Source organism: Pseudomonas sp. BYT-1, from assembly GCF_023611805.1.
GTDB classification, from domain to species: domain Bacteria; phylum Pseudomonadota; class Gammaproteobacteria; order Pseudomonadales; family Pseudomonadaceae; genus Aquipseudomonas; species Aquipseudomonas guariconensis.
Genome location: NZ_CP072559.1, coordinates 4,948,802 through 5,002,688, shown reverse-complemented (window position 1 = coordinate 5,002,688; position 53,887 = coordinate 4,948,802). Strand labels below are relative to the sequence as shown.

The 53,887-nt window shown below is 61.9% G+C and carries 67 protein-coding genes and 1 tRNA gene (2 of these 68 cut by a window edge); 55 read left to right on the top strand and 13 right to left on the bottom strand.

Features of this window, described 5'->3' with window-relative positions; all coding sequences use genetic code 11:
• The 29 genes from rplC to bfr all read left to right on the top strand — a co-directional run.
• A protein-coding gene (gene rplC, locus J5X93_RS23495) for a 50S ribosomal protein L3 (protein ID WP_043210317.1) crosses the window boundary here: on the top strand, positions 1-499 show its 3' portion. Its footprint begins 137 nt before the window's first position; only the last 499 of its 636 coding nucleotides appear in the window; the start codon falls outside the window, past its left edge; its stop codon occupies positions 497-499.
• A gap of 12 nt (positions 500-511) precedes the next feature.
• The gene (rplD, locus tag J5X93_RS23490) at positions 512-1,114 is read left to right on the top strand and encodes a 50S ribosomal protein L4 (protein WP_043210315.1); all 603 of its coding nucleotides are present in this window, start codon (positions 512-514) and stop codon (positions 1,112-1,114) included.
• Positions 1,111-1,410 (top strand): 50S ribosomal protein L23, encoded by a 300-nt coding sequence (gene rplW, locus J5X93_RS23485; RefSeq protein ID WP_003255484.1) that lies wholly within the window; start codon positions 1,111-1,113, stop codon positions 1,408-1,410. The genes rplD and rplW overlap by 4 nt, the downstream gene beginning before the upstream one ends.
• Before the next feature lie 14 nt (positions 1,411-1,424).
• Positions 1,425-2,249, top strand: a complete 825-nt coding sequence (gene rplB / locus J5X93_RS23480) for a 50S ribosomal protein L2 (protein ID WP_043210313.1) — start codon at positions 1,425-1,427, stop codon at positions 2,247-2,249.
• Between the two features lie 16 nt (positions 2,250-2,265).
• Positions 2,266-2,541 carry a 30S ribosomal protein S19 gene (gene rpsS, locus J5X93_RS23475; protein ID WP_010486981.1) on the top strand — a complete coding sequence of 92 codons (276 nt, stop codon included), beginning with the start codon at positions 2,266-2,268 and terminating at the stop codon, positions 2,539-2,541.
• 11 nt (positions 2,542-2,552) lie between these two features.
• A complete protein-coding gene (gene rplV, locus J5X93_RS23470; protein ID WP_003103908.1) occupies positions 2,553-2,885 on the top strand; it encodes a 50S ribosomal protein L22 in 333 nt (110 codons plus the stop codon).
• 13 nt (positions 2,886-2,898) lie between these two features.
• Positions 2,899-3,585: a 30S ribosomal protein S3 gene (gene rpsC, locus J5X93_RS23465; protein WP_003255481.1), complete on the top strand. Its 687-nt coding sequence runs from the start codon at positions 2,899-2,901 to the stop codon at positions 3,583-3,585.
• 12 nt (positions 3,586-3,597) lie between these two features.
• A complete protein-coding gene (gene rplP / locus J5X93_RS23460) occupies positions 3,598-4,011 on the top strand; it encodes a 50S ribosomal protein L16 (RefSeq protein ID WP_009397508.1) in 414 nt (137 codons plus the stop codon).
• Positions 4,011-4,202, top strand: a complete 192-nt coding sequence (gene rpmC / locus J5X93_RS23455; protein ID WP_002555481.1) for a 50S ribosomal protein L29 — start codon at positions 4,011-4,013, stop codon at positions 4,200-4,202. The genes rplP and rpmC overlap by 1 nt, the downstream gene beginning before the upstream one ends.
• 2 nt (positions 4,203-4,204) lie before the next feature.
• Positions 4,205-4,471: a 30S ribosomal protein S17 gene (gene rpsQ / locus J5X93_RS23450; protein ID WP_043210310.1), complete on the top strand. Its 267-nt coding sequence runs from the start codon at positions 4,205-4,207 to the stop codon at positions 4,469-4,471.
• Positions 4,472-4,494: 23 nt separating this feature from the next.
• Positions 4,495-4,863, top strand: a complete 369-nt coding sequence (gene rplN, locus J5X93_RS23445) for a 50S ribosomal protein L14 (RefSeq protein WP_008089810.1) — start codon at positions 4,495-4,497, stop codon at positions 4,861-4,863.
• Between the two features lie 11 nt (positions 4,864-4,874).
• A complete protein-coding gene (rplX, locus tag J5X93_RS23440; RefSeq protein WP_013970637.1) occupies positions 4,875-5,189 on the top strand; it encodes a 50S ribosomal protein L24 in 315 nt (104 codons plus the stop codon).
• A gap of 20 nt (positions 5,190-5,209) precedes the next feature.
• Positions 5,210-5,749 (top strand): 50S ribosomal protein L5, encoded by a 540-nt coding sequence (gene rplE / locus J5X93_RS23435; protein WP_043210306.1) that lies wholly within the window; start codon positions 5,210-5,212, stop codon positions 5,747-5,749.
• 13 nt (positions 5,750-5,762) lie between these two features.
• A complete protein-coding gene (rpsN, locus tag J5X93_RS23430) occupies positions 5,763-6,068 on the top strand; it encodes a 30S ribosomal protein S14 (RefSeq protein ID WP_013970638.1) in 306 nt (101 codons plus the stop codon).
• 211 nt (positions 6,069-6,279) lie between these two features.
• Positions 6,280-6,672, top strand: a complete 393-nt coding sequence (gene rpsH / locus J5X93_RS23425) for a 30S ribosomal protein S8 (RefSeq protein ID WP_043210304.1) — start codon at positions 6,280-6,282, stop codon at positions 6,670-6,672.
• A gap of 12 nt (positions 6,673-6,684) precedes the next feature.
• Positions 6,685-7,218 (top strand): 50S ribosomal protein L6, encoded by a 534-nt coding sequence (rplF, locus tag J5X93_RS23420; protein WP_043210302.1) that lies wholly within the window; start codon positions 6,685-6,687, stop codon positions 7,216-7,218.
• Between the two features lie 10 nt (positions 7,219-7,228).
• Positions 7,229-7,579 carry a 50S ribosomal protein L18 gene (gene rplR / locus J5X93_RS23415; protein WP_011531893.1) on the top strand — a complete coding sequence of 117 codons (351 nt, stop codon included), beginning with the start codon at positions 7,229-7,231 and terminating at the stop codon, positions 7,577-7,579.
• 3 nt (positions 7,580-7,582) lie between these two features.
• On the top strand, positions 7,583-8,083 hold the full coding sequence (gene rpsE, locus J5X93_RS23410) for a 30S ribosomal protein S5 (protein WP_023382626.1): 501 nt from the start codon (positions 7,583-7,585) through the stop codon (positions 8,081-8,083).
• A gap of 2 nt (positions 8,084-8,085) precedes the next feature.
• Positions 8,086-8,262, top strand: coding sequence for a 50S ribosomal protein L30 (gene rpmD, locus J5X93_RS23405; protein WP_009397493.1), 177 nt, complete (start codon positions 8,086-8,088; stop codon positions 8,260-8,262).
• Between the two features lie 3 nt (positions 8,263-8,265).
• The gene (gene rplO / locus J5X93_RS23400; protein WP_003257107.1) at positions 8,266-8,700 is read left to right on the top strand and encodes a 50S ribosomal protein L15; all 435 of its coding nucleotides are present in this window, start codon (positions 8,266-8,268) and stop codon (positions 8,698-8,700) included.
• Positions 8,701-10,032, top strand: a complete 1,332-nt coding sequence (gene secY / locus J5X93_RS23395) for a preprotein translocase subunit SecY (protein WP_043210294.1) — start codon at positions 8,701-8,703, stop codon at positions 10,030-10,032.
• A gap of 28 nt (positions 10,033-10,060) precedes the next feature.
• Positions 10,061-10,177 (top strand): 50S ribosomal protein L36, encoded by a 117-nt coding sequence (gene rpmJ, locus J5X93_RS23390; protein ID WP_011531897.1) that lies wholly within the window; start codon positions 10,061-10,063, stop codon positions 10,175-10,177.
• A gap of 131 nt (positions 10,178-10,308) precedes the next feature.
• A complete protein-coding gene (gene rpsM, locus J5X93_RS23385; RefSeq protein ID WP_003255457.1) occupies positions 10,309-10,665 on the top strand; it encodes a 30S ribosomal protein S13 in 357 nt (118 codons plus the stop codon).
• An 18-nt stretch (positions 10,666-10,683) separates the two neighbouring features.
• A complete protein-coding gene (gene rpsK / locus J5X93_RS23380) occupies positions 10,684-11,073 on the top strand; it encodes a 30S ribosomal protein S11 (protein ID WP_003255454.1) in 390 nt (129 codons plus the stop codon).
• Between the two features lie 15 nt (positions 11,074-11,088).
• Complete coding sequence (gene rpsD / locus J5X93_RS23375; RefSeq protein WP_043210292.1) at positions 11,089-11,709, top strand: 30S ribosomal protein S4; 621 nt, start codon at positions 11,089-11,091, stop codon at positions 11,707-11,709.
• Between the two features lie 22 nt (positions 11,710-11,731).
• A complete protein-coding gene (locus tag J5X93_RS23370; protein WP_003255452.1) occupies positions 11,732-12,733 on the top strand; it encodes a DNA-directed RNA polymerase subunit alpha in 1,002 nt (333 codons plus the stop codon).
• 42 nt (positions 12,734-12,775) lie between these two features.
• Positions 12,776-13,162, top strand: a complete 387-nt coding sequence (gene rplQ, locus J5X93_RS23365) for a 50S ribosomal protein L17 (protein ID WP_043210290.1) — start codon at positions 12,776-12,778, stop codon at positions 13,160-13,162.
• Between the two features lie 170 nt (positions 13,163-13,332).
• A complete protein-coding gene (locus J5X93_RS23360) occupies positions 13,333-14,772 on the top strand; it encodes a catalase (protein ID WP_043210287.1) in 1,440 nt (479 codons plus the stop codon).
• Positions 14,773-14,936: 164 nt separating this feature from the next.
• Positions 14,937-15,401 carry a bacterioferritin gene (bfr, locus tag J5X93_RS23355; protein ID WP_028690240.1) on the top strand — a complete coding sequence of 155 codons (465 nt, stop codon included), beginning with the start codon at positions 14,937-14,939 and terminating at the stop codon, positions 15,399-15,401.
• A 72-nt stretch (positions 15,402-15,473) separates the two neighbouring features.
• Here the strand turns inward: bfr and uvrA are convergent, their stop codons facing one another.
• Positions 15,474-18,308 carry an excinuclease ABC subunit UvrA gene (gene uvrA, locus J5X93_RS23350; protein ID WP_250034071.1) on the bottom strand — a complete coding sequence of 945 codons (2,835 nt, stop codon included), beginning with the start codon at positions 18,306-18,308 and terminating at the stop codon, positions 15,474-15,476.
• A 129-nt stretch (positions 18,309-18,437) separates the two neighbouring features.
• Here uvrA and J5X93_RS23345 point away from each other — a divergent pair, with 129 nt between their 5' ends.
• Complete coding sequence (locus tag J5X93_RS23345) at positions 18,438-19,832, top strand: MFS transporter (RefSeq protein ID WP_043210280.1); 1,395 nt, start codon at positions 18,438-18,440, stop codon at positions 19,830-19,832.
• Positions 19,833-19,841: 9 nt separating this feature from the next.
• Positions 19,842-20,387 (top strand): single-stranded DNA-binding protein, encoded by a 546-nt coding sequence (locus tag J5X93_RS23340; RefSeq protein WP_043210277.1) that lies wholly within the window; start codon positions 19,842-19,844, stop codon positions 20,385-20,387.
• Positions 20,388-20,471: 84 nt separating this feature from the next.
• Here the strand turns inward: J5X93_RS23340 and J5X93_RS23335 are convergent, their stop codons facing one another.
• A complete protein-coding gene (locus tag J5X93_RS23335; protein ID WP_090346910.1) occupies positions 20,472-21,854 on the bottom strand; it encodes an aminotransferase-like domain-containing protein in 1,383 nt (460 codons plus the stop codon).
• 273 nt (positions 21,855-22,127) lie between these two features.
• Between J5X93_RS23335 and J5X93_RS23330 the strand changes: the two genes are divergently transcribed.
• The 8 genes from J5X93_RS23330 (at position 22,128) to J5X93_RS23295 (ending at position 32,189) form a co-directional block, all read left to right on the top strand.
• A complete protein-coding gene (locus J5X93_RS23330) occupies positions 22,128-22,898 on the top strand; it encodes an SDR family NAD(P)-dependent oxidoreductase (protein WP_043210271.1) in 771 nt (256 codons plus the stop codon).
• Between the two features lie 165 nt (positions 22,899-23,063).
• Positions 23,064-26,132, top strand: a complete 3,069-nt coding sequence (fdnG, locus tag J5X93_RS23325) for a formate dehydrogenase-N subunit alpha (RefSeq protein ID WP_145997252.1) — start codon at positions 23,064-23,066, stop codon at positions 26,130-26,132.
• Positions 26,132-27,082 carry a formate dehydrogenase subunit beta gene (gene fdxH, locus J5X93_RS23320; RefSeq protein ID WP_043210267.1) on the top strand — a complete coding sequence of 317 codons (951 nt, stop codon included), beginning with the start codon at positions 26,132-26,134 and terminating at the stop codon, positions 27,080-27,082. The genes fdnG and fdxH overlap by 1 nt, the downstream gene beginning before the upstream one ends.
• Complete coding sequence (locus J5X93_RS23315) at positions 27,079-27,735, top strand: formate dehydrogenase subunit gamma (protein WP_090346912.1); 657 nt, start codon at positions 27,079-27,081, stop codon at positions 27,733-27,735. The genes fdxH and J5X93_RS23315 overlap by 4 nt, the downstream gene beginning before the upstream one ends.
• Before the next feature lie 4 nt (positions 27,736-27,739).
• Complete coding sequence (gene fdhE / locus J5X93_RS23310) at positions 27,740-28,660, top strand: formate dehydrogenase accessory protein FdhE (RefSeq protein ID WP_043210263.1); 921 nt, start codon at positions 27,740-27,742, stop codon at positions 28,658-28,660.
• An 80-nt stretch (positions 28,661-28,740) separates the two neighbouring features.
• Positions 28,741-30,168: an L-seryl-tRNA(Sec) selenium transferase gene (gene selA / locus J5X93_RS23305; RefSeq protein WP_090346914.1), complete on the top strand. Its 1,428-nt coding sequence runs from the start codon at positions 28,741-28,743 to the stop codon at positions 30,166-30,168.
• Positions 30,165-32,087 carry a selenocysteine-specific translation elongation factor gene (selB, locus tag J5X93_RS23300; protein WP_250034070.1) on the top strand — a complete coding sequence of 641 codons (1,923 nt, stop codon included), beginning with the start codon at positions 30,165-30,167 and terminating at the stop codon, positions 32,085-32,087. Before selA ends, selB begins: the two co-directional genes overlap by 4 nt.
• Before the next feature lie 6 nt (positions 32,088-32,093).
• Positions 32,094-32,189: transfer RNA gene (locus tag J5X93_RS23295), tRNA-Sec, on the top strand.
• Between the two features lie 74 nt (positions 32,190-32,263).
• Here J5X93_RS23295 and J5X93_RS23290 read toward each other — a convergent pair.
• Both J5X93_RS23290 and J5X93_RS23285 read right to left on the bottom strand, forming a co-directional pair.
• Positions 32,264-33,253, bottom strand: a complete 990-nt coding sequence (locus tag J5X93_RS23290) for an asparaginase (protein WP_090346916.1) — start codon at positions 33,251-33,253, stop codon at positions 32,264-32,266.
• Between the two features lie 70 nt (positions 33,254-33,323).
• Positions 33,324-34,766: an alanine/glycine:cation symporter family protein gene (locus J5X93_RS23285; protein ID WP_043210256.1), complete on the bottom strand. Its 1,443-nt coding sequence runs from the start codon at positions 34,764-34,766 to the stop codon at positions 33,324-33,326.
• A gap of 175 nt (positions 34,767-34,941) precedes the next feature.
• On the opposite strand from J5X93_RS23285, the gene J5X93_RS23280 reads away from it, so the two are divergent.
• From J5X93_RS23280 to J5X93_RS23270, 3 genes are all read left to right on the top strand, one after another.
• Complete coding sequence (locus J5X93_RS23280) at positions 34,942-35,754, top strand: helix-turn-helix domain-containing protein (protein ID WP_043210254.1); 813 nt, start codon at positions 34,942-34,944, stop codon at positions 35,752-35,754.
• A 157-nt stretch (positions 35,755-35,911) separates the two neighbouring features.
• Positions 35,912-36,796 carry a sugar nucleotide-binding protein gene (locus J5X93_RS23275; RefSeq protein ID WP_043210252.1) on the top strand — a complete coding sequence of 295 codons (885 nt, stop codon included), beginning with the start codon at positions 35,912-35,914 and terminating at the stop codon, positions 36,794-36,796.
• Positions 36,789-37,721, top strand: a complete 933-nt coding sequence (locus tag J5X93_RS23270) for an NAD-dependent epimerase/dehydratase family protein (RefSeq protein WP_070573913.1) — start codon at positions 36,789-36,791, stop codon at positions 37,719-37,721. The genes J5X93_RS23275 and J5X93_RS23270 overlap by 8 nt, the downstream gene beginning before the upstream one ends.
• 26 nt (positions 37,722-37,747) lie before the next feature.
• Here the strand turns inward: J5X93_RS23270 and J5X93_RS23265 are convergent, their stop codons facing one another.
• On the bottom strand, positions 37,748-38,194 hold the full coding sequence (locus J5X93_RS23265; protein ID WP_090346918.1) for a winged helix-turn-helix transcriptional regulator: 447 nt from the start codon (positions 38,192-38,194) through the stop codon (positions 37,748-37,750).
• Between the two features lie 136 nt (positions 38,195-38,330).
• On the opposite strand from J5X93_RS23265, the gene J5X93_RS23260 reads away from it, so the two are divergent.
• Positions 38,331-39,548 (top strand): MFS transporter, encoded by a 1,218-nt coding sequence (locus J5X93_RS23260; protein ID WP_250034918.1) that lies wholly within the window; start codon positions 38,331-38,333, stop codon positions 39,546-39,548.
• On the opposite strand, the gene J5X93_RS23255 is transcribed toward J5X93_RS23260, so the two are convergent.
• The 5 genes from J5X93_RS23255 to J5X93_RS23235 all read right to left on the bottom strand — a co-directional run bounded on the left by J5X93_RS23255 (position 39,536) and on the right by J5X93_RS23235 (position 43,399).
• A complete protein-coding gene (locus tag J5X93_RS23255) occupies positions 39,536-40,219 on the bottom strand; it encodes an OmpW/AlkL family protein (protein ID WP_043210247.1) in 684 nt (227 codons plus the stop codon). The genes J5X93_RS23260 and J5X93_RS23255 overlap by 13 nt on opposite strands.
• Before the next feature lie 109 nt (positions 40,220-40,328).
• A complete protein-coding gene (locus tag J5X93_RS23250; protein ID WP_250034069.1) occupies positions 40,329-40,841 on the bottom strand; it encodes a DUF3299 domain-containing protein in 513 nt (170 codons plus the stop codon).
• Between the two features lie 9 nt (positions 40,842-40,850).
• Positions 40,851-42,116: an ABC transporter permease gene (locus J5X93_RS23245; RefSeq protein WP_043210242.1), complete on the bottom strand. Its 1,266-nt coding sequence runs from the start codon at positions 42,114-42,116 to the stop codon at positions 40,851-40,853.
• Positions 42,116-42,826, bottom strand: a complete 711-nt coding sequence (locus tag J5X93_RS23240; protein WP_043210239.1) for an ABC transporter ATP-binding protein — start codon at positions 42,824-42,826, stop codon at positions 42,116-42,118. Before J5X93_RS23240 ends, J5X93_RS23245 begins: the two co-directional genes overlap by 1 nt.
• Entirely contained in the window at positions 42,827-43,399 is a 573-nt protein-coding gene (locus J5X93_RS23235) for a DUF2796 domain-containing protein (RefSeq protein ID WP_090346919.1), read from the bottom strand.
• A gap of 134 nt (positions 43,400-43,533) precedes the next feature.
• Here J5X93_RS23235 and J5X93_RS23230 point away from each other — a divergent pair, with 134 nt between their 5' ends.
• A complete protein-coding gene (locus J5X93_RS23230; RefSeq protein ID WP_090346920.1) occupies positions 43,534-43,878 on the top strand; it encodes a hypothetical protein in 345 nt (114 codons plus the stop codon).
• A 96-nt stretch (positions 43,879-43,974) separates the two neighbouring features.
• On the opposite strand, the gene trxA is transcribed toward J5X93_RS23230, so the two are convergent.
• From trxA to J5X93_RS23215, 3 genes are read right to left on the bottom strand one after another with little or no spacing between them, the layout of a single operon-like run.
• On the bottom strand, positions 43,975-44,847 hold the full coding sequence (trxA, locus tag J5X93_RS23225; protein ID WP_043210233.1) for a thioredoxin: 873 nt from the start codon (positions 44,845-44,847) through the stop codon (positions 43,975-43,977).
• Positions 44,848-44,878: 31 nt separating this feature from the next.
• Positions 44,879-45,538, bottom strand: a complete 660-nt coding sequence (locus tag J5X93_RS23220; protein WP_250034067.1) for a class I SAM-dependent methyltransferase — start codon at positions 45,536-45,538, stop codon at positions 44,879-44,881.
• Positions 45,539-45,994 (bottom strand): hypothetical protein, encoded by a 456-nt coding sequence (locus J5X93_RS23215; protein ID WP_070573929.1) that lies wholly within the window; start codon positions 45,992-45,994, stop codon positions 45,539-45,541.
• Between the two features lie 105 nt (positions 45,995-46,099).
• Here J5X93_RS23215 and nrdR point away from each other — a divergent pair, with 105 nt between their 5' ends.
• The 11 genes from nrdR to J5X93_RS23160 form a co-directional block, all read left to right on the top strand.
• Entirely contained in the window at positions 46,100-46,564 is a 465-nt protein-coding gene (gene nrdR / locus J5X93_RS23210; protein ID WP_043210325.1) for a transcriptional regulator NrdR, read from the top strand.
• A gap of 2 nt (positions 46,565-46,566) precedes the next feature.
• Positions 46,567-47,697: a bifunctional diaminohydroxyphosphoribosylaminopyrimidine deaminase/5-amino-6-(5-phosphoribosylamino)uracil reductase RibD gene (gene ribD / locus J5X93_RS23205; protein WP_250034065.1), complete on the top strand. Its 1,131-nt coding sequence runs from the start codon at positions 46,567-46,569 to the stop codon at positions 47,695-47,697.
• A 43-nt stretch (positions 47,698-47,740) separates the two neighbouring features.
• Complete coding sequence (locus J5X93_RS23200; protein ID WP_043210224.1) at positions 47,741-48,406, top strand: riboflavin synthase; 666 nt, start codon at positions 47,741-47,743, stop codon at positions 48,404-48,406.
• Positions 48,407-48,424: 18 nt separating this feature from the next.
• The gene (gene ribBA, locus J5X93_RS23195; protein WP_043210223.1) at positions 48,425-49,516 is read left to right on the top strand and encodes a bifunctional 3,4-dihydroxy-2-butanone-4-phosphate synthase/GTP cyclohydrolase II; all 1,092 of its coding nucleotides are present in this window, start codon (positions 48,425-48,427) and stop codon (positions 49,514-49,516) included.
• A gap of 91 nt (positions 49,517-49,607) precedes the next feature.
• Positions 49,608-50,084, top strand: a complete 477-nt coding sequence (gene ribH / locus J5X93_RS23190) for a 6,7-dimethyl-8-ribityllumazine synthase (RefSeq protein WP_043210219.1) — start codon at positions 49,608-49,610, stop codon at positions 50,082-50,084.
• The gene (gene nusB / locus J5X93_RS23185) at positions 50,081-50,581 is read left to right on the top strand and encodes a transcription antitermination factor NusB (RefSeq protein ID WP_043210218.1); all 501 of its coding nucleotides are present in this window, start codon (positions 50,081-50,083) and stop codon (positions 50,579-50,581) included. Before ribH ends, nusB begins: the two co-directional genes overlap by 4 nt.
• Before the next feature lie 18 nt (positions 50,582-50,599).
• Positions 50,600-51,562 (top strand): thiamine-phosphate kinase, encoded by a 963-nt coding sequence (thiL, locus tag J5X93_RS23180; RefSeq protein ID WP_090346922.1) that lies wholly within the window; start codon positions 50,600-50,602, stop codon positions 51,560-51,562.
• Positions 51,559-52,062, top strand: coding sequence for a phosphatidylglycerophosphatase A family protein (locus tag J5X93_RS23175; protein ID WP_043210214.1), 504 nt, complete (start codon positions 51,559-51,561; stop codon positions 52,060-52,062). Before thiL ends, J5X93_RS23175 begins: the two co-directional genes overlap by 4 nt.
• Before the next feature lie 15 nt (positions 52,063-52,077).
• On the top strand, positions 52,078-52,827 hold the full coding sequence (locus J5X93_RS23170) for a substrate-binding periplasmic protein (RefSeq protein WP_043210212.1): 750 nt from the start codon (positions 52,078-52,080) through the stop codon (positions 52,825-52,827).
• A gap of 141 nt (positions 52,828-52,968) precedes the next feature.
• The gene (gene ribA / locus J5X93_RS23165) at positions 52,969-53,583 is read left to right on the top strand and encodes a GTP cyclohydrolase II (protein ID WP_043210209.1); all 615 of its coding nucleotides are present in this window, start codon (positions 52,969-52,971) and stop codon (positions 53,581-53,583) included.
• Positions 53,580-53,887 carry the 5' portion of an MFS transporter gene (locus J5X93_RS23160; RefSeq protein ID WP_090346923.1) on the top strand. Its footprint extends 112 nt past the window's final position, so 308 of the gene's 420 nt are visible here — the first part of the coding sequence; it begins with the start codon at positions 53,580-53,582; its stop codon lies beyond the right edge, outside the window. Before ribA ends, J5X93_RS23160 begins: the two co-directional genes overlap by 4 nt.

Below are 53,887 nucleotides of genomic sequence, written 5' to 3'. Positions count from 1 at the left end.
CCGTGCAGTGCAAGTCACTGTTGGTGAGCGTCGTGCTTCGCGCGTGACTGCCGCTCAGGCAGGTCACTTCGCCAAGGCTAACGTTGCCGCTGGTCGCGGTGTCTGGGAGTTCCGTCTTGAAGAAGGCGATTTCCAGGCTGGCGATCTGATCAAAGCTGAACTCTTCACTGCAGGCCAGCTGGTAGACGTAACCGGTCAGTCCAAAGGTAAAGGCTTCGCCGGTACCATCAAGCGTTGGAACTTCCGTGGTCAAGACAACACCCACGGTAACTCTGTATCGCACCGTGTCCCTGGCTCCATCGGCCAGTGCCAGACTCCTGGTCGTGTATTCAAGGGCAAGAAGATGTCCGGTCACATGGGCGCCGAGCGCGTGACTGTTCAGTCCCTGGAAGTAGTACGCGTAGACGCAGAACGCAACCTGCTGCTGGTCAAGGGTGCCGTTCCAGGCGCTACTGGCGGCGACGTGGTTGTGCGTCCAGCTGTCAAGGCTCGCGGTTAAGGGGAAACTGACATGCAACTTAATGTAAATGACGCTCAGGCGATCGAAGTTTCCGAACTGACTTTCGGTGGCGAATTCAACGAGACGCTGGTACACCAAGCAGTCGTGGCCTACATGGCCGGCGGCCGTCAGGGCACCAAGCAGCAGAAGACCCGTTCCGACGTAGCTGGTGGCGGCAAGCGCCCGTGGCGTCAGAAAGGCACCGGCCGCGCTCGTGCCGGTACCACTCGCGGCCCAATCTGGCGCGGCGGTGGTGTCACCTTCGCAGCTCGTCCGCAGGACCACTCGCAGAAGCTCAACAAGAAGATGTATCGCGCAGCCCTGCGCTCCATCCTCTCCGAGCTGGTACGTAGCGAGCGTCTGGTCGTAGTTCAGGACTTCGCTGTTGAAGCTCCGAAGACCAAAGACCTGCTGAACAAGCTGAACGGCATGGGTCTGAACGACGTACTGATCGTTTCCGACGCTGTTGATCAGAACCTGTACCTGGCTGCTCGTAACCTGCCGCACGTCGACGTACGTGACGTTCAGGGTTCCGATCCGGTCAGTCTGATCGCATACGAGAAAGTGTTGATCACTGTCTCGGCCGTGAAGAAATTCGAGGAGCTGCTGGGATGAACCAGGAACGCGTATTTAAAGTCCTCCTTGGCCCGCACGTTTCCGAGAAGGCTACCGTTCTGGCTGAGAAGAAAGGCCAGTTCGTATTCAAGGTTGCTACTGACGCAACCAAGCTGGAAATCAAGAAAGCTGTCGAAGGCCTGTTCAACGTAAAAGTTGAAAACGTGTCGACTGTTAACGTTCTGGGTAAAACCAAGCGTACCGCACGTGGTCTGGGCAAGCGTAATGACTGGAAGAAGGCGATCGTCTCCCTTCAGCCAGGCCAAGATCTCGATTTCAGCAGCAGTGCTGAGTAAGGAAGGGGTGCATCATGGCAATCGTTAAATGCAAACCGACTTCCCCTGGCCGCCGTTTCGTGGTCAAGGTGGTCAACAAGGAGCTGCACAAAGGCGCTCCTCACGCACCGCTGATCGAGAAGAAATCGAAGTCTGGTGGTCGTAACAACAATGGCCGCATCACCACTCGTCACGTTGGTGGTGGTCATAAGCAGCATTACCGTCTGGTTGACTTCCGTCGCAACGACAAAGATGGCATCCCGGCCACCGTCGAGCGTATCGAATACGACCCGAACCGTACTGCTCACATCGCCCTGCTGTGCTACGCAGACGGCGAGCGTCGCTACATCATCGCCCCTAAAGGCGTTGTTGCTGGCGACCAGCTGATCGCAGGCGCTCTGGCCCCAATCAAGGCCGGTAACTCCCTGCAACTGCGCAACATCCCAGTAGGTAGCACCATTCATGGCATCGAACTGAAGCCGGGCAAAGGTGCTCAGATCGCTCGTTCCGCTGGTGCTTCGGCTCAGCTGATCGCTCGCGAAGGCGCTTACGTGACCCTGCGTCTGCGCTCTGGTGAAATGCGTAAAGTACTGGCTGAGTGCCGTGCGACCCTGGGCGAAGTCTCGAATTCCGAGCACAGCCTGCGTTCGCTGGGTAAAGCTGGTGCCAAACGCTGGCGCGGCGTTCGCCCAACCGTTCGTGGTGTTGCCATGAACCCGGTTGACCACCCACATGGTGGTGGTGAAGGTCGTACCTCCGGTGGTCGTCATCCGGTATCGCCATGGGGCTTCCCGACCAAGGGTGCGAAGACCCGTGGTAATAAGCGTACCGACAATATGATCGTCCGTCGTCGCAAGTAACTAGAGGGATACGACAGTGCCACGTTCTCTGAAAAAAGGTCCTTTTATCGATCTTCACCTTCTGAAGAAGATCGAAGTGGCGGTGGAGAAGAACGATCGCAAGCCAGTTAAAACCTGGTCGCGCCGTTCGATGATCCTGCCACAAATGGTCGGTCTGACCATCGCGGTACATAACGGTCGCCAGCATGTCCCAGTTCTCGTGAACGAAGACATGGTCGGCCACAAACTGGGCGAGTTCGCCGGTACCCGCACCTATCGCGGGCACGTGGCTGACAAGAAAGCCAAGCGTTAAGGGGTAAGGAAATGGAAGTAGCCGCTAAGTTGTCGGGCGCTCGAATCTCCGCCCAGAAAGCCCGCTTGGTCGCCGACCAGATCCGCGGGAAGAAGGTGGGCGAAGCGCTCAACCTGTTGGCCTTCAGCAGCAAAAAAGCCGCTGAAATCATGAAGAAAGTCCTCGAGTCGGCCGTAGCCAACGCCGAACACAACGAAGGCGCAGACGTTGATGACCTGAAGGTCTCCACCGTCTTCGTCAACGAAGGGCGTTCGCTGAAGCGCATCATGCCGCGTGCCAAAGGCCGCGCTGATCGCATCGTCAAGCGGTCTTGCCATATCACTGTCAAGGTTGCGGACAAGTAACGGAGTCGATCAGATGGGTCAGAAAGTACATCCCACTGGCATTCGCCTGGGAATCGTCAAGGAGCACACCTCCGTCTGGTATGCAGACGGCGCTACTTACGCAGATTACCTGTTGAAGGATCTGAAAACGCGTGAGTACCTCCAGGACAAACTAAAAAGCGCGTCCGTAAGCCGTATCGATATTCATCGTCCGGCCCAAACTGCACGCATCACCATCCACACCGCTCGTCCCGGTATCGTTATCGGCAAGAAGGGTGAGGACGTTGAGAAGCTGCGTCAGGACCTGACCAAGCAGATGGGTGTGCCTGTGCACATCAACATCGAAGAGATCCGCAAGCCGGAACTCGACGCAATGCTGGTTGCCCAGAGCGTAGCTCAGCAGCTGGAGCGCCGCGTAATGTTCCGTCGCGCCATGAAGCGCGCCGTTCAGAACGCCATGCGTATTGGTGCCAAGGGCATCAAGATCCAGGTTAGCGGTCGTCTCGGCGGTGCCGAGATCGCTCGTACTGAGTGGTATCGCGAAGGTCGTGTGCCTCTGCACACCCTGCGTGCCGATATCGACTACAACACCTACGAAGCTCACACCACTTACGGTGTGATCGGTGTGAAGGTTTGGATCTTCAAAGGCGAAGTTATTGGTGGTCGCCAGGAAGAGCTGAAGCCTCAAGCACCAGCGCCTCGTAAAAAAGCTGCTAAGTAAGGGGTACGCCAAATGTTGCAACCAAAGCGTACAAAATTCCGTAAGCAGATGACCGGCCACAACCGTGGTCTGGCACTGCGCGGTAGCAAGGTCAGCTTCGGCGAATTCGCCCTGAAGGCTGTTGCTCGCGGTCGTCTCACCGCCCGTCAGATCGAGTCGGCACGTCGTGCCCTGACCCGTCACGTAAAACGTGGCGGCAAGATCTGGATCCGCGTCTTCCCGGACAAGCCGGTTACCAAGAAGCCTCTCGAGGTTCGTATGGGTAAAGGTAAAGGTTCCGTGGAATACTGGGTTGCCCAGATTCAGCCAGGCAAAGTCCTGTACGAGATCGAGGGTGTTTCTGAAGAGCTGGCGCGCGAGGCCTTCGCCCTGGCTGCTGCAAAGCTGCCACTCGCCACCTCCTTTGTTAAGCGGACGGTGATGTGATGAAAGCGAATGAACTTCGTGAAAAATCGGCACAGCAACTGAATGAGCAACTGCTCGGCTTGCTGCGCGACCAGTTCAATCTGCGTATGCAGAAGGCAACTGGCCAGTTGGGGCAGTCGCACCTGCTCTCGCAAGTTAAGCGTGACATCGCTCGCGTGAAAACTGTGCTCAACCAGCAGGCAGGTAAGTGATCATGGCTGAAGCTGAAAAAACCGTCCGTACGCTGACTGGCCGTGTCGTCAGCGACAAAATGGACAAGACCATCACCGTTCTGATCGAGCGTCGCGTCAAGCACCCGATCTACGGTAAATACGTTAAGCGTTCGACTAAGCTGCACGCGCACGACGAGACTAACCAGTGCAAGATCGGCGACAAGGTTTCCATTCGTGAAACCCGTCCGCTGGCCAAGACCAAGTCCTGGGCACTGGTTGAAGTCATCGAACGCGCTGTTGAAGTCTAAGGGCGAAGGGTCGGAGAAATTTTATGATTCAGACTCAATCCATGCTCGATGTGGCCGATAACAGCGGCGCTCGTCGCGTCATGTGCATCAAGGTGCTCGGCGGTTCCCACCGCCGTTACGCCGGTATCGGTGACATCATCAAAGTTACCGTCAAGGAAGCAATTCCTCGCGGTAAGGTCAAAAAAGGCCAGGTGATGACTGCCGTTGTCGTTCGTACCCGTCATGGTGTACGTCGCGCTGACGGTTCCATCATTCGTTTCGACGGCAACGCTGCTGTTCTGCTGAACACCAAGCAAGAGCCGATCGGCACTCGCATCTTCGGGCCAGTGACCCGTGAACTTCGTACCGAGAAGTTCATGAAGATCGTCTCGCTCGCCCCTGAAGTGCTCTAAGGAGATCCGACATGCAAAAGATTCGTCGTGACGACGAGATCATCGTGATCGCCGGCAAGGACAAAGGTAAGCGCGGTAAGGTGCTGAAGGTTCTCGCTGACAACCGTCTGGTTGTTGGTGGTGTCAACCTGGTCAAGCGTCATACCAAGCCTAACCCGATGGCGGGCGTCCAGGGCGGTATCGTCGAGAAAGAAGCGCCTCTGCACGCTTCCAACGTTGCCATTTTCAATGGTGAAACCAACAAGGCTGACCGCGTTGGCTTCAAGGTTGAAGACGGCAAGAAAATTCGTGTCTTCAAGTCGACCCAGAAAGCGGTTGATGCTTGAACACTGCTAGGTAGAAGACAATGGCACGACTGAAAGAGATTTACCGGAACGAAATCGCTCCCAAGCTTAAGGAAGAACTTAAGCTGGCGAACGTGATGGAAGTTCCTCGCGTAACCAAGATCACCCTGAACATGGGTCTGGGCGAAGCGGTCGGTGACAAGAAAGTCATCGAGAACGCCGTTGCCGACCTGGAAAAGATCACCGGCCAAAAAGCCGTTGTGACTTTCGCTCGCAAGTCGATTGCGGGCTTCAAGGTTCGTGAAGGTTGGCCGATTGGCGTCAAGGTAACCCTGCGCCGTGATCGTATGTACGAATTCCTGGACCGCCTGCTGGCGATCTCCCTGCCTCGGGTTCGCGACTTCCGCGGCCTGAATGCCAAGTCCTTCGACGGTCGTGGCAACTACAGCATGGGCGTGAAAGAGCAGATCATCTTCCCGGAAATCGACTACGACAAGATCGATGCTCTGCGCGGTCTGGACATCACCCTGACCACCACTGCTCGTACGGATGACGAAGGTCGCGCTCTGCTGCGTGCTTTCAAATTCCCGTTCCGCAACTGATTGGAGTAGGAAAATGGCCAAGAAGAGCATGAAGAACCGCGAGCTGAAGCGTCAGCTCACGGTAGCCAAGTACGCTAAGAAGCGTGCTGAGCTGAAAGCGACCATCGTCAACCTGAACGCCTCTCCTGAAGAGCGTTTCGCTGCCGTAGTCGCTCTGCAGAAGCAGCCACGCGACGCTAGCGCCTCGCGCCTGCGTAACCGTTGCCGCCTGACCGGTCGTCCTCACGGTGTATACCGTAAGTTCGGCCTGGGCCGTAACATGCTGCGTCAAGCTGCAATGCGTGGCGACGTACCGGGTCTGGTCAAGGCCTCCTGGTAATCGCTGCAGGTGTAGAACCGGCGGAAGGGGAGCGATCTTCCGACCGTCGGTAACTTCGCCAACGAACAAGCCCCTTCATGGGGCTTGTTTCGTTTCTGCCTTGTGTCTAGAATGACCGGCTCACCTGAGCCTGGGTTTTTTTTACCCTGCCCGCTCGGGTGGTTGTGATAGCCGCAAGGCTAATAATTCTTGTATCAGGAGCATCTAGCCCATGAGTATGCAGGACCCGTTAGCGGACATGCTAACTCGCATCCGTAATGCCCAGATGGCTGAAAAGTCCGTCGTAAGCATGCCTTCCTCCACCCTGAAGGTCGCGGTTGCCAAAGTTCTGAAGGACGAAGGTTACATCGCTGGCTACCAGGTAACTGGTGAGGCCAAGCCTTCCCTGTCGATCGAACTGAAGTACTTCGAAGGCCGTCCGGTCATCGAGGAACTGAAGCGCTCCAGCCGTCCAGGCCTGCGCCAGTACAAGTCCGTCGCAGACCTGCCGAAAGTACGTGGCGGCCTGGGCGTGTCTATCGTCTCCACCAACAAAGGTGTGATGACTGATCGCGCTGCGCGCGCTGCCGGTGTCGGCGGCGAAGTTCTGTGCACAGTGTTCTAAGGGGAGATAGGCATGTCTCGCGTCGCTAAGAACCCCGTTAAGCTGCCAGCTGGCGTCGAAGTCAAATTCGCCGGCCAACAGCTTTCGGTTAAGGGTGCCAAAGGCACTCTCGAACTGAACGTTCACTCGTCTGTTGAAGTTACCGAAGAGTCTGGTGAGCTGCGTTTCGCCGCTCGCAACGGTGACCAGCAAGCCCGCGCCATGGCCGGTACCACCCGTGCTCTGGTCAACAACATGGTTCAGGGCGTAAGCCAAGGCTTCGAGCGTAAGCTCCAGCTGATCGGTGTTGGTTACAAAGCACAGGCCAAGGGCTCCGTCCTGAACCTGGCTCTGGGCTTCTCGCACCCAGTGGACTACGAACTGCCAGCCGGCATCACCGCTGAAACTCCCAGCCAGACCGACATCCTGATCAAGGGTATCGACAAGCAGCTGGTTGGTCAGGTGGCCGCTGAAATCCGCGACTTCCGTCCGCCAGAGCCTTACAAAGGCAAGGGTGTGCGTTACGCGGACGAAGTAGTCCGTCGTAAAGAAGCCAAGAAGAAGTAGGGCCTAGCAAATGACCGACAAAAAAGTTACTCGACTGCGTCGCGCTCGCAAAGCACGCCTGAAAATGCACGAGCTCGAAGCCGTGCGTCTCTGCGTGTTCCGCTCCTCGCAGCACATCTACGCCCAGGTCATTTCGGCCGACGGCAGCAAGGTTCTGGCAAGCGCCTCTACCTTGGACAAAGAACTGCGTGATGGCGCCACCGGCAACATCGACGCGGCCACTAAGGTTGGCAAGCTGGTAGCTGAGCGCGCGAAAGCCGCCGGCGTCTCTCAAGTTGCTTTCGACCGTTCTGGCTTCAAGTACCACGGCCGCGTCAAGGCGCTGGCTGATGCTGCTCGTGAAGGCGGGCTGGAGTTCTAAGTTATGGCAAATAACGACCAAAAGCGCGACGAAGGCTACATCGAGAAGCTGGTTCAAGTTAACCGCGTTGCAAAAACCGTCAAAGGCGGCCGTATCTTCACCTTCACCGCGCTGACCGTGGTAGGTGATGGCAAGGGCCGTGTCGGCTTCGGCCGTGGCAAGTCGCGCGAAGTACCTGCTGCGATTCAGAAAGCCATGGAAGCTGCCCGTCGCAACATGATCCAGGTTGACCTGAAGGGCACTACCCTGCAGTACGCCACCAAGGCCGCCCACGGCGCCTCGAAGGTTTACATGCAGCCTGCCTCGGAAGGTACCGGTATCATCGCCGGCGGCGCAATGCGTGCTGTCCTGGAAGTTGCTGGTGTCCAGAACGTTCTGGCCAAGTGCTACGGTTCGACCAACCCAGTGAACGTGGTTTACGCCACCTTCAAGGGTCTGAAAGCCATGCAATCTCCTGAGTCCATTGCTGCCAAGCGCGGCAAGAGCGTTGAGGAGATCATCTGATCATGGCAACCGTAAAAGTAACGCTGATCAAAAGCACCGCCGGCCGCCTGCCTAACCACAAACTGTGCGTTAAGGGTCTGGGTCTGCGTCGCATCGGTCACACTGTAGAAGTCCAAGACACTCCCGAAAACCGCGGGATGATCAACAAGGCTTACTACATGCTGCGCGTCGAGGGTTAATCGATGAAACTCAATGATCTGAGTCCAGCGCCGGGTTCCCGTCGCGAGAAGCATCGTCCGGGTCGTGGTATCGGTAGCGGTTTGGGCAAGACCGGTGGCCGCGGCCACAAAGGTCAAACCTCCCGTTCCGGTGGTTCGATCGCTCCGGGCTTCGAAGGCGGTCAACAGCCGCTGCACCGTCGTCTGCCGAAGTTCGGCTTCGTTTCCCTGAAAGCTATGGATCGCGCTGAAGTGCGTCTGTCCGAGCTGGCCAAGGTGGAAGGCGACGTGATTTCCGTGCAATCCCTGAAGGATGCCAACGTGATCGGCCAGAACGTACAGCGTGTGAAAATCATGCTGTCGGGCGAAGTCACTCGCGCAGTCACCATCAAGGGTATCGCAGCCACCAAGGGTGCGCGTGCGGCTATCGAAGCAGCTGGCGGCAAGTTCGAGGAATAAATGGCTAAGCAAGGTGCTCTCTCTTCGCTCGGTAAGGGCGGGATGTCGGAACTCTGGGCTCGTCTGCGCTTTCTGTTCATGGCGATCATCGTCTATCGAATTGGCGCGCATATCCCGGTGCCTGGCATCAATCCGGACCGTCTGGCGGATCTGTTTCGGCAGAATGAGGGGACCATTCTTAGCTTGTTCAACATGTTTTCCGGTGGTGCGCTGGAGCGCATGAGCATCTTTGCACTGGGGATCATGCCGTACATTTCGGCATCGATCATCATGCAGCTCATGACCGCGGTCAGCCCACAACTGGAGCAGTTGAAGAAGGAAGGTGAAGCTGGCCGTCGCAAGATCAGCCAGTACACCCGCTACGGCACCGTTATCCTGGCACTGGTTCAAGCCATTGGCATGTCCATCGGCTTGGCCAACCAGGGCGTGGCGTTTTCTGCAGGCCTGAGCTTCTATGTTGTCGCCGTTGCCACCTTCGTGGCCGGCGCGATGTTCATGATGTGGCTGGGCGAGCAGATCACCGAGCGCGGTGTGGGCAACGGTATCTCGATGTTGATCTTCGCAGGTATCGTTGCCGGTCTTCCGAGAGCAATCGGGCAGTCTTTCGAGTCTGCGCGTACAGGCGATATCAACATCTTCGCCCTGGTCGCTATCGGTTTGCTGGCAGTAGCGATTATCGGCTTCGTGGTGTTCATTGAGCGTGGTCAGCGTCGTATCGCCGTTCACTACGCCAAGCGTCAGCAGGGCCGTAAGGTCTTTGCTGCGCAGACTAGCCACTTGCCGCTCAAGGTGAACATGGCGGGGGTTATCCCGGCTATTTTCGCCAGCAGCATTTTGCTGTTCCCGGCTTCGCTGGGTGCCTGGTTCGGTCAGTCCGAAGGTATGGGCTGGCTGCAAGACATCTCGCAGTCGATCGCTCCTGGTCAGCCGTTGAACATTCTGCTGTTTAGTGCAGGGATCATTTTCTTCTGCTTCTTCTACACAGCATTGATGTTCAATCCGAAAGACGTAGCGGAAAACCTGAAGAAGTCCGGTGCCTTTATTCCGGGTATCCGTCCTGGTGAGCAGTCGGCGCGCTATATCGATGGCGTTCTGACTCGTTTGACCATGTTCGGTGCTCTTTACATGATGGCCGTCTGCCTTCTGCCCCAGTTCCTGGTGGTGGCAGCAAACGTGCCGTTCTACCTTGGCGGGACCTCGTTGCTGATTGTGGTAGTGGTTGTGATGGACTTCATGTCCCAAGTACAATCGCACCTCGTTTCGCACCAGTACGAATCCCTGATGAAGAAAGCCAACCTGAAAGGCTACGGTGGCAGCGGCCTGCTGCGCTGATAGTCCCCTAAGGTTCGAGGAGTCGGTAATGAAAGTTCGTGCATCGGTGAAAAAGCTGTGCCGCAACTGCAAGATCATTCGTCGCGAAGGTATCGTGCGCGTGATCTGCAGCGCGGAACCGCGTCACAAGCAGCGCCAAGGCTGAGTGTGATCCGCGCTTCAAACCCAGCAGCTAGTGTGCTGCTGGGTTGATTATTCGTTTCTACAGCGATATTATCTCGCGCCCTATTTCTTGGCTTCCGGGGCGTAGGTAGCTGTCAATTGGAGTCCCACTGAATGGCCCGTATTGCAGGCGTCAACATTCCAGATAACAAGCACACTGTTATCTCGCTGACCTACATCTATGGTGTCGGTCGCACAACTGCACAGAAGATCTGTGCAGACGCTGGTGTAAATCCAGCCGCTAAGATCAAGGATCTGAGCGACGAGCAAATCGAAACCCTGCGTGGCGAAGTCGCGAAGTTCACCACCGAAGGTGACCTGCGCCGTGACATCAACATGAAGATCAAGCGCTTGATGGACCTGGGTTGCTACCGCGGCCTGCGTCATCGTAAAGGTCTGCCGGTTCGCGGTCAGCGCACCAAGACCAACGCACGCACCCGTAAGGGCCCGCGTAAGCCGATCCGCAAGTAATCGCCCAGGAATATAGACATGGCAAAACCTGCTGCTCGTCCTCGTAAGAAAGTCAAAAAGACAGTGGTTGATGGCATCGCCCACATCCATGCGTCTTTCAACAACACCATCGTGACCATCACCGACCGTCAGGGCAACGCACTGTCCTGGGCTACTTCCGGTGGTTCGGGTTTCCGTGGTTCGCGCAAATCCACCCCGTTCGCAGCCCAGATCGCTGCTGAGCGTGCTGGTCAAGCTGCGCTGGAATATGGCCTGAAGAACCTCGACGTCAACGTCAAGGGTCCAGGTCCAGGTCGTGAGTCCGCCGTTCGTGCACTGAACAGCTGCGGCTACAAGATCGCCAGCATCACCGACGTGACGCCAATCCCGCACAACGGGTGCCGTCCGCCGAAGAAGCGTCGCGTGTAATCAGGAGACAGATAAATGGCACGTTACATTGGTCCAAAATGCAAACTGTCTCGTCGTGAAGGCACCGACCTGTTCCTGAAGAGCGGCGTTCGCGCTCTGGAATCGAAGTGCAACATCGAAGCAGCCCCAGGTATCCACGGTCAGCGCCGTGGCCGTCAGTCCGACTACGGTACCCAGCTGCGCGAGAAGCAAAAAGTTCGTCGTATCTACGGTGTACTGGAGCGTCAGTTCCGCGGTTACTACCAGACTGCTGCCTCGAAAAAAGGCGCTACCGGTGAAAACCTGCTGCAACTGCTCGAGTGCCGTCTGGACAACGTTGTCTACCGTATGGGCTTCGGTTCCACTCGTTCGGAATCGCGTCAGCTGGTTTCGCACAAGGCAATCAGCGTCAACGGCAAGACCGTAAACATTCCATCCTACCAAGTTCGTCCGGGTGACGTGGTCGCGGTTCGCGAGAAGTCGCAGAACCAGCTGCGCATTGTTCAAGCCCTTGAACTGTGCGCCCAGCGTGGCCGCGTTGAGTGGGTTGACGTGGATGCTGCCAAGAAGTCGGGCGTTTTCAAGAACGTTCCTGCTCGCAGCGACCTGTCCGCCGACATCAACGAAAACCTGATTGTCGAGCTCTACTCCAAGTAAGGGCTAGAAAATAGGTGCATCCATGCAGATTTCGGTAAATGAGTTCCTGACACCCCGCCACATTGATGTGCAGGTTGTCAGTCCGACCCGCGCCAAGATCACGCTCGAGCCTCTCGAGCGTGGTTTCGGCCATACCCTGGGCAACGCGCTGCGCCGCATCCTGTTGTCCTCCATGCCTGGCTGTGCAGTAGTCGAGGCCGAGATTGATGGCGTACTCCACGAGTACTCCGCGATCGAAGGTGTACAGGAAGATGTCATTGAAATCCTGTTGAACCTCAAAGGCCTGGCTATCAAGCTGCACGGTCGTGACGAAGTTACGCTGACCTTGTCGAAAAAGGGTTCGGGGGTGGTTACCGCTGCCGATATTCAGCTGGATCACGATGTCGAGATCGTCAATCCCGATCACGTAATCGCGAACCTGGCGTCCAACGGCGCCCTGAACATGAAGCTCACCGTAGCTCGTGGTCGCGGTTACGAGCCGGCCGACTCCCGTCAGACCGACGAAGACGAAAGCCGCAGCATCGGCCGTCTGCAGTTGGACGCTTCGTTCAGCCCGGTGCGTCGTATCGCCTATGTGGTCGAGAACGCCCGTGTTGAGCAGCGTACCAACCTGGACAAGCTGGTCATCGATCTGGAAACCAACGGCACCCTGGACCCTGAAGAGGCTATCCGCCGCGCCGCGACCATCCTGCAACAGCAGCTGGCCGCGTTCGTCGACCTCAAAGGTGACAGCGAGCCTGTTGTAGTCGAGCAGGAAGACGAGATCGATCCGATCCTGCTGCGTCCGGTTGACGATCTGGAACTGACCGTACGTTCGGCCAACTGCCTCAAGGCGGAGAACATCTACTACATCGGCGACCTGATTCAGCGTACCGAAGTAGAGCTGTTGAAGACTCCTAACCTGGGCAAGAAGTCCCTGACTGAAATCAAGGACGTCCTGGCCTCTCGTGGTCTGTCTCTCGGCATGCGCCTCGACAACTGGCCGCCTGCAAGTCTTAAGAAAGACGACAAGGCGACCGCCTGATCGTCGTAATCACCGAACGTAGTGTTTGGTAAGGAATGAATCATGCGTCATCGTAAAAGTGGACGTCACCTGAGCCGTACCAGCTCTCACCGCAAGGCTATGTTCCAGAACATGGCAGTGTCGTTGATCGAGCACGAGCTGATCAAAACCACCCTGCCGAAAGCCAAGGAACTGCGCCGCGTTGCCGAGCCGCTGATCACCCTGGCCAAGGAAGACAGCGTCGCCAACCGCCGTCTGGCTTTCGACCGTACCCGTTCGAAAGCTGCCGTTGGCAAGCTGTTCAACGATCTGGGCAAGCGCTACGCCACCCGTCAGGGCGGCTACCTGCGTATCCTGAAGTGCGGTTTCCGCGCTGGCGACAACGCGCCTATGGCGTACGTCGAGCTGGTTGATCGTCCGGTCGGTGGTGCTGTAGAAGCCGCCGAGTAAGACGTCAGTCTGCTACAAGAAACCGGGCCTAGTGCCCGGTTTTTTGTGCTTGCGAGGATTATCAATTTCTATTGATGTGAATCAATCAATGAATTAGTTCTTGTAACCAGGGTTGCCCATACTTGTCAGCACGCCGATCAGCGGCAGCTAAAAACTGATAAGGAGAGCCCATGAGCAAGATTCTCACCACCGCCAGCGGTGCCCCAGTAGCAGACAACCAGAATTCCCGTTCGGCCGGGCCGCGCGGCCCGCTGTTGCTCGATGATTTCCATCTGATCGAGAAACTCGCCCACTTCAACCGGGAGAACATCCCGGAACGCCGTGTACACGCCAAGGGCTCTGGCGCATACGGTACCTTCACTGTCACCCGCGATATCACCCAATACACCAGCGCCAAGCTATTCGAGCGTATCGGCAAGGAAACAGAGACCTTCCTGCGTTTCTCCACCGTAGGCGGAGAGCGCGGCTCTGCAGACACCGAGCGTGATCCGCGTGGCTTTGCAGTGAAGTTCTATACCGAGGAAGGCAATTGGGACATCGTTGGCAACAACACACCTGTATTCTTCATTCGCGATCCGCTGAAATTCCCGGACTTCATCCATACCCAAAAGCGGCACCCGCAGTCCAATTTGAAGAATGCCCAAATGATGTGGGACTTCTGGTCTCATTCGCCGGAGGCGCTGCACCAGGTCACCATTCTGTTCTCTGATCGAGGCATTCCGGATGGCTACCGCCACATGCACGGCTTTGGCAGTCATACCTACAGCCTGATCAACGCCAAGGGCGAGCGCACTTGGGTCAAGTGGCACTTCAAGACCCAGCAAGGCATCAAGAACCTGTCGCCCGTCGAGGCCGCCCGTTTGGCAGGTACAGACCCGGACTACGCTCAGCGTGACCTGTTCGAGGCCATCGAGCGTGGTGATTACCCGCGCTGGACTGTATGCATTCAAGTGATGAGCGAGGCAGAGGCAGCAGCTCGGGAGGAAAACCCCTTTGATGTGACCAAGACTTGGTCGCAGAAGGAATACCCGTTGATCGAAGTTGGTGTGTTGGAGCTCAACCGTAACCCGCTCAACTATTTCGCTGAAGTCGAGCAGGCCGCCTTTGGCCCGAGCAACATGGTCCCAGGTGTGGGCCTCTCGCCGGATCGGATGCTGCAAGGGCGCGTGTTCGCCTATGCCGATGCGCACCGCTATCGCGTTGGCACCAACCATCAGCAGCTGCCAGTCAATGCGCCGCGTTGCCCTGTGCACAGCTACCAGCGCGATGGCGCGATGGCCTTCGGTAACTATGGCAGTGCGCCGAACTACGAGCCCAACAGCTACAGTGATGCGCCCAAACAGTCGTCGCGTCACGCCGAGCCGGCACTGGCCCTGCAGGGCGCCGCTGATCGCTATGATCACCGTGAAGACACGGACTACTACAGTCACGCCGGTGCACTGTTCCGCTTGATGAGTGACGAGCAAAAGGCACTGCTCATCAGCAATATCGCCGGGGCGATGGCGGGGGTCAGCGATGATGTAGTGCAACGTCAGTTGCAGTACTTCTTCAAGGCGGATCCTGCCTATGGCGAGGGCGTTGCAAAGGCTCTGGGCGTCAATCTCGCCTAAGTCGAAGTGATAAGAAGAACCGCCCTCATTTGGGCGGTTTTTCAATGAATATCACTACTGTTTAACCGATTTTTTGCTTCTAATTGCGCCTTTGTCCGTGACCGTAGACAAATCCTGGTTCAAACTATGAGCCATAAGCCGTTTTCACAGGGAGAAGCAGGGCGATGCAAGGTCACCCGGACGTAATCAACTACCTCGTCACGTTGCTGAAGGGCGAACTGGCAGCACGCGATCAATACTTCATCCACTCTCGCATGTATGAAGATTGGGGCCTGACCAAGCTCTACGAGCGAATCAACCACGAGATGGAAGAGGAGACGCAGCACGCCGATGCTCTGATGCGTCGGATCCTCATGCTCGAAGGTACGCCCGACATGCGCGCCGACGATCTGGAGGTCGGCAGCACCGTGCCGGAGATGATCGAGGCCGATTTGAAGCTCGAGTACAAGGTGCGTGCCGCACTGTGCAAAGGCATCGAATTGTGCGAGCTGCACAAGGACTACATCAGTCGCGACATTCTGCGTGCGCAACTGGCCGATACTGAAGAAGATCACACCTATTGGCTGGAGAAACAGCAAGGCCTGATCAAAGCGATCGGCCTGGAGAACTACCTGCAGTCGCAGATGTAATGCCCCACGCCTTCCGCGAGGAGGTGGCGCCAAGCAAAGCCCCTGGCATCAACATGCCAGGGGCTTTTTTCATCACACTCGGTCACGCTCCAGCAGCGGCTTGAGGTAATGGCCGGTATAGGACTGTTTCATCTCGGCCAGTTCTTCAGGCGTACCGCAGGCGATGATTTGCCCGCCCTTCGAGCCTCCCTCCGGACCAAGGTCCACAAGCCAGTCGGCGGTCTTGATCACATCCAGGTTGTGCTCGATCACCACCACGGTATTGCCGTGATCGCGCAAGCGGTGCAGCACATCGAGCAGTTGCTGGATGTCAGCGAAGTGCAGGCCCGTGGTCGGCTCGTCGAGGATGTAGAGCGTCTTGCCGGTGTCGCGCTTGGACAGCTCTCGGGACAGCTTGACCCGCTGCGCTTCGCCGCCGGATAGCGTTGTAGCCGATTGCCCGAGCTTGATGTAGGAAAGCCCGACATCCATCAGCGTTTGCAGCTTGCGCGCCAGGGCGGGGACCGCGTCGAAGAATTCACGGGCGTCCTCGATGGTCATTTCCAGGACCTCGTGGATGTTCTTGCCCTTGTACTTGATCTCCAGCGTCTCGCGGTTGTAGCGCTTGCTCTTGCACACATCGCACGGCACATAGATGTCCGGCAGGAAATGCATTTCCACCTTGATCAGACCATCGCCCTGGCAGGCTTCGCAGCGACCACCCTTGACGTTGAACGAGAAGCGCCCTGGGCCATAGCCGCGGGCGCGCGACTCCGGCACGCCGGCGAACAGCTCGCGGATCGGGGTGAAGATACCGGTGTAGGTCGCCGGGTTGGAGCGCGGCGTGCGGCCGATGGGGCTCTGGTCGATATCGACCACCTTGTCCAGGTGTTGCAGGCCGTCGAGGCTGGTATGAGCAGCCGCTTCCAGGCTGCTGGCGCCATTGAGGGCCGTGGCCGCCAGTGGGAACAGAGTATTGTTGATCAGTGTCGATTTGCCCGAGCCGGAAACCCCGGTGACGCAGGTCAGCAGGCCGATCGGCACTTCGAGATCAACGTTTTGCAGGTTGTTCCCGCGGGCGCCTTTGAGCTTGAGGGCAAGCTTCTTGTCGCGGGGGGTGCGCTTGGCCGGCACGACGATTTTCTTGCGCCCGGACAGGTATTTGCCTGTGAGCGAGTCGGGGTGAGCCATGACTTCCTCAGGCGAGCCTTCCGCGACGATCTTCCCTCCGTGCACGCCCGCGCCAGGGCCGATGTCCACCACATAGTCGGCTAGACGGATCGCGTCCTCGTCGTGCTCCACCACAATCACGGTATTGCCAAGGTCCCGCAGGTGATTGAGGGTCGCCAGCAAGCGGTCGTTGTCGCGCTGGTGCAGGCCAATGGAGGGTTCGTCGAGAATGTACATCACCCCCACCAGGCCAGCGCCGATCTGGCTGGCCAGGCGGATGCGCTGGGCTTCGCCGCCGGAGAGGGTCTCGGCGCTGCGGTCCAAGGTGAGGTAGTCGAGGCCGACGTTGACCAGGAACTGCAGTCGCTCGCAAATCTCCTTGAGGATCTTCGCCGCGATTTCGCCGCGTCGGCCTGTCAGGGTCAGGTCGCTGAAGTAGTCGCTGGCTTCGCCGATCGGTAGGTTGGTGACGGCCGGCAAGGTCTTCTCGCCCACCCACACGTGACGCGCTTCACGACGCAGGCGAGTGCCGCGGCAGTCCGGGCAGGGTTGGGTGCCCAGGTACTTGGCCAGCTCTTCGCGCACAGTGGCTGATTCGGTCTCGCGGTAACGCCGCTCCAGGTTGGGCACGATGCCTTCGAACGGGTGCGAGCGCTTGACGATGTCGCCACGGTCGTTGAGGTACTTGAAGTCGACGCTTTGCTTGCCACTGCCGTGCAGAATGACTTTCTGGTGCTCGGCCGACAGCTCACCGAATGGCAGTTCCAGACTGAAACCGTAGTGTGCCGCCAGGGAGCCGAGCATCTGGAAGTAATAGACGTTGCGCCGATCCCAGCCACGAATGGCGCCCTCGGCCAGGGTCAGTTCAGCGTTGACCAGGCGCTTGGTGTCGAAGAACTGCTTGACCCCCAGGCCGTCGCAGGTCGGGCAAGCGCCGGCCGGGTTGTTGAAGGAGAACAGCTTCGGCTCGAGCTCGCTGATGGCATGCCCGCACACCGGGCAGGCGAAGCGCGCGGAGAAGATCATCTCTTCTCCTGTCTCGTCGTCCATCGGCGCTACCAAGGCGATGCCGTCGGCCAGCTTCAAGGCCGTTTCGAACGACTCCGCCAGGCGCTGCTGCAAGTCTTCGCGGACCTTGAAGCGGTCCACCACCACATCGATGCTGTGCTTTTTCTGTTTATCCAGCTTGGGCAGCTCGTCCAGCTCGTAGAGCTTGCCGTTGACTCGGGCGCGCACGAACCCCTGGGCGCGCAGTTCGTCGAACACCGCCAGATGCTCGCCCTTGCGTTCGCGCACTACCGGCGCCAGCAGCATCAGTTTGGTGCCTTCCGGGCGCTCGAGCACCAGGTCGACCATCTGGCTGATCGTTTGCGCCTCCAGCGGAATGTCGTGGTCCGGGCAGCGTGGCGTGCCGACGCGGGCATAGAGCAGGCGCAGGTAATCGTAGATCTCGGTGATGGTGCCGACAGTGGAGCGTGGGTTGTGGGAGGTCGATTTCTGTTCGATGGAGATGGCCGGCGACAGGCCTTCGATGGTATCGACGTCAGGTTTTTCCATCATCGACAGGAACTGCCGGGCATAGGCCGACAGGGATTCCACATAGCGCCGCTGGCCCTCGGCGTAGAGGGTATCGAACGCCAGGGACGACTTGCCGGAGCCGGACAAGCCGGTGATCACGATCAGCTTGTCCCGGGGCAGGGTCAGGTCGATGTTCTTCAGGTTGTGGGTACGTGCCCCACGAATCAGGATCTTGTCCACTGCGGCCTCGCTCGGCGGGCATAAACAAGGGAGTATAAGGCGCGCTGCCAGTACGCGGCAAAGCGTCGCGTAGATGCTGTTACGCTGTCGGACTGATAGAATCGCCGCCGGTTCACACGAGGTTATTCCATGCACGACACGCACAACGAGCGCATGAGTGGCAGCGAAACCCGCGCTGCTGGCGGCCTGGCCCTGGTCTTTGCCTTTCGTATGCTGGGCATGTTCATGGTCCTGCCGGTGCTGGCGACCTACGGCATGGACCTGGCCGGTGCCACGCCGGCGCTGATTGGCCTGGCCATCGGGGCCTATGGCCTGACTCAGGCTGTCTTGCAGATCCCGTTCGGGATGATTTCCGACCGCATCGGCCGCCGTCCGGTCATTTACCTCGGATTGGTGGTGTTCGCTCTCGGCAGTTTGCTGGCGGCCCAGGCGGACTCCATCTGGGGCGTGATCGCCGGTCGCATCCTGCAAGGTGCCGGGGCGATTTCGGCCGCCGTCATGGCGCTGTTGTCCGACCTGACCCGTGAACAGCACCGCACCAAAGCAATGGCCATGATCGGTATGAGCATCGGCCTGTCGTTCGCGGTTGCCATGGTCGTCGGCCCGTTGCTGACTCGTGCCTTCGGCCTGTCAGGATTGTTCCTTGCCACGGCAGGACTTGCCCTGGTGGGTATCGTGCTCATCGCCTTCGTCGTGCCTAGCGCACACAGTGCCCTGCAGCACCGAGAGTCGGGCGTGGCCCGCAAGGCGCTCGGCCCGACGCTGCGTCATCCGGACCTTCTGCGCCTGGATGTGAGCATCTTCATCCTCCACGCCATCCTCATGGCCAGCTTCGTCGCGCTGCCCTTGGCCTTCGTCGAGCGTGGCGGCCTGCCGAAAGAGCAGCATTGGTGGGTGTACCTGACCGCGTTGCTCGTTTCATTTTTTGCAATGATCCCCTTCATCATCTATGGCGAGAAGAAGCGCAAGATGAAACGGGTGTTGCTCGGCGCGGTCAGTGTGCTGCTGATGGTCGAGGTGTTCTTCTGGCAGTGGGCTGACAACTTGCGCGGACTGGTGATCGGCACCGTGGTATTCTTTACGGCATTCAACCTGCTGGAGGCATCGCTGCCTTCGCTGGTGAGCAAAGTGTCGCCCGCAGGCGGCAAAGGGACGGCCATGGGGGTATATTCCACCAGTCAGTTCCTAGGCGCCGCACTGGGAGGAATCATCGGTGGCTGGTTGTTCCAGCACGGTGGTCTGGGCATGGTGTTCCTCGGTTGCGCAGGGCTGTGCGCCATCTGGTTGGCCACGGCATTGAGCATGAACGAGCCGCCGTATGTAACCAGCCTGCGCATGCCGCTGTCGCCTGAAGGTGTCCGGGAAGCCGGGCTGACCGAGCGCCTGCTGGCTGTGCCGGGTGTGACCGACGCCGTAGTGGTGGCGGAAGAAGCCGCCGTCTATATCAAACTGGATACGAAAATTTTGGACCGTGCGACCCTTGAGCGTCTGGTGAACCCAGCGTCTTCGGCGTGCGAAGCCTAGGAGAACGTTATGGCCCGTGGGGTTAACAAAGTCATTCTGGTCGGCACTTGCGGTCAGGATCCCGAAGTCCGCTACCTGCCCAACGGTAACGCCGTGACCAACCTGAGCCTGGCCACCAGCGAGCAGTGGACCGACAAGCAGTCCGGCCAGAAAGTCGAGCGCACCGAGTGGCACCGTGTTGCCATGTTCGGCAAAGTCGCCGAAATCGCTGGCGAATACCTGCGCAAAGGTTCCCAGGTGTACATCGAGGGCAAGCTGCAGACCCGCGAGTGGGAAAAAGACGGCATCAAGCGCTACACCACCGAAATCATCGTCGACATGCAGGGCACCATGCAGCTGCTGGGCGGTCGTCCGCAGAACCAGCAACAGGGCGGCGACCCGTACAACCAAGGTGGTGGCAACTACAACCAAGGTGGTGGCCAGCAGCAGTACAACCAGGCGCCACGCCAGCAGGCTCCGCGTCCACAGCAGGCTCCACAGCGTCCTGCGCCACAGCAGCCAGCTCCGCAACCGGCCGCTGACTTCGACAGCTTCGACGACGATATTCCGTTCTAACGGATCGCTGCCCGATCAGTACTCGAAAAAAAGCCGCAGCCAGGCAACTGGCTGCGGCTTTTTCATGCGCGCTCTAAAACGGGGTCAATAGAACAACCGTGGCTCTGGTGAGTCCAGCAAGCTGGCCAGTTTGGTCAGCGCAAAGGCGAGCTCGTCCCGGGTGGGGGCCATCAGCGCAATGCGCACGCCGTTGGGCGCGTCGCTGCGTTGAGGCAGGAACTGGCTACCGCTGACGACAGTTACGCCGTTGCTGCGTGCCAGGTGGGCGAATTCATCGCTGGTCCAAGGGGCTGGGAGTTCGAGCCAGAGATGGAAACTGTGGGGTTGGCTGCGGATCGAGTACTTGCCGAGGATGTTCTTGGCCATCTGCTGGCGTGCGGCGGCTTCCTCCTGCTGGGTTCTTAACAGTTGGTCCGCCCTGCCGCTGTTGATCAAGTTGCTGGCGAGCTGGGCCATCAAGGGCGAGGGCATCCAGACGCTGCTGCGCACCATCGAGGACAAGCGCGACAACATGTGTGGCGGTGCATACAGATAACCGATGCGCAGCGCCGGCAACACGCTCTTGGACAGGCTGGTCAGGTAAATGGAACGCTCCGGTGCATAGGCGGCCAGGGGCTTGTAGCTGGACGTCGGCGCCAGGAATCCATAGATGTCGTCATCGATGATGACCAGGTCGAACTCGCGGGCAATAGCGGCGATGGCCTCACGCCGGGCGTGGGGCATGATCGAGTTGGTCGGGTTCTGGTGTGTAGTTACACAAACCAGCAGGGTAGGGCGATGCTCGAGGCAGGCGGCGCGCAGCGCCTCAGGAATCAGGCCATGCTCATCCACGGCCACGCCCTGAAGGCGCCGGCCCAGGCTGTGGGCCAAGGAAATGATACCGGGGTAGCAGAAGGATTCGCACAGAATCACATCGTCGGTTTTCGACAGGCTGCTGAGGGCGACTAGCAGGCCGTGCTGGGCGCCGGAGGTCAAGACCACCTGCTGCCAGCTGGCATCCGGCAGCCAGCGCCTGATCCAGGCCGCGCCCGCTTCCTTGTGGACGGCATGACCACCGTCGGTGACGTAATCGAGCGCCTGGATCAGGTCGGCGGCGTCGGCCAGCTCGTGGAGCGAGCCGCGCAACCACTGTGTCATGTGGGCGTCGTTTGGCTTGATGATCGACAAATCGATCTGGCCGTTTTCATTGCTGATGCCCGTGCTGCGAGTTGCCGGGGCAGCAGGGGCTTTTGAGGGGCGTACAAAGGTGCCGCGTCCTACTTCGCCGATCACCAGACCCCGCTTGGCCGCCTCATCATAAGCCCGGCCAATGGTGCCTGGCGTCACGCTCAGGCGCTCGGCCAAGTCCTTGAGCGTCGGCAATCGGTCGCCGGCTACCAGCTTCCCGCTGGCAATGTCCTGTTCAAGGGCATCGGCGATCATCAGGTAAACCGGTTGCGTCAGGGCGCTGTAATGAGGAACCCACATGAAATGGCACCAGTATAGGGTGAGCGGGCAAGCCTAGCATGAATGCAATAGGGGTGTAATCAAGGTGAATTACTCCCCAAGTCCATTACATGAAGTCACTTAATTTCGCATATGCAGACAATAATTACTTATCAATCAAAGGGTTGTGCGAATTGGTAAGATCAAGAAAATAAAGTAATTGAATCGATGATATTTTCCTGATTACCATCATTGGATCGATGTAATCTCGCCGTAACAAGCACCTGACCTGATGTTCGACCTCTGGAGATCCTTATGAAAACCGCATTTGTAACTGGCGCTTCCGCAGGCTTTGGCCGCGCCATCTGCCGCACGCTGGTCGCCGAGGGCTACCGGGTCATCGGTGGCGCTCGGCGCATGGACAAACTCAAGGAGCTCGAGGGCGAACTGGGCGACTCGTTCATCCCGCTGGCGCTGGATGTCACTGATCCGGCCTCGGTGGACGCGGCTGTCGAGTGGATCGGCAAGGCCTCGTTGAACATCGATGTGCTGGTCAACAATGCCGGGCTGGCGCTGGGCATTGATCGGGCGCAGCAGGCCAGTGCCGAGAACTGGCAGCGGATGATCGACACCAACATCACCGGCCTGACGATGGTCACACATAAAATCCTCCCCCGCATGGTCGAGGCCGACAGCGGCCTGATCGTCAATATCGGCTCCATCGCCGGCACCTATCCGTACCCGGGCGGTAACGTGTATGGCGCCAGCAAGGCATTCGTCCGACAGTTCAGCCTCAACCTGCGCGCCGACCTCGCCGGCACCCGGGTACGGGTGAGCAACATCGAGCCGGGCCTGTGTTCGGGTACCGACTTCTCGGTGGTTCGACTCAAGGGCGACCTGGACGCCGTGGAAGCGCTGTACCGCGACGTCGAGGCGCTTCTGCCCGAGGACATCGCCGCCACCGTAGCCTGGATCGCAGCCCAACCGGCGCATGTGAACATCAACACCATCGAGATCATGCCGGTGGCGCAAAGCAGCGCGGGGCTGAACGTGGTGCGTAATCTGCCTCGTACCGCGCAGGCGTGAGGGGCAAGGGCTGTTTCACTGATGAAACAGTCCTTTGAGCCATGTCATCGCGTATTCAGGATTCTTGGCTAGAGTTAGGGTTGGTGGCCATCCGTTGGCCGCCACCGTGAAGTCCTTGAGGCGTCGGCGATGTCCCGACGTCCAGAACCTGATCAGGAGTGCACGATGGACCTCAACCGTCGGCAGTTCTTCAAGGTCGCCGCGATCGGCCTTGGAGGCTCGAGCCTTGCGGCGTTGGGCATGGCCCCGACCCCCGCGTTCGCCGAGCAGGTGCGCCACTTCAAGCTGGCGCACACCAAAGAAACCCGTAACACCTGCCCCTACTGCTCGGTCGGCTGCGGCCTGATCATGTACAGCCAGGGCGATGCGGGCAAGAACGTCAAACAGAACATCATCCACATCGAAGGCGACGCGGACCATCCGGTCAACCGCGGGACCTTGTGCCCGAAAGGTGCGGGCCTGCTGGACTTCATCCACAGCCCGAACCGCCTGCAATACCCCGAAGTTCGCAAGCCTGGCAGCAAGGAGTGGACCCGGATCAGCTGGGACGAGGCGCTCGATCGCATCGCCGATCTCGTGAAAAAGGACCGCGACGCCAACTTCATCGAGAAGAACGCCCAAGGGCAGACGGTCAACCGTTGGCTCAGCGTGGGCTTTCTCGCAGCGTCCGCCGCTTCCAGCGAAGCTGGCTATCTGACGCATAAGGTCATTCGTTCATTGGGTGTTCTGGGGTTCGATAACCAAGCGCGTGTCTGACACGGCCCGACGGTGGCAAGTCTTGCCCCGACGTACGGCCGTGGTGCCATGACCAATCACTGGTCCGATATCGCCAATGCGAATCTGGTCCTGGTGATGGGTGGCAACGCAGCAGAAGCGCACCCGTGCGGCTTCAAGTGGGTGACCGAGGCCAAGGCGCACAACAAGGCGCGGCTGATCGTGGTCGACCCGCGGTTCACGCGTACCGCCTCGGTGGCGGACTATTACGCGCCGATCCGTACCGGAACCGACATCGCCTTCATGGGCGGGTTGATCAACTACCTGCTGAGCAACGACAAGATCCAGCACGAATACGTGCGCAACTACACTGACGTGTCGTTCATCGTCAAAGAAGGCTATGGCTTCGAGGACGGGCTGTTCAGTGGCTATGATGCGGATAAACGCATCTACGCCGACAAGTCCGGCTGGGGCTATGAGTTGGGCGAGGATGGTTTTGCCAAAGTCGATCCGACCTTGCAGCACCCGCGTTGCGTCTACCAGTTGATGAAGCAGCATTACAGCCGCTACACCCCGGAAGTGGCGAGCATGACCTGCGGCATGCCCCAGGACGCCATGATGAAGGTCTGGGAAGAGATCGCCACCTGCTCGCAGCCGGGCAAGACCATGACGATCCTGTATGCACTGGGCTGGACGCAGCATTCGATCGGTGCACAGATCATCCGTAGCGCGGCCATGGTCCAGCTGCTGCTGGGCAACGTCGGCATGCCGGGGGGCGGGGTCAACGCCCTGCGCGGTCACTCCAACATCCAGGGCCTGACCGACCTGGGGCTGCTGTCCAACTCGCTGCCCGGTTACCTCACCCTGCCCGGCGATGCCGAGCAGGACTACGCCGCCTTCATCGACAAGCGCGCCTCCAAACCGCTACGCCCAGGGCAGTTGTCCTACTGGCAGAACTACGGCAAGTTCCATGTCAGCCTCATGAAGGCTTGGTACGGCCCCAACGCTACCGCCGAGAACCACTGGGGCTATGACTGGCTGCCCAAGCTCGATGTGGGCTCCTACGACGTGCTGCGCATGTTCGAGATGATGAGCCAGGGCAAGGTCAACGGCTACTTCTGCCAGGGCTTCAATCCGATCGCCGCGTTGCCGGACAAGAACCGCGTCACCGCTGCGCTGGCCAAGCTCAAGTGGCTGGTCGTGATGGATCCGCTGGCCACCGAGACGTCCGAGTTCTGGCGCAATGCCGGGCCCTTCAACGACGTCGATACCGCCAATATCCAGACCGAAGTGATCCGCCTGCCCACCACCTGTTTTGCCGAGGAGGATGGCTCGCTGGTCAACAGCAGTCGCTGGTTGCAGTGGCACTGGAAGGGCGCCGATGGGCCGGGCGAGACCCGCACCGATGTGCAGATCATGAGCGAGCTGTTCCTGCGCTTGCGTCATCGCTACAAGACCGAGGGCGGTGCGTATCCTGATCCGCTGCTCAACATCAACTGGCCTTACAAGATTCCCGAAGAGCCTTCGCCTGAGGAGTTGGCCAAGGAAATGAACGGCTGGGCGGTCAGCGACTTCACCGACCCTACCGGTGCCACGCTCAAGGCTGGCCAGCAACTGGCAGGCTTCGGCCAGCTCAAGGACGACGGCAGTACGGCGTCCGGCTGCTGGATCTTCGCCGGTAGTTGGACCGAGCAGGGCAACCAGATGGCCCGGCGCGACAACAGCGACCCTTACGGCATGCATCAGGTGCAGAACTGGGCCTGGGCCTGGCCGGCCAACCGCCGCATCCTCTACAACCGCGCCTCCAGCGACCCGCAAGGCAAGCCTTGGGATCCGGAGAAAAAACGCCTGGTGTGGTGGAACGGCAAGGCCTGGACGGGGACCGACGTGCCGGACTTCAAGGTCGACTCGCCGCCGGAAGCGGGGATGAACCCGTTCATCATGAACCCCGAGGGGGTAGCGCGGTTCTTCGCCATCGACAAGATGGCCGAGGGGCCGTTCCCCGAGCACTACGAGCCGTTCGAGACGCCCATCGGCATCAACCCGCTCAACCCGCAGAACAAGAAGGCCATCAGCAACCCGGCCGGGCGCGTGTTCGACTCGGTATGGGACACCCTGGGCAAGGCCGACGAGTTCCCTTACGCGGCGACCACCTACCGACTGACCGAGCACTTCCACTTCTGGAGCAAGCACTGCCGCCTCAACGCCATCGCCCAGCCCGAGCAGTTCGTCGAGATCGGCGAGGTACTGGCCAACGAGAAAGGCATCAAGGCGGGCGACCGGGTGCGGGTCAGCTCCAAGCGCGGGCATATCGAGGCGGTGGCGGTGGTGACCAAGCGGATCCGTCCGCTGAAGGTCAACAACCAGACCGTTCACCAAATTGGCATTCCGCTGCACTGGGGCTTCACCGGCATCACCCGGCACGGCTACCTGACCAACACCCTGGTGCCGTTCCTGGGTGATGGCAATACCCAAACGCCGGAGTCCAAGTCGTTCCTCGTCAACGTGGAGAAAATCTAATGGCCCAGCAAGACATCATCGCCCGCTCGGCCACCACGACCGTACCGCCTTCGGTGCGCCAGCAGCAGGAAGTCGCCAAGCTGATCGACACTACCAAGTGCATCGGCTGCAAGGCCTGCCAGGTGGCGTGCTCGGAGTGGAACGAACTGCGTGACGAGGTCGGCCACAACCATGGCACTTACGACAACCCCCAGGACCTGACCGCCGAAACCTGGACCCTGATGCGCTTCACCGAGCACGAACGCGACGATGGCAACCTGGAGTGGCTGATTCGCAAGGACGGCTGCATGCACTGCGCCGAGCCAGGTTGCCTGAAGGCCTGTCCGAGCCCGGGGGCGATCATCAAGCACGCCAACGGCATCGTCGACTTCAACCAGGACCACTGCATCGGCTGCGGTTATTGCATCACCGGCTGCCCGTTCAACATCCCGCGGATTTCGCAGAAAGACCACAAGGCCTACAAATGCAGCCTGTGTTCCGACCGCGTGGCCGTGGGCTTGGAACCGGCCTGCGTGAAGACCTGCCCGACCGGGGCGATCGTCTTCGGCAGCAAGGATGAAATGAAGGTGCACGCCGCCGAGCGCATCGTCGACTTGAAGTCCCGGGGCTTCGACAAGGCCGGGCTGTATGACCCGGATGGCGTCGGCGGTACCCACGTGATGTATGTGCTGCACCACGCCGACACGCCCAAGTTGTACGCCGGGCTGCCGGATGCGCCGGTAATCAGCCCGTTGGTGGGGTTGTGGAAAGGCATCAGCAAACCGCTGGCGCTGCTGGCGATGGGCGCGGCAGTGCTGGCGGGGTTCTTCCACTATGTGCGGGTCGGCCCGCAGCGGGTCGAGGAGGACGACGCCCTGGCGCCTGCCGATGACAGCGTGCATCAGGTGGACCCGTCGGTGCATGTCTATGATCCGACCAAGCCGGGTGGGCAAGGGGGGCCGCGGCCATGAGCGACAACAAACCGATCCTGCGCTACAACGCCAACGAGCGCAGCAACCACTGGGTCGTCGCGATCCTGTTCGTGATGGCCGGGCTGTCGGGGCTGGCACTGTTCCATCCGGCGCTGTTCTGGCTCAGCCATCTGTTCGGCGGTGGTCCGTGGACGCGCATCCTGCACCCATTCCTGGGCGTGGCGATGTTCGTGTTCTTCCTGGGGCTGGTACTGCGGTTCTGGCGAGCCAACTTCATCACTGCCAATGATCGTTTGTGGCTGCGCCGTATCGACCGGGTGATGCGCAACGAGGAGGAGGGCGTACCTCCGATCGGCAAGTACAACGCTGGGCAAAAGCTGCTGTTCTGGACCCTGCTGCTGTGCATGCTGGTGCTACTGGTCAGTGGCGTGGTGATCTGGCGCGCCTGGTTCAGCCAATACTTCGACATCGGAGCGATTCGCCTGGCGACCTTGCTTCATGCGCTGGCGGCGTTCGTGCTGATCCTCAGCATCATCGTGCATATCTATGCCGGCATCTGGATCAAAGGCTCGGTAGGCGCCATGCTGCATGGCTCGGTCAGCCGCGCTTGGGCACGCAAGCACCATGAGTTGTGGTATCGCGACGTGACCGGCGACAAGTCTCCGGGCAATCACGGCAGAAAAGAAGGATGAGCGCTTGAGCACGATACTTGAACCCGGGCAGATCGAAGCGTCGGCCGTGGCGCCGCCGTTTCTGAACCTGCCGCCCGCCAACCTGTTCGAACGGCGCGCCGAGCGCCTGGAGCACCTGGCCGAGGGCAATGCCCTTGGCCAGTACCTGATGCTGGTCGCGCGGTTGTGCCGCCTCCAGCAGCAGCTTGTGGATAACCCGCCCGGTGACTTGCCGGTGGCGCACGAGCGCCAGCGCCTGTGCATAAGTCATGGCTTGCCGCCGCTGGCAGCCGACAGCCTGGTACGCGAGGGGTCTTGGCTGGCTTGGCTGCAGGCGCTGCTCGAGCGCTTCGATGAGGCGTCCGACGGGCCCTTGGGCGAGGCGCTGCGGACCTTGCGGGAAAGCGACGACAGTCAGCGCAAAGGCTGGGCCATTGCCCTGCTGGCCGGCCAGTACGATGCCGTGCCGGCGGCGCTGGTGCCCTTTATCGGCGCTGCGCTGCAGGCGGCCTGGTCCTATTGGCTGCTGGCGCTGCCGGAGGCTGAACTCAAGCCCGCCGACAGCCTGGCCCAATGTCCGGCCTGTGGATCACCGGCCATGGCTGGGGTGGTGCGCAACCGCGGCAAGCACAATGGCCTGCGATACCTGGTCTGTTCACTGTGTGCCTGCGAGTGGCATGTGGTGCGGGTCAAGTGCGTGTACTGCGAATCGAGCAAGGACTTGCGTTACACCAACCTCGAGGATGACCGGCACGCGCCAGGCAAAGCGCCACTGCGCGCCGAATGCTGCCCTGGATGCCAGCGTTACCTAAAGCAGAGCTACTTGGAGAACGACGCTGCGGCCGAGCCGCTGGCCGATGACCTGGCGAGCCTGGCGCTGGATATCCGCCTGGACGAGGAGGGCTTCCAGCGGCTGGCGCCGAACCTGATGCTGGCGCCGGGATAGAGGAGAGTGTCTACACTGCAACATCGAGTTGCCCGCTAGCAGGGCACAACAGACTAAGGATCAGTTTAAGGTAGTACTGCATGTCCTCGAGCCCCGCCAGCGGCACCCCACGCCTGCCGTCCATCGACACCCTGCTACGCCACCGAACCTGCGAGCCGCTGATCGAGCGCCATGGCCGCGAGGCCGTACTAGCCACCCTGCGTCAGCTGCTTGGCGATCTGCGCGAACCCGCTCGCCTTGGCCAGATGAGTGCAGTCGAGCTGGCGCCGGATGTCCTCAATGGCCGCGCCGGCGAACGCCTGGCCATCCAGCAGCGCAGCCAGGTCCGCCGTGTTTTCAACCTTACCGGCACGGTGCTGCACACCAACCTTGGCCGAGCGCTGTTGCCTGAGGAGGCAGTGGAGGCCATGCAGATCGCCGCGCGCCACCCGCTGAACCTGGAGTTCGACCTTGCCACCGGCAAACGTGGTGATCGCGACGACCTGATCGAAGGTTTGATCCGCGAGCTCACCGGGGCCGAGGCCGTGACGGTGGTCAACAACAATGCCGCTGCCGTGCTGCTGGCACTCAACAGCCTGGGCGCGCGCAAGGAGGGCGTCATCTCCCGGGGCGAGCTGATCGAAATCGGCGGCGCCTTCCGTATCCCCGACATCATGGCCCGCGCTGGTGTCCGCCTGCATGAGGTCGGCACCACCAACCGCACCCACGCCCGTGACTACGAAGGTGCGATCAACCCGCGTACCGGCTTGCTGATGCGGGTGCATTGCAGCAACTACAGCATCCAAGGCTTCACCACCCAGGTATCGACCGCCGAGCTGGCAGCCATCGCCCACGCCCATGGTTTGCCTCTGCTGGAGGACCTGGGCAGCGGCAGCCTGCTCGACCTCACCCGCTGGGGCCTGCCGGCTGAGCCCACGGTGCGCCAGGCGCTGGCCGACGGCGCCGACATCGTCACCTTCAGCGGCGACAAGCTGCTCGGTGGACCCCAGGCCGGCATCATCGTCGGGCGCAAGGAGCTGATCGCCAAGATCAAGAAGAACCCCCTCAAGCGCGCTCTGCGGGTCGACAAGATCACCTTGGCCGCGCTGGAGGCCGTGCTGGCGCTGTACCGCAATCCGGATCGGCTGGCCGAGCGCTTGCCCAGCCTGCGCCTGTTGACTCGCCCTCAGGAAGAGATTGCGGCCCAGGCCGAGCGCCTGGCTCCGGCACTCGCAACCTGCCTGGGGGCGCAATGGACCGTGAGCGTCGAGCCGGCCTTGGGCATGATCGGCAGTGGTAGCCAGCCGGTGGCGCGTCTGCCCAGCGCCGCCCTGTGCCTGCGTCCGCAGGTGTCGAAGAAGCTGCGTGGGCGCAGTTTGCACGTGCTGGAGCGCGCCTTGCGCGATCTGCCGGTGCCGGTGCTCGGACGCATCGACGACGACGCCCTGTGGCTCGACCTGCGTCAGCTCGACGATGAGGCCCACTGGCTGGCGCAACTGCCAGCACTGCGCCTGGGGCCGGTCCAGTGATCGTCGGCACCGCCGGCCATATCGATCATGGCAAGACTGCATTGCTCCAGGCCCTGACCGGCCAGGCCGGTGACCATCGCCAGGAAGAGCGCGCCCGGGGCATGACCATCGATCTCGGCTACCGCTATGCTGCGCTGGCCGAGGGGGCGCCCTTGACGGGTTTCATCGACGTCCCCGGACACGAGCGCTTCATCCACAACATGCTCGCCGGTGCCCATGGCATCGACCTGGTGTTGCTGGTGGTGGCCGCGGACGACGGCGTCATGCCGCAGACCCGTGAGCACCTGGCGATCATCGAGCTGCTGGGCATCCCCCAGGCCTTGGTGGCGATCAGCAAGTGCGACCGGGTCGAGCCGCAGAGGGTGACGCAGGTCCAGGCTCAGGTGTCGGCGCTGCTGGCGCCCGGACCCTATGCGCAGGCGAAGCAGTTCCCGTTGTCCAGCGTCACCGGGGAGGGCGTCGAGGCGTTGCGCCAGGCGCTGCTGGACGCTGAACACACTGTAGGTCAACGCAGCGCACGCGGCGGTTTCCGTCTGGCCGTGGATCGGGCGTTTGCCGTGGCCGGCGCCGGCGTCGTGGTCACCGGCACCGCCTTGGCCGGGCAGGTCAGCGCGGGCGATACCTTGCTGCTGGGCAAGGCCGGCAAGCCGGTACGGGTGCGCGGGCTGCACGCGCAGAACCAGGCCGCGTTGGTGGCCCAGGCCGGCCAGCGAGTGGCGCTTAACCTCCACGCCGAGCGCCTGGCGCTGGAGCAGATCCATCGGGGCGACTGGCTGGTACCGGACTGGCTGCATGCACCCAGCATGCGGGTGGATATCGATCTCACGTTATTGCCCAGCGAGACGCGTACCTTCGAGCATTTCAGCGCCGTGCACGTGCATCTGGGCACTCAGGATGTCACGGCGCGTGTCGCGTTGCTTGAGGGGGAGAAACTGCAGGCAGGCCAACGGATGTTCGCCCAGTTGCTGCTCAACGCACCTTTGCAGGCGGTGCATGGCGATCGGCTGGTGATCAGGGATCAGCGCGCCCAACGTACCTTGGGCGGTGGGCGTGTGCTCGACCCCTTTGCCCCGAGTCGGCAGCGGCGAAGTGAAATGCGCCTGCGGCAGTTGCAGGCTCTGAGCGAGGCCCATGCCTTGGAGCAGGCCTTGCCGGCCTTGCTCGATGCCGCTCCTGGCGGGCTGGATCCGCAACGCTTGGAGCGTCAGTTCAACCGACAGCGCGAAACCTGGGCATTACCTGAAACGGTCCAGGTCATCGCCACGCGGCAAGGGCCATTGCTATTCGCCAGGCACCACTGGCAAGCGCTGAAAGAGCGGATCACGATGCAGTTGGCACTGTTCCATGAGCAGGAGCCTGACCAGCTGGGGCCGGATCGCGACCGCCTGCGCAGGTTCGCCGCGTTGCCCATGGAGCGTTCGGCGTTCGTCAGTTTGCTGGAGGAGTTGCTCGAAGCCGGCGTAGTCGTCAGTAGCGGGCCGTGGTTGCATCTGCCGGAACATAAAGTGCAATTGAGCGACGCCGACGCTGTCTTGTGGGCGCTGCTGGAGCCTGAGTTGTCGAGGGGGGAGTACGATCCGCCCTGGGTCAGGACGTTGGCCGCGGCGCAAGGACGCGATGAAGCCGACGTGCGCCTGTTGCTGCGCAAGCTGGCGCGGCTGGGGCTGGTGCACCAGGTGGTGCGCGATCTTTTTTACCCTGAAGCGACTGTTCGGCGCATGGCAGACATGCTGTTGCAGCTGTCGGCCAGTACGCCGATAGTGCAGGTGGCCGCGTTTCGCGATATGTTGGGCATCGGTCGCAAACGCAGTGTTCAGATCCTCGAATACTTCGACCGAATCGGCCTGACCCGGAGGGTCGCCGACCAGCGTTACATCCGAGCCGACAGTGCACTGGCCGAGCAGCAGACCAGGCACTGACTACAAGGAAGGCAATCGCGCCCGGTGGCGCGGCCGGGCTTCAAACCCGGTTGGGGACGGCATCCGTTCCCGGGCAGGTTCGACTCCCGCTGCCTTCCGCCATTTCTCCGAGAACCTCTGGGGAGCGAGTTTATCGAGGCGTCGAACCGCCGCGAATGCGTCAGTCTGGACGACCTTCAGGCCCGCTCACCGCACAGGTCCAGGGCAAACCAGTGCTCTGCCGCCTGCACATCCAGCCCTGCGCCCAGCAGTGCGAACAGCTTGCCCAGCGCCGCCTCGCGGGTCATGCCGCCGCCGCTGACCAACCCGGTATCGCGCAGGCGGCTGCCAGCGGCATAAGTATCGAACACCACCGAACCTTCAGGGCACTGGCTGATCGCAACGATCATTACCCCGCCTGTGCGGGCTTCGTGCAGCGCGTCCAGCAGCGCCTGGTCATCCGAAGGGCCGGTGCCGCTGCCATAGCATTCCAGCACCAGACCCTGCACGCCGGTAGCGAGCATCGCCTGCACGAAGCCGGCCTGCAGGCCAGGCACGACCGGCAGCACCGCAAGGCGCACCGGCTGGCGGCGTTGGCGATAATCCAGTGTCGGCGGGATCGCCGTGGCGCGCTCGCCTTCGCGGTGGCGGGGCAGAGCTGCGAAGGCATCGAAGGCTTCGCTGCGCAGCTTCGAGGCCCGGCAGCCATGCAGCAATTGGCCATGGAAGTACAACTGCACGCCATTGCCCAGGCCGCTTTCGAACAAATTCAGGGCGCCAAGCAGGTTGTCCCAGGCGTCGCTGTCCGGCGCACCGGCCGGCAGCATCGAGCCGGTCAGCAACACCGGTACAGGCAAGCCCAGCAGCAGGAACGACAATGCCGCCGCGCTGTAGGCCAGGGTATCGGTGCCATGCAGCACCAGCACACCGTCATGGCCGTCGTGTTCCACCGCCTCGACGATGGCATCGCGCATGGCCAGCCAGTTGGCCTGTTGCATGTTGGCGCTGTCGATCAATGGGTCGAGTTCGCGCAGCGACCACTGAAGGCGGGGCGCCACGGCGTGCAGCGCCAGGTGCTCGCGCATTCGCGCCTCGAAGCCGCTGGCCGGCGCCAGGCCCTCAGGGGTCTGCAGCATGCCGATGGTGCCACCGGTATAGAGGACGAGAAGATTCTTGACTGCACGCATGGAAAGCATCCGTAGCGATGAGCGGAGAAGGAAAGCCGCCCCGGACGGGGCGGCTGGGCAGCAGAGGATATCAGCGCTGTGGCTGAGCTTGGGCGACGGCTTTGTCAGCGGCGGTTTCAGCCTGAGGATTGGCCGGCCAGGCGTTGCGGTCCAGGTCCAGGTCTGCGAACTTGCTGGAGTCGAACACCGGCTGGTCGATGCCCGCGCGGCGCTGTTCGTCGTAGTCGCGCATCACGCGCAGACCGACCTTGAATAGCAGGGCAAGAGCGATCAAGTTGACGAACGCCAGGCAAGTCATGGTGATGTCGGCGAAGGCGAACACGGTCGACAGGTCTTGCATCGAACCCCATACCACCAGCGCCAGTACCAGACCGCGGAAGATCATCAGCACGACGCGGTTGCGGCTGAGGAACTGCAGGCTGTTCTCGCCCAGGTAGTAGTTGTAGAGGATGCAGGTGAAGACGAACAGCGACAGGGCGATGCTGACGAACAGACGGCCCCAGTCACCGACCACGGCGGCCAGCGAGTTCTGGGTCAGGACGATGCCATCACCTTCGAAGCCCGGGGTGTAGAAGCCCGACAGCAGGATCAGCAGCGCGGTGCAGGTGCAGATCACGAAGGTATCGAGGAACACGCTGAAGGCCTGGACCACGCCCTGGGCGCCCGGGTGCTTCACGGCGGCCACGGCGGCGACGTTCGGCGCACTGCCCAGGCCCGCTTCGTTGGCGAACACGCCACGCTTCACACCCATGACGATGGCGCTGCCGAGCAGGCCGCCGAACGCAGGGTCGAGGCCGAAGGCGCTCTTGAAGATGGTTTCCAGCATGGCGGGGACGTGTTCGATCTGGGTGCCGATCACGTACAGGGTCACGCCGATGTAGGCCAGGGTCTTGATCGGGACCAGCAGGTCCGACACCGCGGCGATGCGCTTGATGCCGCCGATGAAGGTAATGGCCAGCAGCACGGCCAGGACGATGCCGGTGTGCTTTGGATCGAAGGCAAAGGCGTTCTGCAGCGAGTGGGTCACGGTGTACGACTGCAGGCCGATGAAGGCGAAGCCGTAGGTGACCAGCAGCAGGATCGAGAACACGATCGCCATGCTTTTGAGCTTCAGGCCGTGCTGGATGTAGTACGCCGGGCCGCCTCGGTACAGGCCGTCGCCGTCGGCGCGCTTGTAGACCTGGGCCAGGGTGCATTCGAAGAAGCTGCTGGACATGCCCACCAGCGCGGTGACCCACATCCAGAACACGGCGCCTGGGCCACCGAGGGTCACGGCGATGCCGACGCCCGCGATGTTACCTGCGCCTACACGGCCGGCAAGGCTCAGCATCAGGGCCTGGAACGAGCTCAGTTGGCCTGCCTGGCCGCGGAGGGATTCCTTGAAGACCCCGAACATGTGGCCGAAATGACGGAACTGGACGAACCGAGAACGGATGGTGAAGTAACCGCCGAGTCCGACGATCAGCACGATGAGGAGTTTCCCGGAAAGGAAATCGTTGAGTGCTTCGAGCATTGAAAAATGACCTCGATTCTTATTGTTCGTGTGGAAAGACCAGCGGGCGGCAGGCGCACCGCTATTGGGGGCGCATGGTTGGCCATGACAACAACGGTTACAATTTCGCGTGTTGCTCTGACTTGATGCGACTTGATGCTAAACTTGCACCACTCGCATCATCTGGACCCTTCTCATGGGCGATCATTTCGCTATCAATCTCAAACTGGCGTGCAGTCATTACCGCTCTATTTCAGAGGTTTGCCGACAGCTTTCGATCAACCGCGCGCAGTTCAACAAGTACCTCAGCGGCCAGAGCCGTCCGACGGCTTACAACCTCAAGCGCATCGGCGACTTCTTCGGTGTCGAGGAATACGAATTGGGTCTGCCGCCCGAGCAGTTCGCCCGCCTGATCGGGGCTCGCAATCTGTCGGCCGAATCCGGACCGCAGAACGACCCGATCAGCGAGCTGTTCAAGCCGCTGCATGCCCATGCGGGCAATCTGTCGCGTTATTGCGGCTATTACTTCGAATATTCCAACTGCATGTCGGTCCCAGGCTCGATTCTGGTGTCGCTGGTGCACCTGTGGGAGGAGCGCGGCAGCTTTCTGTTCGAGCGCCAGGAGCGACAGGAGCGCTCCAGTGCCACCGATCTGCATGCAGAGGTACGTTGCCGCTACCTCGGGGCAGCCTTCCAGTTGCAGGACCGGGTCTTTCTGATCGACTACGAATCACTGACGCTCAACGAGATGAGCCAGACCGTGCTCATCCCCAGCTTCAAGAGCCGCATCACCCGGCTCAACGGTTTGAAGACCGGAGTCTCCAGTGGGGATCGGCGCAACCCGGCCTGTACCCGCGTGGTATGGGAGTACCTGGGCGAGGAGATCAACCGCATCAACGCCTACCGCCAGGTGAGGCTGTACCGCCCGGACGACCCGCGCATCGATGACGACGTACGCGAGCGCCTGAAGGCAGGGCCGATCAGCAACGGCTTGTTCGAGATCGAGTGAGCGCGGTCCCGCGACGCATGCGCCGCGCTGCTTGGCAATTCGTCATCGACGCCGGATGTCCTGTCGCGCCCAGGCATGTGCTGTGGTTGGACTTCCCCGAGAGGAACCCGCAAAATGTCCGCTTCCTTCTATCAACCTGTTCGGATCTGCTGACTCTATGCGTATGCGCCTGATGCTGTTGGGTGGTGGCAATGCCCTCGGGCAAGCGCTGATTCGTCTCGGGGCCGAAGAGGACATCGGATTCCTGGCGCCGCGCCCACCGGAGAACGGCTGGGGGCCGGCCAGTCTTACGCAATTGCTTGACGATCACCGTCCCGATGTCGTGGTCAACCTGGCGTACTATTTCGACTGGTTCCAGGCCGAGTCGGTCAGCGAACAACGCCTGGCGTTGCAGGAGCGGGCCGTTGAGCGGCTGGCCGAGCTCTGCCAGCACCACCAGATCATTCTCGTGCAGCCTTCGAGCTACCGAGTGTTCGATGGCTCAAGGGCCACGGCCTACAGCGAAAAGGATGAGCCGGTGCCCTTGGGCCTGCGTGGCCAGGCGCTCTGGCGGATCGAACAGAGCGTTCGGGCGACCTGTCCGCAGCATGTGCTGCTGCGTTTTGGCTGGGTGCTCGACGAAAGCATCGACGGCGTGCTCGGCCGCTTCCTCACCCGCGCCGAACAACCCCAGGAGCTGCTGCTGGCCGATGACCGCCGCGGCAATCCGACGCCGGTCGACGACGCCGCACGGGTGATTCTCTCGGTGCTCAAGCAGCTCGATTGCGACGCACCCCTGTGGGGTACCTACCACTACGCCGGCAACGAGGCGACCACGCCGCTGGCGCTGGGCCAGGCGATCCTCGGCGAGGCGGCGCAGTGGCACAAGCTGGCCGTGCAGGCCCCTACGCCCCAGGCCCATGCCGCGCGCCCCGATGCCAGCGAGGAACCGCAGAACGCGGTGCTGGCCTGCAAAAAGATTCTTCACACCTTCGGCATCAAGCCCCGCGCCTGGCGCGCCGGCTTGCCGTCTCTACTGGACCGGTTCTACCGACATGGCTGACGCCCCCATCCTGATCACCGGCGGTGCCGGCTTCATTGGCTCCCACCTGTGCGATGCGTTGCTGGATAAAGGCTATGCGGTACGGGTGCTCGATGACCTCTCCACCGGCAAGCGCGCCAACCTGCGTCTGGACCATCCCGGCCTGGACCTGATCGAAGGCGACGTCGCCGATGCCGAACTGGTACGCCGGGCCACGGCAGGCTGTCGCGCCGTGGTGCACCTGGCCGCGGTCGCGTCGGTACAGGCGTCGGTCGAAGACCCGGTGCGTACCCACCAAAGCAACTTCATCGGTACCCTCAATGTCTGCGAAGCCATGCGCCTGGAAGGCGTGCGGCGTGTGTTGTTCGCCTCCAGCGCGGCGGTTTATGGCAACAACGGCGAGGGCCAATCGATTGCCGAGGACACGCCCAAGGCGCCGCTGACCCCTTATGCGGTGGACAAGCTGGCCAGCGAGCAGTACTTGGACTTCTATCGTCGTCAGCACGCGCTGGAGCCGGTGGTGTTCCGTTTCTTCAATATCTTCGGACCGCGCCAGGATCCATCTTCGCCCTATAGCGGGGTCATCAGTATCTTCTGCGAACGTGCTACCCAAGGCCTGCCGATCACGGTCTTCGGCGATGGCGAGCAAACGCGAGACTTCCTATACGTGGGCGATCTGGTCCAGGTGATGGTCCAGGCGCTGGAACTTGAACAGGTCGAGGAAGGCGCGGTGAACATTGGCCTGAACCAGGCGACCTCGCTGAACCAGTTGCTGGCGGCGCTGGAAAAGGTGGTCGGCAGTTTGCCTGCCATCCACCACGGGCCGGCGCGCTCGGGCGACATCCGCCATTCACGGGCGGACAACTCCCGCCTGCTGGCGCGTTTCGACTTCCCGCAGCCTACCTCGATGGTCGACGGATTGGCCCGGCTGTTGGGCAAAGCCTGATCTCCTTGATCAGCGCGCGTCACGGGTCATTGCCCATGGCGTACGCGCTGGCGATGGCAGTCCTGCGGGCCGAGTAAACGGCCATCCTTGGCCCGCACCTGCAGGCGTTCGATGGGTTGGCCGTTGACGTTGTCCAGCAGCACCGAGCGCTCATCCCCCGCCTTGAACAGGAAGCGCTCCCCCCACTGGCGTAAGCCAATGACCACAGGAAAGACCGCGCGCCCTTGCTCGGTCAGCACGTATTCCTTGTAGGCACTGCCATCGGACGCCGGCTGCAGTTCGAGCAATCCGCTTTCCACCAGCAGCTTCAGCCGCGCGGCCAGGATGTTCTTCGCCAGTCCCAGGTTTTTCTGGAACTCACTGAAACGTCGCAGGCCATCGAAGGCGTCTCGCAGGATCATCATCGACCAACGGTCGCCGATTACGTCCAGGGCACGGGCCACCGGGCAGGGGTCGTTTCTCTCGTCGGGCATGGGCGTACTCTGTGTGGGATAACTGGTTGCAGATTAAAACCAGCTTTGCTAAATAGCCAGCAGCTGGTTTCTATTTGAAACCAGATTGCCTGAGGAGCTTGCCATGCCTTCCCTGACATCCGCGTCGCCTGGCCACATGCAGCCAAGCCGGGCGCTGACCTTGCTGCTCGCGGCCGCCTGTGCCCTGGCGGTCGCGACGGTGTACTTCGCCCAACCTTTACTCGAATCCATGGCGCGCAGCCTGGCGATACCCCAGGCCTACATCGGCTTAGTGGTGGGCGCGACCCAGGCGGGGTACGCCATTGGCTTGCTACTGATTGTTCCGTTAGGCGATCTGCTTGATCGCAAACGCCTGATTCTTGGTCAGTTGCTGATGTCGGCGTTGGCATTGCTGGCAGTGAGCATGGCCTGGAATTGGGCCGTGCTGCTGGCAGCCATGGGAATGGTCGGGCTGATGGCGGTGGTGGTTCAGGTAATGGTCGCTCATGCCGCAACCTTGGCTTCGCCGTCCAGACAAGGGCAGGTGGTGGGCACGGTCACCAGTGGCGTGGTGGTGGGTATCCTGCTGGCGCGTCTGGTCGCAGGTGGCCTTGCCGACCTGACCGGCTGGCGTGGCGTCTATGTCGGGGCGGCCGGCTTGTCGCTGGCGATGGCATTGCTGTTGTGGCGGGCGTTGCCTGCTGTCGCGCGCAATCAACAGGGGCCGGGGTACTGGAGACTGCTGGGCTCGCTGGTCGGGTTGTATCGGCATGATCGGCTGTTACGCCAGCGTGGCCTGTTCGCGTTGCTGGTCTTCGCCGTCTTCAGTGTGTTCTGGAGCGCCATGGTATTGCCCCTGAGCGTTGCGCCCTTGGCCCTGAGCCCTACCCAGGTTGGCCTGTTCGGTCTGGCGGGCCTGGCCGGTGCTTTGTCGGCGTCGTGCGCTGGACGCCTGGCCGATCGCGGGCTGGGCAACCGTACCACTGGCCTGGCATTGGGGCTGCTGGCATTGTCATGGCTGCCGAGCGCCCTGCTCGAGCAATCACTATGTGCCTTGGTGGTGGGGGTGTTGATTCTGGATTTAGCAGTGCAGGCGGTGCATGTGACCAACCAGAGCCTGCTGCTGGCCGGACGTGGCGAAATGGCGAGTCGGCTGATCGGCGCCTACATGTGCTGTTATTCGATCGGCAGTGGGTTAGGGGCGGTGGCCGCGACCTGGGTATATGCCCGATGGGGCTGGCTGGCGGTGTGTGGCCTGGGCGCGTCGATCAGCGCTTTGGCCTTGGGCTACTGGGGGTGCCTGGAGTTTGGCGGGAGCGTGAAGCGTGACATGGCGGCCGAGGCCGCCATGTCGGGTGGGGATCAGAACTTGTAGCCCAGGCCCACCATGTAGACCCACGGATCGACATCCACGTCGACCTTGGTCTTGCCCACGCTCAGGGCGCTTGGGCCGTCCACGGTGGCCTTGGTGTCGATGTCGATGTACCAGACCGAGGCGTTGACCAGCAGATTCTCGGTGAGCATGTAGTCCATGCCCAGCTGGGCAGCCAGACCCACCGAATCTTGCAGCTTCAGGTTGCTGAAGCCCTGCTTTTTGCGGGAGCTGCTGAGGTCTTCATCGAAGAAGGTGGTGTAGTTGATGCCAACGCCCGCGTAAGGCTGGAACTTCGAGGAAGGCTCCATCGGGTAGTACTGCAGCGACAGGGTCGGCGGCAGTTGCTTGATGTCGGCCAGCTTGCCATCCAGGCCAGGGCCAAGGCCTTTGACAGCCACGGTGTGGTTGAACGGCGTGGCAGCCAGCAGCTCCAGGCCGACGTGGTCGGTGAGCATGTAGGCGAAGGTCAGGCCCAGCTGGGTGTCGCTGTCCAGGGTCGCCTTGGTGCCCGATACCTTGGTGCCATCGAGCTTGAGGTCGCTGCTGTCTTCGTTCGGCGCTACGGTGATGGCACCGGCACGCATGATGAAGTCACCGGCCTGGTGGGCATGGGCGACGGGGGCAGCGAGCGCCAGTGCAATGAGCGAGGCGCCGAGCAAGGACTTGTTCATGGAAGCTCCCAAAGGACGTAAGTAATCGAGTAGTCCAATGGTAAGGAGCCGGCCGAAACGAACTGTTGATTCAGCTCAACGAAGACGTGTCACAACGCCTAAACAGCGCTCATTGAAGCTCGTAGGCGTAGATCTTTTCAGCTTCCATCTGGTAACCGGCATCGGCCAGTTCACTGCTGGTGGCTTTGACCTGCATCCGGCCTTCGATCCAGTAGGGCTGGTAGAGGTCTTCGATGCGCACGCCCATCTCGCTGACGATATGCACGATCTGGTTCGGCGGTGGCGGCGGCACGTGGATGCAGGCACCGTAATAGGGCACCAGGAGGAACTCGGTGGTACGGCCTTCCTCGCTCACTTCCAGCGGCACGATGTAGCCGGGCAGCTTGACCCACTGCCCATCCAGCGCCTTGACCACCGGAGCGTGGGGCGCCTGCTGACGCGCGGCAGGGGCTGATTCGGCCAGGGCGTTACCCAGTTGTGACAGATCATGCAGCGGTGCCATCTGGGCTGGGACCACCGGCGCTCCCTCCGGGATCAAGGCAGGCCAGTCCAGGGTTCTGGGCTCGTCGCCCCAGGCAGGGGACAGAATGAACAGCAGCAACAGCGCAAGTTTGCGACGCATGATCGATTCTCAGAGATGGATCGACAGGCCATCGGCCAAAGACTGACGATAGGCACGCCAGGCCGGCACGCTGCCCATCAGCAGCGCGGCACCCAGGATGATCGCCAGCAGCGTCCATTCATGGGCGCTCGGCCAAGCCAGCGGCAGGTAGAGGCCATAGTTGGCTTGCACGTAGCCTTGGGTCAGGGCGATTCCCGCATACAGCAAGCCTAGCCCGGCACCGATACCGGCCAGTGCCAGGGTGAGCGCTTCGAGCACCAACAGCCCGGCTATGTGCCAGGGGCGCGCGCCCACCGAGCGCAGGATGGCCATTTCCCGGCGGCGCTCGTTGAGGCTGGTGAGGATCGCCGTGAGCATGCCAATCAAACCCGTCAGTACCACGAACAGCGACACCACGAACAATGCCTGTTCGGCTGTGCCCATCAGGCTCCAGAGTTCCTGCAGAGCAACCCCAGGGAGGATTGCCAGCAGCGGCTCGCTACGGAATTCGTTGATTTCTCGCTGCAGGCTGAAGGTGGCGATCTTGTTGTTCAGGCCCAGCATGAACGCCGTGATCGCGGCGGGTTGCAAGTCCATGCCGCGCGCCTGGTCGGCGCTGATGCGTCCGGCGCCACGGGCTGGAACGCCGTTGTGCCAATCGACGTGGATTGCCTCCATGCCGGCCAGGCTGATGTGCAGGGTGCGGTCCACCGGCGTGCCGGTGCGTTCGAGGATGCCGACGACGGTAAAGGGTTTGTCGTCGTGCTTGACCAGGCTGATGGCGGCCACGCCGTGCGCCAGCACCAGCTTGTCACCGAGTTTGTAGTGCAGCGCCTCGGCCACTTCGGCGCCCAGCACCACTTCGAACGGGTCCGCTGCGAAGGGCCGGCCCTGGCTCAGGGCCAGATGTTGCTGGCGTGCGAACTGGTAATGGTCGAAGTAATCGCCTGTGGTACCCATCACCCGATAGCCGCGATGGGAGTCGCCGAGGGAAATCGGGATGGCCCATTTCACCCGCGGGTCCTTGGCGTAGTGTTCGAAGCTGTCCCAGCGGATGTTGTTGGTGGCATTGCCGATGCGAAACACCGAGTACAGCAACAGGTTCACCGACCCCGAGCGGGCGCCGACGATCAGGTCGGTGCCGCTGATGGTGCTGGCGAAGCTGGCGCGGGCCTCCGTGCGCACACGCTCGACAGCCAGCAACAGGCACACCGACAGTGCGATGGCAAAGGCCGTCAGGAAGGCGGTGAAGCGGCGGTTGGCCAGGCTGGCCAGGGCAAGGCGGAGCAAGTACATCAGGCCTCCTGGGGCTTGGCCGCGCGATTGAGTTCGACCAAGGACAAGTGACGGTCGAACAGCGGAGCCAGGCTCTGGTCATGGCTGACGAACAGCAGGCTGGAGCCGGCCGCACGGCATTCGTCGAACAACAGGCGGATGAACGCCTCGCGGGTATCGGCATCCAGCGCCGAGGTGGGCTCGTCGGCGATCACCAGCTCGGGCTGGCCAATCAACGCCCTGGCGGCGGCGACCCGCTGTTGCTGGCCGATCGACAGGCTGTCTGCACGCCGGGCAAGTAGCGCCGGGTCAGTCAGGCCCAGGTGGGCCAACAGCGTGGCGGCCGCCTGGTCGATGCTGCCATGGCGCTGGACCGCCCGTGCGGCGCGGCTGCGTGAGAAGCGGCAGGGCAACTCGACGTTCTCCCGTACCGAGAGAAACGCCAGCAGGTTGAACTGCTGGAAGATATAGCCGGTGTGGTCGACCCGAAACCGATCACGGGCGCCCTGGCCCAAGGCGGCGAGGTCCTGGCCGAGCAGCAGGATCCGGCCTTGATCGGGGCGATTCACTCCGCCCAGCAAGCCGAGCAATGTAGTCTTGCCGCTACCGCTAGGGCCCTTGAGGAACAGCGCTTCACCGGCTTGCAGGCGAAACGCGGGGATGTCCAGCAAAGGTGGCTGGCCGGGCCAGGCGAACCGCAGCCCTTGTAGGTCGATCAGCGCCTGGCTCATTCAGAACGCGACCACGCTGTTGGTGGGGGAGGCTTGCAGGCCTTTCTGGCCGTTCGGGCCAATCAATTGCACATTGATCTTCTGGGTCGCCGGGAAAGCCCGGAACAGCGGGGCGAGGTCTACCTGGGCGAGCTTGCCAGGCGCTACGCATTTGAATTGGTAATGGGCGTTGACGTCGGCGTGTTCATGCCCGTGCTCGTGACCATGCTCGTCATCGTCGTGGGCGTGTGGTGCATCGCCAAACAGCGGGCTGCCGAGTTCCTGGGCGTCCTCCGTGCAACCGGCGGCCTGGTCCACGCCGAATAACTTCAACGGTTGCTCAAGTTGCTGGCGTACGGCGGCGACCTTGGCCTTGTCGGTGTCGCGGGTGGCTGCATGCTCGAAGCCGACCAGGTTCATCGCCGGGCTGTCCAGCTCCAGTTCCAGGGTATTGCCATCGAGCACCACGTTGAGCGTGGCCACACCATGTTCATGGGCGCCGAGGGTACCGTGGGCATGATCGTGATCATCGTGGGCCTGGGCTGCAACCAAGGGAAGCAGGGCGAAGGGTAGGGCGAGAAGCAAGCGGCGCATGGAGGACTCCAGGGGCGGGCAAGAAATGGTTTCGTAATGTTATAACAAGTTTTTCGGCGCTGACCACCTGCCTGGCGCAGGTTTCATGTTCATGGGAGCATGAAGCCATCGACCCTGTAGGTAAGGAAGGTAGCGTGAGAATACGTGGACAAATCGGCGATTGGCCGGTGGACCTGACCATCGAGCTGGAGCCTGCGGAGTGGGCGCAGTTGGGACATCAACTGGAGGCGCCGGCCATTGCCGAAGCGGCGGCTACGAACGCAACCACCCCACCACAGCAGGACGATGGGCAATGGTTGGCTGCCTGTGAGCTGCTGCGTCAGGCCGTGCAGATCAGCGGGCCGGAGTTGCTGGGGCGCCTGGAAGGACTCGCCGGCAGCACGGCAGCGGGCAAGCGGCTGTTGGTGCGTTTGCGCCACAGCAATGAGGTGAAGGTGGAAAGCGGCCCGGACGCGCCGGTGTATCACTGGGTAGGATGAGCGAGGGCCGCTGTGCGGCCCATCGCAGGCCATCCCGACAGCACATTGGGAGCTGGCGTAGCCTGCGCTTGGGCTGCAAAACAGCCGCAATGACGATCAGAACATCGCCGCCGACAGCTTACGCCGATAAACGCTCACCAGCGGATGATCATTGCCCAGCAGCTCGAACACCTGCAGCAACGCCTTCTGCGGCAGGCCATCTTCGTAGCCGCGGTTGCGCTGGAATAACTTGAGCAGGCCCTCGAGCGCTGGCTCGTACTGCTGGCGAGCCAATTGCTGGATGCACAGCTGGTAGGTTGCTTCGTCATCCTGCGGGTTCTGCGCCAGGCGGCTCTTGAGCTCGGCAACTTCCGGCAGGCTGGCGGCCTGGCGCAGGAAGGTCAGCTGGGCCTTGGCGCCGGCCAGGGCGGCCTTGTGCTCGTCGGTCTTGACCGCATCCAGCACCACCTGGGCTTCGCCCAGTTCGCCTCGCTCGGCCAGGCAACGGGCATAGAGGATCAGCCCCTCGACATTGCTGTTGTCTTCGCTCAGCAGCGCCTGGAGCAGCGCTTCGGCTTCGCTGAAGCGGCTTTCGGCGAACAGTGCCTTGGCCTGCTCCAGCGGCGAGGCGGTCGGTGCGGCGGGCATTTGCACGTGGGGTTCGAGCATCGCGCGGATGGCCGACTCAGGTTGGGCGCCGGCAAAACCGTCGACCGGCTGACCGTCCTTGAACAACACCACGGTCGGCAGGCTGCGGATACCGAACTGGGCGACGATCTGCTGCTCCACATCGCAATTGACCTTGGCCAGCAGCAACTCGCCCTGGTAACCCTCGGCGATCTTGGCCAGCAACGGCATCAGCGCCTTGCACGGCGCGCACCATTCGGCCCAGAAATCCACCAGCACCGGCTTGTGAAAAGAATTCTCGATGACCAGTTGCTGGAAGGTGGCATCGCTGGCATCGAAAATGTACGGCGTGTCTTGGTTCATCGCGACTCTCGCAAATCCTTGAATGGCACCACTATAAAGGCTCGCGGCTGGCGTGGTACAGGCTGACCCGGCGGAATTCGTGTGGCTCGGCCAGGTCCGGCAGGGTCAGCGCCTCGAGCACGCCAAGCGCCTGATAGCGCGGATGATCGAAGTTGCGCACCCGGGAATCGGCCACCAAGGCCTGGCGACCGCGACTGAGGAATTCATCGAGCAGTGGCAGGTTGGCGCGGTCGTAGAGCACGTCGGCGACGAGGATCAGGTCGAAGCGGTCTTGTTCTGCGAAGAAATCGCCGCTGTAGCCAAGTTTCACACCGTTGAGTGCGGCATTGGCGCGACAGGCATCCAGTGCCAATGGGTCGAGGTCGCAGGCCACGACTTCCAGTGCGCCTGCACGTGCGGCGGCGATACCGGCGATACCTGAGCCTGCGCCGAAGTCCAGCACCCGCTTACCGCGTACCCAGTGCGGTTGCTCGGCCAGGTAGCGGGCCATGGCCAGGCCGCTGGCCCAGCAGAAGCTCCAGTACGGCGGTTCGTCGAGGATGCGCCGGGTTTCCTCGGGGCTGAAGGCGCGGTCCATGTTGTCGGCGTCGATCAGCCACAGCTTCAGTTCGCAGTCAGGTAGCTCGCTCTCGACCAGACGCGCCTCGCCGATCAGACCGCGCAGGGCCCGCTGCAGATGCAATGGGGGCATCTAGGGCGCCTTCTCGAAGCGCAGGGGACCAGTGGCTTGGGTGGTGGCCTGGGCGATACGCAGAGGTGGCAGGTGCAAGATCAACTGCCCAGAGCGACTGGCCCGGCCGCGCAACTCCACGCGAGCGCCGGCAGGGAAGGCTTCGGGGCTGAAGCGCAGGCGATAGGGCAGGTCCTGTCCGGTACCGGTGAGGTTGCTGCTCGCCAGCAGGCGCTGCGGGCGGCCACGCTCATCGATGACCAGCAGCGCCAGTTCCACTTCGGCGCCGGCCGGCACTTGTAGCAAGGTGCCGCTCAGTTCGCGCTGATAGGCCGGCAGCGGGCCCAGCTCCTCGCCTTTTTTCTTCACGGCCTTGGCCGGGGGCGCGGTGACAGTTTGCTCGGGCTTGGGTTGGTCGCTGCCGCAGGCGGCGAGCAGGCCGGTGAGGCACAGCACGACGAGCGCTCGGTAATGCATGGGGTAATCCTTCGCAGGCAGAATTCCATGGATGGTAACCCCTTTGGCTTGTCTTGCCAGTGGGATGCGCTACCATGGCCCTCCCTTTTTTTGTTGCCTGCCACCATGCACTGTCCCTTTTGCGGTGCCAACGACACCAAGGTCATCGACTCGCGCCTGGTCGCCGAGGGCGAACAGGTGCGCCGCCGCCGTGAATGCGTCGCCTGCGGCGAGCGCTTCACCACCTTCGAGACCGCCGAGCTGGTCTTGCCCCGGCTGATCAAGCAGGACGGCACCCGCCAGCCCTTCGATGAAGAAAAACTGCGCGCTGGCATGCAGCGAGCGCTGGAAAAACGTCCGGTCAGTGTCGAGCGCCTGGAAGCGGCGCTGGCGCACATCAAGCACAAGCTACGCGCCACCGGTGAGCGCGAGGTCAAGTCGCTGGTGGTGGGCGAACTGGTGATGGCCGAGCTGCGCAAGCTCGACGAAGTCGCCTACATCCGTTTCGCATCGGTCTACCGGCGCTTCCAGGATCTGGACGAGTTCCGCGAAGAAATCGACCGCCTGGCCCGAGAGCCCGCCAAAGAATGACCATGCCAAGCCAAACCGCCATCCTCGATGCCCACTACATGGCGCGAGCCCTGGAATTGGCCCGCAAGGGCCTGTACAGCACCCATCCCAATCCGCGTGTGGGGTGTGTGATCGTGCGGGACGGCGAGGTGGTCGGCGAAGGCTGGCACGTGCGAGCCGGCGAACCCCATGCCGAAGTCCATGCCCTGCGCCAGGCCGGCGAGCGCGCACGAGGTGCGTGTGCCTACGTGACGCTCGAGCCTTGCAGCCACCATGGCCGCACCCCCCCATGCGCCGAGGCGTTGGTGCAGGCTGGCGTGGCCCGGGTCGTGGCGGCGATGCAGGACCCCAACCCGCAGGTGGCAGGCAAAGGCCTGCGTCGCTTGGCCGAGGTCGGCATCGAGGTCAGCAGCGGCGTGCTCGAGACTGAGGCCCGGGCGCTCAATCCGGGCTTTCTCAAGCGCATGGAGCATGGGCTGCCATTCGTACGGGCCAAGCTCGCCATGAGCCTGGACGGTCGCACTGCCATGGCCAGCGGCGAGAGCCAGTGGATCACCGGCCCTGCAGCGCGCGCCGCGGTACAGCGCCTTCGCGCCCGTTCCAGCGTGGTGCTGACCAGCGCCGAAAGCGTGCTGGCCGACAACGCCCGCATGACCGTGCGCGGCGCCGAACTGGGCTTGGACCCAGACACCACCGCCCTGGCCCTGGCACGTCCGCCATTGCGTGTCCTGATCGACGGACGCTTGCGTCTGCCGCTGGACGCTCCGTTCTTCCAGGCCGGCCCGGCCCTGGTGGTGACCGCCGTCGCCGCCGACCCTCGCTACGCCCAGGCTGGCCACGAACTGCTGAGCCTGCCAGGCGAGCATGGCAGGGTCGATCTCCCAGCCTTGCTGCGCGCCCTGGCTACCCGTGGTGTCAACGAAATCCTGCTGGAGGCCGGCGCTGGCCTGGTCGGCGCCTTCGCGAGCCTGGGTTTGGTGGATGAGTTCCAGTTGTTCGTCGCTGGCACCTTCCTGGGCAGCAGTGCTCGCCCGCTGCTGGACTGGCCGCTGGCAAAGATGAGCGAGGCCCCGCGTCTGAAAATCACCGAGGTGCGCGCAGTCGGCGATGACTGGCGGATCACGGCCATTCCCTTGCCGGCGTCCGGCGTATAATGCCTGGCTTGCCACGCGCAGCCCTGTTCCCGAGGAGGACACCATGTTCACCGGCATCATCGAATCCATCGGCACCATCCGCAGCCTGACGCCCAAAGGCGGTGACGTGCGCGTCTATGTAGAGACCGGCAAGCTTGACCTGGCCGACGTCAAGCTCGGCGACAGCATCGCCGTCAACGGCGTCTGCCTGACGGCCGTGGAACTGCCAGGTGACGGCTTCTGGGCCGATGTCAGCGTCGAAACGCTCAAGCGCACCGCCATGGTCGATCTCAAGAGTGGCAGCCGGGTCAACCTGGAAAAAGCCCTGACCCCCACCACCCGCCTGGGCGGTCATCTGGTCAGCGGCCACGTCGACGGCGTCGGCGAGATCATTTCGCGCAGCGATAACGCGCGCGCTATCCAGTTCCGCGTGCGTGCGCCCAAGGAGCTGGCCAAGTACATCGCCCACAAAGGGTCGATCACCGTCGACGGCACCAGCCTGACGGTCAATGAGGTCGATGGCGCTGAGTTCGAGCTGACCATCGTCCCGCACACCCTGTCCGAAACCATCATGGCCGACTACCGCGCAGGTCGTCGGGTCAACCTTGAGGTCGACCTGCTGGCCCGTTACCTGGAGCGTCTGCTGCTGGGCGACAAGGCTGCCGAGTCGAGCAAGGGCAGTGGCATCACCGAAAGCTTCCTGGCCGCCAACGGCTACCTGAAATCCTGATTGAGAAGGGGGTGCCGAGTGGCGCTCAACAGCATCGAAGAGCTGGTGGAAGACATCCGCCAGGGCAAAATGGTCATTCTCATGGACGACGAAGACCGTGAGAACGAAGGCGACATCATCATGGCCGCCGAGTGCTGCCAGGCCGAGCACATCAACTTCATGGCCAAGCACGCCCGTGGCCTGATCTGCATGCCGATGACCCGCGAGCGCTGCGAAACGCTCAAGCTGCCGCTGATGGCGCCACGCAACGGTTCGGGCTTCGGTACCAAGTTCACCGTATCGATCGAAGCGGCCGAAGGCGTCACCACCGGCATCTCCGCCGCCGACCGCGCGCGCACCGTGCAGGTGGCCGCCGCTCGCGATGCCAAGGCCGACGACATCGTCAGCCCAGGCCATATCTTCCCGCTGATGGCCCAGGCCGGCGGCACCCTGGCCCGCGCCGGGCACACCGAAGCGGCCTGCGACCTGGCGCGCATGGCTGGGTTCGAGCCCAGCGGTGTGATCTGCGAAGTTATGAACGACGACGGCACCATGGCCCGTCGCCCGGAACTCGAGGCCTTCGCCGCCGAGCACGGCCTGAAGATCGGCACCATCGCCGACCTGATCCACTACCGCATGATCCACGAGCGCACCGTGCAGCGCATCGCCGAGCAGCCGCTGGACAGCGAGCTGGGTCAGTTCAATCTGGTCACCTACCGCGACGCGGTGGAGGGCGATGTGCATATGGCCCTGACCCTGGGCACCATCTGCGCCGAGGAGCCGACCCTGGTGCGCGTGCACAACATGGACCCGCTGCGTGACCTGCTGATGGTCAAGCAACCGGGCCGCTGGAGCTTGCGTGCAGCGATGAGTGCCGTGGCCGAGGCCGGCAGTGGCGTGGTACTGCTGCTGGGCCACCCGCTGGATGGTGACGTGCTGCTGGCGCACATCCGTGAAAGCGCCGGTGACGCCCAGCCCAAGACCCCGACCACCTACAGCACCGTCGGTGCCGGCTCGCAGATCCTGCGTGACCTGGGGGTGCGCAAGATGCGCCTGATGAGCTCGCCGATGAAGTTCAACGCGATATCCGGATTCGATCTGGAAGTTGTAGAATACGTGCCCTCCGAGTGACACAGGCGTAACTGTCGTCCTGCCGCTCGTGTCCAAACCCTCCCGCAGGCCGCGTGTGCGCGGCCTCGCTCTTTAAGATGAGAACACCGGAATGACCCTGAAGACCATCGAAGGTACCTTCATCGCCCCCAAAGGTCGCTATGCTTTGGTGGTTGGCCGCTTCAACAGCTTCGTCGTCGAAAGCCTGGTGAGCGGTGCCGTTGATGCCCTGGTACGCCATGGCGTCAGCGAAAGCGACATCACCATCATTCGTGCCCCGGGCGCCTTCGAGATCCCGCTGGTTGCACAGAAAGTCGCCCAACAAGGCGAATACGACGCGATCGTCGCCCTGGGCGCGGTGATCCGCGGCGGTACCCCGCACTTCGAATACGTGGCGGGCGAGTGCACCAAGGGCCTGGCCCAGGTGTCCATGGAGTTCGGTGTTCCGGTGGCCTTCGGTGTTCTGACCGTCGACTCCATCGAGCAAGCCATCGAGCGTTCCGGCACCAAGGCCGGCAACAAAGGTGCCGAAGCTGCCCTGTCCGCCCTGGAAATGGTCAGCCTGCTGGCGCAGTTGGAGGCCAAGTGATTAGCGACGAAAGCGATCGTTTCAACCCGCGCGAGCCACGCGCGGCGGATGCCGGCAAGCCCTCGAAGAGCGCCAAGCGCCGCGAAGCCCGCAAGCTCGCGACCCAGGCGCTGTATCAGTGGCACATGGCCCAGCATTCGCTGAACGAAATTGAGGCTCAGTTCCGGGTCGACAACGATTTCTCCGATATCGATGGCGCCTATTTCCGCGAGATCCTGCACGGGGTTCCGGCAATCAAGGGCGAGATCGACAAGGCCCTGGCTCCGTGCCTGGACCTGCCGCTTGAGGAACTCGATCCGGTCGAGCTCGCGGTGCTGCGCCTGTCCACCTGGGAGTTCATCAAGCGCGTCGACGTGCCGTACCGCGTCGTGATCAACGAAGGCGTGGAACTGGCCAAGGTCTTCGGTGCCACGGATGGTCACAAGTTCGTCAACGGTGTGCTGGACAAGCTGGCTCCGACGCTGCGTGACGCGGAAGTCAAGGCGAACAAGCGCTGATCGCGGCGCTTTCCGACCATGGGTGAGTTCGAGCTGATCCGCCATTACTTCGCTGCCGCGTCCTGTGCGCAGGGCGGCGAAGGTGTGGTCCTCGGCATCGGTGACGACTGCGCCCTGCTGGAACTACCGGTCGGCGAGCAGTTGGCGGTGTCCACCGACACCCTGGTCGAAGGCGTGCATTTCCCTGCGGCCTGCGACCCACTGCTACTTGGCCAGCGTTCCCTGGCGGTAGCCGTCAGCGACTTGGCGGCCATGGGCGCCGACCCGATCGGTGTCACCCTGGCCCTGACATTGCCCGGGGTTGGCGCCGACTGGCTCAGGCAGTTTGCCGACGGCCTCAACCTCATGGCCCACCGATGCGGTGTCAGCCTGATCGGCGGCGACACCACCCGCGGCCCCTTGAGCATCACCGTCACCGTGTTCGGCAAAGTGCCCGCCGGGCAGGCCCTGCGCCGTAGCGGCGCCCGGCCGGGCGATTTGCTGTGTGTCGGCGGTCATCTGGGCAATGCCGCAGGTGCCTTGCCGCTGGTGCTGGGCCAGCGCCAGGCGCCCGTCGAGGTCGCCGAGCCGCTGCTTGCCCACTACTGGTCGCCGATACCTCAGCTTGTCTTGGGCCGGCAGCTGCGCGGTCGGGCCACGGCAGCACTGGATATCTCCGATGGGCTGCTCGCCGACTGCGGCCACATTGCCAAGGCTTCGGGCGTTGCCTTGGAGGTGAACGCCGAGCAGGTGCCCGTCTCGCCGGCCCTGGAAGCCTTTCTGGGGCGCGAGGCGGCCCTGTACGCCGCGCTCACCGGCGGTGACGACTACGTACTGGCGTTCACCCTGCCTGAAGCACTTCTTTCATCCTTGCCTGAAACGGGCGTCATCCATGTCATCGGCCGCGTGCGCGAAGGGCAGGGTGTGAGCCTGCGCGACCGGCAGGGCCAGGACATCACCCCGACGCAACGGGGCTATCAACATTTTAGGGAGACACCGTGACCGACCACCCCAACCAGGTGCCTGCGGAGTTCGTTCCGCCTTCGGTCTGGCGCAACCCCTGGCATTTCATTGCCTTTGGCTTCGGTTCCGGCACTTTGCCCAAGGCGCCCGGCACCTGGGGCTCGCTGGTCGCCTTGCCGTTCATCCCGCTGTGGCAGATGCTGCCGGACTGGGGTTACTGGCTATTGCTGGGCATCACCATGCTGTTTGGCTTCTGGCTGTGCGGCAAAGTCGCCAATGACTTGCGGGTGCACGACCATGAGGGCATTGTCTGGGACGAGATGGTCGGGATGTGGATCACCCTGTGGCTGGTGCCAGAAGGCTGGCAATGGCTATTGGCGGGGTTCTTGATGTTCCGCTTCTTCGACATCCTCAAGCCGTGGCCGATCCGCTGGGTCGACCGTCACGTGCACGGCGGTGTCGGAATCATGCTCGACGACATCCTGGCTGGTGTGTTCGCCTGGCTGGGCATGCAGGTGTTGGTATGGGTGGTTGCCTGACTTAAGGAGTGGGTCATGGGCATAAGGACGGTGCTGCTGGCAATGGTGTTGCTGCTTGGCCCAGGGGCGAGCGCGGTCATGGCTGAAAGCCTGCCCAGGCAGATCCATCTGGTCAGCGAAGAGTGGCTCGACTACACCAACGCCGATGGCACCGGCGTGGCGTGGGATGTGCTGCGCAAGGTCTTCGAGCCCGCAGGCGTGAAGGTACTGACCCAGAGCGCGCCTTACAGCCGGGCGGTAGGGTTGGTCAAGCGCGGCGAAGCCGATGCCTGGGTGGGCTCCTACCACGAGGAAAACGACGACAACCTCTATCCCCGCTGGCATTTCGATGTGGATCACATCTATGCCCTGGGCCTGGTCAGCAAGCCTGTGCCGACGCCCGAGAGCATCGGCCAGTACCGGCTGGCCTGGGTACGCGGCTATGAGTTCCAGAACTACCTGCCTCATGTCAAAAGGTACCGCGAGGTCCAGCGCCGCGAAGGTATCCTGCCGATGCTCGAGCACGATCGTGTGGACTTCTACATCGATGCCTTGACCGAGGTCGACTATGTCTTGGACCGGGCATCTGATCCTGACCGCTGGCGTCGTACCCATGTTGCAGAGCTGCCGCTGTACCTTGCCTTCGCTCGCAACGACAAGGCCAAGGCGCTGAGCGAACTGTTCGACCGGCGCATGCAGGAACTGGTGCGCAGCGGAGAGCTCAAGCCTATTTTCGAGCGCTGGCAGCAGCCGTACCCTTTCACGCCAGAGAGCCAGCCGTACTGATATGGCGTGAGACGCTGTGAGAGCGCCGGCGTCTGAACATCGAACTTTTCGATCTTAAGCGGCGATATTCAGCCTGCGCATGCTCTGCAGCCTGCTGATACAATCGGGCCATTGAAAATTGCCTACTTTTAGGAGCACAACGTGCCCGTCGTCTTTGTCGCCGCCTCGAAACTCCCGACTCCCTTCGCGATCTTCACCATGCATGGTTTTCTCGATGAAGCCACGGGCCGCGAGCACGTGGTGCTCAGCCTGGGTGATATCGCCGATGGTCAGCCGGTGCTGGGGCGCCTGCATTCCGAATGCCTGACCGGCGATGCGCTGTTCAGTCAGCGCTGCGACTGCGGCTCGCAACTGGAGGCCGCCCTGCAGGCCATCGCCCGCGAAGGCCGTGGCGTGCTGCTGTACCTGCGCCAGGAAGGTCGCGGGATCGGCCTGTTGAACAAGATCCGCGCCTATGAACTCCAGGACGGTGGCGCCGATACCGTCGAAGCCAACGAACGCCTGGGCTTTGCTGCGGACCAGCGCGACTACGCGATGTGCCTGCCGATGCTCGAACACCTGGGCGTGCAGTCACTGCGTCTGATGACCAACAACCCGCGCAAGGTCAAGGCACTGACCGACATGGGCATCAAGGTCGCCGAGCGCGTCCCGCTGCACACTGGGCACAACCCGCACAACCGTCACTATCTGGCCACCAAGGCCGGCAAGCTCGGCCACATGATGGGCAACGAGCACCAGGGCGAGCCCCAGGCGTGACCCGCGGCCAGGTGAAGCGGCGCCTGGCGCTGGCCTGGTGGCAATACCTGGCGGTGGGCCTGGTGCCGTTGCCAGTGATGGCCTGGGCCTTTGGCGGCGGCGATGCCTTGATTCCCGTCTTGGCGATGCCCCTGTTCATTGCCGGTGCTGCGACCATGTTCCTCAGCCTGCCGCGCTTTGGCGCGTATAAGCGCGCCTTGATCGCGACGTCCAAGGCGCTGGGTTCGCCGGAGGAGCCGCAGGCCTGGATCGTACTGGCCCAGGTGCGGCGCATGGCCATGCTGTTCGCCTGCTTCCCGGCCTG

Excerpts from the sequence above, each read along its gene's own strand:
- ribH (WP_043210219.1), top strand. The coding sequence starts at position 49,608 with ATGACCCTGAAGACCATCGAAGGTACCTTCATCGCCCCCAAAGGTCGC.
- rplO (WP_003257107.1), top strand. The coding sequence starts at position 8,266 with ATGAAACTCAATGATCTGAGTCCAGCGCCGGGTTCCCGTCGCGAGAAG.
- rpsH (WP_043210304.1), top strand. The coding sequence starts at position 6,280 with ATGAGTATGCAGGACCCGTTAGCGGACATGCTAACTCGCATCCGTAAT.
- rplW (WP_003255484.1), top strand. The coding sequence starts at position 1,111 with ATGAACCAGGAACGCGTATTTAAAGTCCTCCTTGGCCCGCACGTTTCC.
- J5X93_RS23265 (WP_090346918.1), bottom strand. The coding sequence starts at position 38,194 with ATGCCCGACGAGAGAAACGACCCCTGCCCGGTGGCCCGTGCCCTGGAC.
- J5X93_RS23345 (WP_043210280.1), top strand. The coding sequence starts at position 18,438 with ATGCACGACACGCACAACGAGCGCATGAGTGGCAGCGAAACCCGCGCT.
- rpsM (WP_003255457.1), top strand. The coding sequence starts at position 10,309 with ATGGCCCGTATTGCAGGCGTCAACATTCCAGATAACAAGCACACTGTT.
- J5X93_RS23370 (WP_003255452.1), top strand. The coding sequence starts at position 11,732 with ATGCAGATTTCGGTAAATGAGTTCCTGACACCCCGCCACATTGATGTG.
- fdxH (WP_043210267.1), top strand. The coding sequence starts at position 26,132 with ATGGCCCAGCAAGACATCATCGCCCGCTCGGCCACCACGACCGTACCG.
- rpsK (WP_003255454.1), top strand. The coding sequence starts at position 10,684 with ATGGCAAAACCTGCTGCTCGTCCTCGTAAGAAAGTCAAAAAGACAGTG.
- rpsN (WP_013970638.1), top strand. The coding sequence starts at position 5,763 with ATGGCCAAGAAGAGCATGAAGAACCGCGAGCTGAAGCGTCAGCTCACG.
- rpmJ (WP_011531897.1), top strand. The coding sequence starts at position 10,061 with ATGAAAGTTCGTGCATCGGTGAAAAAGCTGTGCCGCAACTGCAAGATC.
- nrdR (WP_043210325.1), top strand. The coding sequence starts at position 46,100 with ATGCACTGTCCCTTTTGCGGTGCCAACGACACCAAGGTCATCGACTCG.
- J5X93_RS23260 (WP_250034918.1), top strand. The coding sequence starts at position 38,331 with ATGCAGCCAAGCCGGGCGCTGACCTTGCTGCTCGCGGCCGCCTGTGCC.
- rpsQ (WP_043210310.1), top strand. The coding sequence starts at position 4,205 with ATGGCTGAAGCTGAAAAAACCGTCCGTACGCTGACTGGCCGTGTCGTC.
- rplB (WP_043210313.1), top strand. The coding sequence starts at position 1,425 with ATGGCAATCGTTAAATGCAAACCGACTTCCCCTGGCCGCCGTTTCGTG.
- J5X93_RS23200 (WP_043210224.1), top strand. The coding sequence starts at position 47,741 with ATGTTCACCGGCATCATCGAATCCATCGGCACCATCCGCAGCCTGACG.
- J5X93_RS23335 (WP_090346910.1), bottom strand. The coding sequence starts at position 21,854 with ATGTGGGTTCCTCATTACAGCGCCCTGACGCAACCGGTTTACCTGATG.
- rplE (WP_043210306.1), top strand. The coding sequence starts at position 5,210 with ATGGCACGACTGAAAGAGATTTACCGGAACGAAATCGCTCCCAAGCTT.
- rplF (WP_043210302.1), top strand. The coding sequence starts at position 6,685 with ATGTCTCGCGTCGCTAAGAACCCCGTTAAGCTGCCAGCTGGCGTCGAA.
- selA (WP_090346914.1), top strand. The coding sequence starts at position 28,741 with ATGTCCTCGAGCCCCGCCAGCGGCACCCCACGCCTGCCGTCCATCGAC.
- J5X93_RS23170 (WP_043210212.1), top strand. The coding sequence starts at position 52,078 with ATGGGCATAAGGACGGTGCTGCTGGCAATGGTGTTGCTGCTTGGCCCA.
- rpsD (WP_043210292.1), top strand. The coding sequence starts at position 11,089 with ATGGCACGTTACATTGGTCCAAAATGCAAACTGTCTCGTCGTGAAGGC.
- J5X93_RS23270 (WP_070573913.1), top strand. The coding sequence starts at position 36,789 with ATGGCTGACGCCCCCATCCTGATCACCGGCGGTGCCGGCTTCATTGGC.
- J5X93_RS23290 (WP_090346916.1), bottom strand. The coding sequence starts at position 33,253 with ATGCGTGCAGTCAAGAATCTTCTCGTCCTCTATACCGGTGGCACCATC.
- rpsC (WP_003255481.1), top strand. The coding sequence starts at position 2,899 with ATGGGTCAGAAAGTACATCCCACTGGCATTCGCCTGGGAATCGTCAAG.
- J5X93_RS23285 (WP_043210256.1), bottom strand. The coding sequence starts at position 34,766 with ATGCTCGAAGCACTCAACGATTTCCTTTCCGGGAAACTCCTCATCGTG.
- thiL (WP_090346922.1), top strand. The coding sequence starts at position 50,600 with ATGGGTGAGTTCGAGCTGATCCGCCATTACTTCGCTGCCGCGTCCTGT.
- rpsE (WP_023382626.1), top strand. The coding sequence starts at position 7,583 with ATGGCAAATAACGACCAAAAGCGCGACGAAGGCTACATCGAGAAGCTG.
- rplQ (WP_043210290.1), top strand. The coding sequence starts at position 12,776 with ATGCGTCATCGTAAAAGTGGACGTCACCTGAGCCGTACCAGCTCTCAC.
- J5X93_RS23330 (WP_043210271.1), top strand. The coding sequence starts at position 22,128 with ATGAAAACCGCATTTGTAACTGGCGCTTCCGCAGGCTTTGGCCGCGCC.
- J5X93_RS23245 (WP_043210242.1), bottom strand. The coding sequence starts at position 42,116 with ATGTACTTGCTCCGCCTTGCCCTGGCCAGCCTGGCCAACCGCCGCTTC.
- J5X93_RS23235 (WP_090346919.1), bottom strand. The coding sequence starts at position 43,399 with ATGCGCCGCTTGCTTCTCGCCCTACCCTTCGCCCTGCTTCCCTTGGTT.
- J5X93_RS23315 (WP_090346912.1), top strand. The coding sequence starts at position 27,079 with ATGAGCGACAACAAACCGATCCTGCGCTACAACGCCAACGAGCGCAGC.
- J5X93_RS23360 (WP_043210287.1), top strand. The coding sequence starts at position 13,333 with ATGAGCAAGATTCTCACCACCGCCAGCGGTGCCCCAGTAGCAGACAAC.
- J5X93_RS23250 (WP_250034069.1), bottom strand. The coding sequence starts at position 40,841 with ATGCGTCGCAAACTTGCGCTGTTGCTGCTGTTCATTCTGTCCCCTGCC.
- rplV (WP_003103908.1), top strand. The coding sequence starts at position 2,553 with ATGGAAGTAGCCGCTAAGTTGTCGGGCGCTCGAATCTCCGCCCAGAAA.
- secY (WP_043210294.1), top strand. The coding sequence starts at position 8,701 with ATGGCTAAGCAAGGTGCTCTCTCTTCGCTCGGTAAGGGCGGGATGTCG.
- J5X93_RS23240 (WP_043210239.1), bottom strand. The coding sequence starts at position 42,826 with ATGAGCCAGGCGCTGATCGACCTACAAGGGCTGCGGTTCGCCTGGCCC.
- trxA (WP_043210233.1), bottom strand. The coding sequence starts at position 44,847 with ATGAACCAAGACACGCCGTACATTTTCGATGCCAGCGATGCCACCTTC.
- bfr (WP_028690240.1), top strand. The coding sequence starts at position 14,937 with ATGCAAGGTCACCCGGACGTAATCAACTACCTCGTCACGTTGCTGAAG.
- J5X93_RS23275 (WP_043210252.1), top strand. The coding sequence starts at position 35,912 with ATGCGTATGCGCCTGATGCTGTTGGGTGGTGGCAATGCCCTCGGGCAA.
- J5X93_RS23215 (WP_070573929.1), bottom strand. The coding sequence starts at position 45,994 with ATGCATTACCGAGCGCTCGTCGTGCTGTGCCTCACCGGCCTGCTCGCC.
- rplP (WP_009397508.1), top strand. The coding sequence starts at position 3,598 with ATGTTGCAACCAAAGCGTACAAAATTCCGTAAGCAGATGACCGGCCAC.
- rpmD (WP_009397493.1), top strand. The coding sequence starts at position 8,086 with ATGGCAACCGTAAAAGTAACGCTGATCAAAAGCACCGCCGGCCGCCTG.
- J5X93_RS23280 (WP_043210254.1), top strand. The coding sequence starts at position 34,942 with ATGGGCGATCATTTCGCTATCAATCTCAAACTGGCGTGCAGTCATTAC.
- rplX (WP_013970637.1), top strand. The coding sequence starts at position 4,875 with ATGCAAAAGATTCGTCGTGACGACGAGATCATCGTGATCGCCGGCAAG.
- J5X93_RS23220 (WP_250034067.1), bottom strand. The coding sequence starts at position 45,538 with ATGCCCCCATTGCATCTGCAGCGGGCCCTGCGCGGTCTGATCGGCGAG.
- rplR (WP_011531893.1), top strand. The coding sequence starts at position 7,229 with ATGACCGACAAAAAAGTTACTCGACTGCGTCGCGCTCGCAAAGCACGC.
- J5X93_RS23340 (WP_043210277.1), top strand. The coding sequence starts at position 19,842 with ATGGCCCGTGGGGTTAACAAAGTCATTCTGGTCGGCACTTGCGGTCAG.
- rplD (WP_043210315.1), top strand. The coding sequence starts at position 512 with ATGCAACTTAATGTAAATGACGCTCAGGCGATCGAAGTTTCCGAACTG.
- ribD (WP_250034065.1), top strand. The coding sequence starts at position 46,567 with ATGCCAAGCCAAACCGCCATCCTCGATGCCCACTACATGGCGCGAGCC.
- rpmC (WP_002555481.1), top strand. The coding sequence starts at position 4,011 with ATGAAAGCGAATGAACTTCGTGAAAAATCGGCACAGCAACTGAATGAG.
- J5X93_RS23255 (WP_043210247.1), bottom strand. The coding sequence starts at position 40,219 with ATGAACAAGTCCTTGCTCGGCGCCTCGCTCATTGCACTGGCGCTCGCT.
- rplN (WP_008089810.1), top strand. The coding sequence starts at position 4,495 with ATGATTCAGACTCAATCCATGCTCGATGTGGCCGATAACAGCGGCGCT.